A 56,145-nucleotide genomic window follows, 5' to 3' on the forward strand; every position below is an offset into this window, starting at 1 on the left:
GCATACTGCCGAATGCGTAATATTGCGTCAATGCATGGTTCCGTACATCTACGTGGCCGACGCGCCCAAACCATGCTGAATCCACCGATAAAGTGACGTCACTCGCCGCCCGACAGCAGCGAACCCTGCTTTCGGGCGCTGCGCAAAAGGGCAAGGAATGCCCCAAAAGATGCAACCAGCAGCACTACGTTGATGGCTAACGCACTCAACATCAGATCGGTCCTGAAGGTGTTTTCGATCAGCAGCGCGCGCATTCCTTCGAACACGTAGGTCGGCGGCAACGCCCAGGCGACATATTGCAGCCAGACCGGCAGCACGCTGACGGGATAGTAGACGCAGGCGAGCGGCATGATCGCGAACATCAAGGTCCAGACGATGCTCTCGGCGCCAAGGCCGTTTCGCAGCACCAGGCCGGAGACGAAGATGCCAACCGACCAGCTCGTGAAGATCAGGTTGCAGAAGAACGCGATCAGCGGCACGCCGAGCGCATAAACGTTGAAGTGAAACAGGAACAGCGCGAGCAGCGTCATCGGGATGACGCCGATCGCGAGCCGGATCAGGCTCATGATCATCAGCGACAGCAGAAACTCGATCGGCTTCAGCGGGCTCATCATGAGATTGCCGAGGTTGCGGGCCCACATCTCTTCCAGGAACGAGATGGAAAAGCCGAGCTGCCCGCGAAACAGGATGTCCCAGAGGATGACGGCGCCGATCAGCGTGCCGCCGGCACGCGCGAAGAAATTGGCATTCTGGGCGATGTAGAGCTGAAGAAAGCCCCAGGTGATCACTTGTAGCGCCGGCCAGTAGAGCAGCTCGAGCAGCCGCGGCCAGGACGACATCAAGAGATACCAATAGCGCAGGATCATCGCGCCGATGCGGTGCATGGAGATGCCGCGATGGAGGGAAATCTCGCTCATCGCGCCGCCTCCTTCGCGCCGTTCACCCGGCCACGCGCGACGTCCAGAAACACCTCTTCCAGCGTGGTGCGGTTGTAGCGGGCCATGATGGCTTCGGGCGTATCATCGTCCTCGATACGGCCGCGCTTCATGATGATGACACGGTCGCAGAGCCGCTCGACCTCGAGCATGTTGTGTGAGGCCAGGAGGATGGTGGCGTTGTTCGCCTTGCGATAGCGCTCCAGATGACCCCGGACCCAATCGGCCGTGTCAGGATCGAGCGAGGCGGTTGGCTCGTCCAGCAACAGCAGCTCGGGATGGTTGATCAGCGCCTTGGCGAGCGCGACGCGGGTCTTTTGCCCGGCGGAGAGCTTGCCGTTGGCGCGGTCGATGAAATCGGTGAGATCGAGATCGTCGGCGAGCTCAGTGATGCGACCGGCCAGGTTCTCCACCGCATAGAGCCTGCCGAACACGGTGAGGTTCTGACGCACCGTGAGCCGCATCGGCATGTCGACATAGGGGCTCTCGAAATTCATCCGCCCCAGCACGGAAGCGCTCTCCTCCGGCATCCGATGCCCGAGCACCTGCACACGGCCGGAGGTCGGCAGCACGAGACCCATGATCGTCGCAATGGTCGTGGTCTTGCCAGCACCGTTGCCGCCCAAAAGGCCGGTGATGCTGCCGCGCGGAAGCGAAAACGAGATATCGTCGACGGCACGGGTCTGCTTGTAGACCTTGACGAGGTGATCGACCGCGATGGCCGCGGATGAGCTGCGATCCGCGACAGTCGGCCGACTTGAAGCCTTGTCATTCTCGGTCATGCTGGGCGTTCTTCTGCTATTGCTGCGGAGAGCGCAAGGCTTGTAATCCCGGGTGGTTCCGCGAGCTCTGCGTTTGTGATCGAGAAGGCACCGCAAAATTGGCCGACATGACTGAAATTGCCGCTTCCGACTTCCGCCCCTCGCAGCGGCATATCCGCCTGGACACGATCCTGCGGCTGCGCTGGCTCGCGGTGCTCGGCCAGCTCGCTGCGATTTTCATCGTGGCGCAAGGGCTGGAATTCGACGTCGAGATCGTCCCCTGCGTCAGTATCATCGCCCTGTCGGCGGCGCTCAATCTGGCGCTCCAGACCGTGTCCAATCCGCTGCAGCGGCTGGAGCCGATGCAGGCGGCCGGACTGCTCGCGCTCAACATCGTGGAGCTGGCGGGTCTGTTATTCTTCACCGGCGGACTCCAGAACCCGTTCTCGTTCCTGTTCCTCGCGCCCGTGCTGATCTCGGCCACCGCGCTGCCGGCCCGCTTCACCTTCGGCCTCGGCGTACTGGCTGTCGCCTGCGCCTCGGTCCTGGTCTTCTTCCATCTGCCGCTGCCCTGGGATTCCGATGATCCGCTGGTGCTGCCGCCGATCTATCTCGTCGGCGTCTGGCTCTCGATCGTGCTCGCGATCGGCGTCACCAGCCTCTACTCGTTCCAGGTCACCGAAGAGGCTCGGAAACTTGCGGATGCGCTGGCGGCGACCGAGCTGGTGTTGACGCGCGAGCAGCATCTGACCCAGCTCGACGGCCTGGCGGCGGCCGCAGCGCACGAACTCGGCACGCCGCTCGCGACGATCTTCCTGATCTCGCGCGAGCTGGAAAAGACGGTGAAGGATGCGAGTTTTGCCGCCGACCTGAAGACACTGCGCGAGCAGACGCAGCGTTGCCGCGACATATTGAGCAAGATCACCCAGCTCTCCGCCGAAGGCGCGCCGTTCGACCGCATGAAGCTGTCGGAGCTGATCGAGGAGGTGGTGGCGCCGCACCGCGATTTCGGCGTCGATATCAAGGTGCGTATCGCGGTCGCCATCGTGGCCGAGCCGGTCGGTTCGCGCAATCCGGCGATCCTCTACGGCGTCGGCAACATCGTCGAGAACGCGGTCGATTTCGCCCGCACCACGGTCGAGGTCAACGCGTGGTGGAACAACGACATGATCGAGATCGTGATCTCCGACGACGGCCCCGGTATTCCGCCCGACATCCTGAAACGGATCGGCGAGCCTTATTTGTCGCGGCGACGCACCCGGGATGAAGGCGGCGGGCTGGGATTGGGCGTGTTCATCGCACGCACCTTGCTCGAACGCACCGGCGCCAAGGTCTCGTTTACCAACCGAACCTTTCCGGACCATGGCGCAGTGGTCCAGATCACGTGGCCGCGAGAGCGTTTTGAGGCTATCGAGACCTTCGAAGAAACAATAGGATAGCCCGCGACCTTGCGTCGCACAGCACGGCCGATCGACTATTGGCGGCCTTGGCACCGCCCGATTGCGACGCCATATGTAGACGCGCTGGAGAGAGGACAAAACCTTGAACGCCATCGCCGAATTGAACGAACAGACCGACCGCTCGCTTCTCATCGTGGAGGACGACAAGCCGTTTTTGGAGCGGCTGTCGCGCGCGATGGAAACGCGTGGGTTTGCGGTGACGTCATGCGACACCGTCTCGGACGGTCTGGCGCAGATCGGCAAGGCGGCTCCCGCATTCGCCGTGGTGGATCTGCGGCTCGGCGACGGCAACGGTCTTGACGTGGTTTCGGCGCTCAAGAAGAAGCGCCCCGACGCCCGTGCAATCGTGCTGACCGGCTATGGCAACATCGCCACCGCCGTGACCGCGGTGAAGATGGGCGCGATCGATTATCTCTCCAAGCCCGCGGATGCCGACGACGTCGTCGCCGCGCTGCTGTCGACCGGCTCGGACAAATCCGAATTGCCGGCGAACCCGATGTCCGCCGACCGCGTGCGCTGGGAACACATCCAGCGCATCTATGAGATGTGCAACCGCAACGTCTCGGAAACGGCACGGCGGCTGAACATGCACCGGCGCACGTTGCAGCGGATTCTAGCGAAGCGCGCGCCGCGATAATACTCACGGCTACCGTGCCCCGGACGCAGCGCAGCACGAAGTGATGCGCTGTTGAGCCGGGGCCTCATTCTTTTTAGAGAGCTAGAAGCCCCGCCTGTCTTCTGGGTCCCGGCGCTGCGCAGCAACGCCAACGCGTTGCAGCGCGTCCGGGACACGAGAGCCCGCTACTCCCAAAAATCCGCATGCCCCTGCGGATCGACCAGCCGGTTGATCCGCAAGGCCGCCGCCATGCCAAATCGCACCGTCATCTGCTTGCGCGTGGCCGCAGCGAGCTTGTGCTCGGGCGCCTCGCACTGCATGTGCGCGCCATAGGCATCCGCGACGATCAGGCCGGTGTCTTGCGGAAATATCCCGCAAGGCAAATCCTGCGTGAAGGCGAAGAACAGCCGGTCGCAATGGGCGCGGTATTCGTGCCATTTCTGATCGGCGCGCAGATCCTCCACTGACGATTTGATCTCGACGATCCAGATCTCGCCGCGCTCGTTCAGCGCGACGAGATCGGCGCGCCGCCCCGACGGTAGCGGCAATTCGCTGATGCAGGTGAAGCCGAGCGAGCGCAGCAACCGCGCCGTACCGCGCGCAATCGCCAGCGCCGTCTCGGACTGACGGCGGTCCGGCGGCGGCACGAGGGCAATGCGGGCGGTGTGGTCCATGGAGGAAGGATAGCCGATTCCACCTCCCATGTCGTTCCCGGCGAAAGGCGGAACCTGACCTCGTCTTAGCACTTATCACGCAGCCGCCGCACCTCGGCGGAACATCGAGGCTGCGGCGCATGATCGACGATCTCTGGTACAAGAACGGCGTGTTCTATTGCTTGTCCGTCGGCACCTATATGGATGCCAACGGCGACGGCATCGGCGATTTCAAGGGACTGCTGCGTCGGCTCGATTATCTGCACGGGCTCGGCATCACCACGATCTGGCTGATGCCGTTCCAGACCTCGCCTGGCCGCGACGACGGCTACGACATCGCCGACTATTACAGCGTCGATTCCCGTTACGGCACGCTGGGCGAGTTCGTCGAATTCGCCCATGGCTGCAAGCAGCGCGGCATCCGCATCATCATCGACCTCGTGGTCAACCACACATCGGACCAGCATCACTGGTTCAAGGAAGCCCGGCGCGACAAGAATTCGCCCTATCGCGACTGGTATGTGTGGTCCGACAAGAAGCCCGCAAATGCCAACACGGGCATGGTGTTTCCCGGCGTGCAGAAATCGACATGGACGCGCGACAAGGAAGCCGGCGCGTATTACTTTCATCGCTTCTACGATTTTCAGCCCGATCTCAACACCTCGAACCCGCACGTGCAGGCCGAGATCCTCAAGATCATGGGCTTCTGGATCCAGCTCGGCGTCTCAGGCTTCCGCATGGATGCGGTGCCCTTCGTGATCGCGACCAAGGGCGCAAAGGTGAGGAAGCCGATCGAGCAGTACGACATGCTGCGCGCATTCCGCGAATTCCTGCAATGGCGGCAAGGCGATGCCATCATCCTCGCCGAGGCCAACGTACTACCCGAAACCGACATGGAATATTTCGGCCGCGATGGCGACCGCATGCACATGATGTTCAACTTCCACGTCAACCAGCATCTGTTCTATGCGCTGGCGTCCGGTGACTCCCGTCCGCTGGCGAAATCGCTCAAGGCGACCAAGCCGCGGCCGGCCGCGGCGCAATGGGGCCTGTTCCTGCGCAATCACGACGAGCTCGATTTGGGGCGGCTGACCAAGGCGCAGCGCGACATCGTGTTCAGGAAATTTGGCCCCGACAAGGATATGCAGCTCTACGACCGCGGCATCCGCCGTCGCATGGCGCCGATGCTGGGCGGCGACCGCAGGCGGCTCGAGCTCGCCTACAGCCTGATGTGCACGCTGCCGGGGACGCCCGTGATCCGTTATGGCGACGAGATTGCAATGGGCGACGATCTTTCATTGCCGGAGCGCAATTGCGCGCGCACGCCGATGCAATGGTCGACCGAGCCCCAGGGCGGCTTCACCGAGAGCGAGAAGCCGGCATGCCCCGTCATCGACAAGGGCCCCTACGGCTACCCGCATGTCAACGTCGCGAAACAGCGACGAGATCCCAACTCGATGCTGAACTGGACCGAGCGCATCGTCCGCATGCGCAAGGAGGTGCCGGAGATCGGCTGGGGCGATTTCGCGATCATTGCGACGCGCGATCCCGCCGTGTTCATCATGCGCTATGACTGGCGCAACAATTCCGTGCTGTTCGTGCACAATCTCGACGAGAAGCCGCGCGAGATCGCATTTTCCGTGGCGCTTCCTGATGATGCCGGCGAGCACCTGATCAATCTGCTTGCGGAAGACCACAGCCACGCCGACAAACGCGGCCAGCACCGCATCGTGCTGGAGCCGTATGGATATCGCTGGTACCGCGTCGGCGGATTGGATTATCTGTTGAAGCGGAGCGATATCGACGAAACGGCGCGGGGGATTAAACATCCGGGGTAGATGGCGCCGCACAGTTAGGACGCTGCGATGATCACACCCTCATTGCCCCGCAGATCCAGCACGCCCTCCAGCTTCTCCCCCTCGCGATCCAGAAACGTCGACAGCAGAATCTCACTGTCAAACTTTAGCGCGCTGGTAGTCACGGCAATCGGCTCAGGGCCGAGATTGAGCACGACTATGACCGCCCTGCCCTCGGCTTCGCGGCGATAGACCAGCAGATCGCCTTGCGCCGCGATCGGATGATAGTCGCCAGCGATCAGCGGCGGAGATGCCTTCCGTAACGCGATCAGGCGCTTGTAGAGCGCGAGGATCGAACGCGAATCGGCTTCGAGATTGACGACGTTTTCGTGGATGTGATCCTCCGGCAACGGCAGCCACGGCCTGACGTCGGAGAAGCCGGCGAAACCGGATGAATCCCACTGCATCGGTGTGCGGCAGCCGTCGCGGCCGACACCGATACCGGGCACGTTCTTCTCGAAGGGGTCGCGCACATCCTCGGGGGCGATCGCGAGCTGATGCATGCCGATCTCGTCGCCGTAATAGAGCGTCGGTGTGCCGCGCAGCGTCAGCAGCAGCATGGCGGCGACGCGGGCCTGCACCTCGCCGATGCGGCTTGCGACGCGCGGGCGATCGTGATTGCCGAGCACCCAGTTCGGCCAGGCGCCCTTCGGCAGCGCCTTCTCGTAATCCCCGACGATCTTCTCGATCGAGCGCGCGCTCCAGAACGTCGAGAGCAGCGCGAAATTGAACGGCATCTGCGCGCCGGTGAGGTCGTTGCCGTAATAGGCCATCAGCCGGTGCAGCGGCAGATAGATCTCACCGATCAGCACGCGCGCATCATGCGCATCGGTGACACGCCGCATCTCTGCGATGACGTCGTGCACCTCCGGCTGGTCGGTGGAATATTGCGTGAGGATCCTTTCGTTCGGCGGCCGGCCCTCGACATAATGCGGGTTCTGCGGATTGTCGCGGAAATCGGCGTCCTTGATCAGGTGCCAGATCACGTCGACCCGAAAGCCGTCGACGCCCTTCTCGAGCCAGAACCGCATCACGTCGTAGATCGCCCCGCGGACGTCAGGATTGCGCCAGTTGAGGTCGGGCTGCTGTGCGAGGAAGGCGTGGTAATAGTATTGTCCCGTCGTCCCGTCGAACTGCCACGCACTGCCGCCGAACTCGGACAGCCAATTGTTCGGCATCCCGCCACCGCCTGCCGGATCACGCCAGATGTACCAGTCGCGTTTGGGATTATCGCGCGAGGACCGGCTCTCGACGAACCAGGGATGCTGGTCCGAGGTGTGGTTCGGCACGAGGTCGAGGATCAGCTTGAGGCCGTTGTCATGCGCGGCCGCGAGCACCGCATCAAAGTCCTCCATCGTGCCGAACAGCGGCTCGATGCCGGTATAGTCGCAGATGTCGTAGCCGAAATCAGCCATCGGCGAGGGGAAGATCGGCGACAGCCAGATCGCGTCGACGCCGAGCGATTTCACGTAAGGCAGCCGCCGGAGGATTCCAGCGAGATCGCCGACACCGTCGCCGTCGGAGTCCTGAAACGAGCGCGGGTAGATCTGATAGAAGATGCCGTCGCGCCACCAATTGCTGCCACCCTGAGCCATGCGGGAAACCACCTGAAATCTTGAGTCTCGCGCAGGAGAACGCGAGAGCAGCGCCCCGGTTCAAAACAGCAGGCGAATTGGGACCGCCGTGTGACGGCAGCTGCCCCTGTTCCCCGGCCAGGGCACGAATCTTTTGCTTGGCGGCATGGCAAAAATCGGCATTGTGAGCCCCATGAGCGAGCAACATGAGACACAAGCCAAGGCCGGCGCGATCATCGTTCCCGTGACGCTGTTCGAGCAGAATTGCACCATCATCTGGGACGAGCCTTCCAAGAAGGCCGTGGTGATCGATCCCGGCGGCGACGTGCCGAAGATCCTGGACGCCATCAAGCAGACCGGCGTCACCGTGGAGAAGATCTGGCTAACCCACGGCCATATCGACCATGTCGGCGGCGCGGCCGAATTGCGCGATGCGCTGAAGGTACCGATCGAGGGCCCGCATGTCGCGGACAAATTCCTGCTCGACAACGTGGTCGAAAGCGGCGCCCGCTTCGGCATGACAGGGGGACGCAATTTCGAGCCGGACCGCTGGCTCGACGAGGGCGACACCGTCGCGATCGGCGGTCTCACGTTCGACATCTATCATTGCCCCGGTCACTCGCCCGGCAGCGTGGTGTTCTTCAACAAGGACATGCGCTTCGCCCACGTCGGCGACGTCCTGTTCGCGGGCTCGGTCGGACGCACCGATTTGCCCGGCGGCAGTCACGCGACGTTGATCGACTCGATCAGGACCAAGCTGCTGCCGCTGGGCGACGATGTCGGCTTCATCTGCGGCCACGGCGCCGGCTCGAGCATCGGCCAGGAGCGGATGACCAATCCGTTCATCACTGGCGAGATGTAAGGGCCTATTCTGCGGCGTCTGCTAGCGCTGCGAGCTCACTGAGGTTACGGTCGCCCCAATCGCGGATCGCGGCGACCACCGGCACAAAACTCTTTCCCTTGCGTGTCAGGCGATACTCGACCTTCGGCGGCACCTCGCCAAAATCCTTGCGGTCGATCAGGCCGCTTTCGGTCAGCGCCTTCAACTCGCGGCTGAGCACGCGCGGCGTGATCTCGGCGCTGCCTTCCGTGCCGCGCAGCAATCCGCTCCTGATCTCGCCATAGCGGCGCGGGCCGTCCTTGAGGTCCCAGACGATGCGCAGCTTGTACTTGCCGCTGATCATTTTCTGAAAGGCCGCGACCGGACAGGCCCGCGCCGGGTTCGGCTTTGCACTTTCCTTGGCCATGTCGTCTCCTCCATCTTCGAGAAGACGATAGGAGCAGCGCCGAAAAAGTCCATACTATCAATTTTGTCCATACTTGCAGGATCGGTACCAGCGCGCAGATGATGACGCACAAGACGAACAGGGAGCGTCACATGAAGCACTTCATGATCCGGTACGAATTCAAGAACGGCACGACGGAGGCCTGGCACCAGGAGGTCGGCCGCTTCATCAAGGCGATCGACGGCGATCCGGAGTTGAAAGGACGGATCGGCTATCGTGTCCTCAAAAATCGCGACGACGGCAGCTATTTTCATCTCGCCAGCGTCACGGATGATGCCGCGCAAAAAGCGCTGCAATCGCGCGACTTCTTCAAGGCCTATCAGGAGATGACGCGCAAGGTCGCCGGCGGCGAGGTGACGGTAACGCCGATCGAATGGATCGGCGCGACCGCCTGAGTTATTTCATCAATCCCGCAGCCGTGAGCGCACGCGTGATGATCTGGCCGAGATCCAAGCCGCGGACCTCCTCGCGCTTCGGCTCGGCCAGCTCTTCGGCGACCGCAGCGCGGATCGAGCGGGCCAGATGCGGCGCGGATGTCAGCGGCGGCTTCGACGGGGCGGCGGGCTTCGCCTCCGCCGTCTTCGCGGCATCCGCAATCCAGCCGGTCAGGCCGAAGAATTTTGCGATGTGGTAGGATGAGGAGATGCCGGCCTCGATCAGGAACGCGCCTTCCACACCGTAGCGGTGATCGTTGTCGGCGATGCCGAGCGGCGTGCCGTGCGCCATCTCGGTGATAGCGTAGGACTCGACGAGGGTCTCGCCGTCCTTATTCCACCAGGCCTGGCGCGGATAACCGTCGACATTGGTCTCCGCCATCGGCAATTCAGGCAGATCGTGCAGGTCGAGCCATTGCTTGACGATCTCGTTGGCATTGCCGGGATTGACGGTGCGGTCGGCGCTGCCGTGCCAAACCGACATCTTCGGCCACGGACCGCGATGATTGGAGGCCCGCCGGACCAGATCGCCGAGCTCGCGCGCGGGCCGCGCCGGGGAATGAAACATGCCGTCCAGCGCCTCGCGCAGGTTCGTCGCGATGCCGTAGGGAAGTCCCGCGATGACCGCACCAGCCGCGAAGACTTCCGGATAGGTCGCGAGCATCACCGACGTCATGCCGCCGCCGGCGGACAGGCCCGTGATGAAGATGCGCCGGGGATCGAGGCGATGCGTTTCGGTCATGTGCGCGATCATCTCGCGAACCGAACGCGGCTCGCCGCTATCGCGCGCGGTATCCTCCGGACTGAACCAGTTGAAGCAGGTGTTGCCGTTGTTGGCGCGCTGCTGCTCGGGCATCAGCAGTGCAAAGCCGTAGTGCTCGGCGAGCGTCGACCAGCCGGCACCGAGGTCGTAGCTTGCCGCCGTCTGGCCGCAGCCGTGCAGCACGACGACGAGCGCGCGCGGCTTCTGCAACTGCGCCGGCACGAACGAGAACATGCGCAGATTGCCGGGATTGTCGCCGAAGCTCGTCACCTCTTGCAGCGGACTGGACGTATCGGCACTCCGGCCGAATTCGGCGAAGCGCAATCCGTCCAGCTTTGGCAGACGTCTCAAGAGATCGACATTTCTGGTTAACGACACGGCAGCTCCTGACAGGCGACGTTCAACGTCCACCCAAACCAAATAGTTGCTGCAGTGCAAAATAAAAAGACCGTGTGCTGTCGATGACCTCCTAAATCGCGGGAGAACCTGCGGAAATCCGCTCGTATTAACGCAATGCCTCAACTTCGTGCAGAGACGCGGCGCATCCACGCCAGGAATGCGGCACAGATCATGATTAACGTCACAAACAGCGCGAGCGAGACGAGAAATCCTGCGCGCGCTGATTGCAGCGCTTCGACGGCGAAGAACACCGCACCGATTGCGGCCACTCCGGCCGCATTTCCGATCTGCGCCGTCGTGCCGTACACGCCAGACGCCGAGCCTGCCGCAACCGGTTTGACTGTCGAAAGCACCGCGCCCGAGAGCGGCGCCATCACCAATCCCTGGCCGTAGCCGAAGATGATCATGGTGAGCGCGAGCAGGAGCGCCGACGGCGTGTCGTCATAAAGCACGACAAGCGCAAGCGCGACGAGGCCCGCGATCTGAAGCGCGCATCCCTCGATCAAGGCTTTGGTGTAGCGATGCCGCGCGCGTGCGCTGCTGTGGCGCGAGGCCACGACGAAAGCGAGGGCGAGCGGAATGAAGGCCGTGCCGGCCGCGAGTGGGGGGATTTTCAGTCCCCGCTGCATGAACAGCGTCATGACCAGGTAGAACGAGAGATTTGCAAAGAAGAAAAAGAACGCCGCGCCGAGGCCGCGCAGGAAAGCGGCGTCCGCCAGCAAGGTCAGGTCAATCAGCGGCATGCCGCCGGCGCGTGCCACGGCATGCTCCAGTTTCGGGAACGCGAGGAGAATCACGGCACCGATCGCCATCACCGCCCACAACCACGGCGCCCAGCCGATGTCGTGGCCGAACAGCAGCGGTCCGATCAGGCACAGCAATCCAGCGAACAGAACGATACTGCCCATGATATCGAGCCGCGTGCCGGCGCGACGCGGCACCGAGGGCATGATGCGCCACGCCGCAGCCGCGATGACGAGACCGCAGGGTACATTGACGAAGAACACCGAGCGCCAGCCGGTGCCGGCGAGATCGATCGTGACCAGGAGCCCGCCGAGAAGGAAGCCGGCGGCGCCCGCGAGCCCGAGCACGATGCCGTAGATGGCGAAGGCGCGGTTGCGCTGTTCATCCGCGAACAGGAGATGCAGCGTCGCCAGCACCTGCGGCACCATCAGCGCGGCGGTCGCACCCTGCGCCAGCCGGGCGATGATCAGCTCAGCGCCTGACAGCGCGAGGCCGCACCACAGCGACGTCAGGGTGAAGCCGAGCAGGCCGGCCAGAAAGACGTTATTGGTGCCGTGGATGTCGCCGAGCCGGCCGCCGGTGACGACCAGCGTGGCATAAGCGATCAAGTAGATAGCGACGACGGATTCGATCTGCGCCGGCGTTGCGTGCAGATCGACAGCTATCGTGGGGATGGCAACGTTCACGATGAAGGCATCGACGCCGAACATGAACTGAGCGGCCACGACGATCGCCAGCACCCACCAGCGGCACGACGAATCGATCTGCTTTGTGACGGTTTGATGCATCGACGCGCGAACCCTTCGGATTTCACCGCGTCGATGCTCCCAGATCGGCGTCATCCGCGCGATTACCTCCGAGGTAGGAATCGCGAGGTCTCACTTCTTCCCCGGAGAGAGGAGAAGGGGCAGCTCCATCGCATGCCTGCATTCCGTCGCGCGGGACATCGCACGATTGCCTTCGCTGTCTCCAGCACGTAGCTTCGCGCCACAAACAAACAAAAAATCAAAGCCGGAGAGAACGCCATGGCGCGCCTGAAGTTCGGAGCCTTCCTTGCCCCGCATCACCCGATCGGTGAGCATCCGATGCTCCAGTTCCGGCGCGATCTCGACCTGGTCGAGCAGTTGGACAGCCTCGGCTATGACGAGTTCTGGTGCGGCGAGCATCACTCTTCCGGCTGGGAAATGATCGCCTCGCCCGAGATGTTTTTGGCCGCGGCCGGCGAGCGCACCAAGCGGATCAAGCTCGGCACCGGCGTGGTGTCGCTGCCCTATCACCATCCCTACAACGTCGCGCAGCGCATGGTGCAGCTCGACCACATGACCGGCGGCCGCGCCATTTTCGGCTCCGGGCCCGGCGCGCTCGCCTCCGACGCACATACGCTCGGCATCGATCCGATGACGCAGCGCGACCGTCAGGACGAGGCGATAGGGGTGATCCGCCGCCTCTTCAACGGCGAGCGTGTCACCGCCAAGAGCGATTGGTTCACCATGAACGACGCCGCGCTGCAGCTCCTGCCGCTGCAGGAGGAGATGCCGTTCGTGGTGGCCTCGCAGATCTCGCCTTCCGGCATGACGCTCGCCGGCAAATACGGCATCGGCATCATCTCGCTGGGTTCGATGACGACGCAGGGTTTGATGTCGCTGCAGCAGCAATGGCAGTTCGCCGAGGATGCCGCCCAGAAGCACGGCACCACAGTCGATCGCGCGAACTGGCGCGTGCTGCTGACCTGGCACGTCGCCGAGACACGCGACCAGGCTCGCCGCGAGGCCGGCCCCGGCCTGCTGCGCTGGCACAATGAATATAACGTCGGCACGCTGCAGCGGCCGGGCCTGACCGCGTTCGCCTCACCCGACGAGGCCGTGGACAAGACCGCCTTCGTCGAGGGCGCTGCCTCCGTCATCGGCACGCCCGACGATCTCGTCAAGATGATCAAGAATGTGATGCAGGTGTCCGGCGGTGTCGGCGCCGTCATCGGCTTCGTGCACGACTGGGCCAATCCGGAGAACACGCGCCGGAGCTGGGACCTTGTCGCGCGCTACGTGGTGCCGGAGATCAACGGCTATATCGACGGCTTGCGCAAGTCGCAAAAATTCGTGATCGAGAACCGCGCGATCTTCGAACGAGCGGGACAGGCCGTGATGGCCAAGATCATGCAGAATGAGAAGGCCGCCGAAGCGTTGAAGGTGACCGGCGCCGGCCGCGTTGCGATTCCGGCCGTCAACGCGCCGGATTTGCAGAAGGAAGCGGCGAAGCGGTAAGCGCAGAGTCATCGTAGCCGGATTGTGCTATGCTGGCCGGGTCTAGCCAACCGGAGCAATCGTCATGTCGATGCAGAATGTGGCCGCCCCTGCGCTCGGCTTCACTCCGCCCAAGCGCAACGAGCTGACACACATCCCCGGCGACGAAGGCTGGCCGATCATCGGCAAGACCTTTCAGGTGCTCGCCGACCCCAAGGGGCATATCGAGGCGAACGGCGCCAAATACGGCCCGGTCTATCGCACACATTTTTTCGGCGAGACCAATGTCGTGCTGCTTGGCCCCGAGGCCAACGAACTCGTGCTGTTCGACCAGCAAAAGCTGTTCTCGTCCACCCACGGCTGGAACAAGGTGCTTGGCCTGCTATTTCCGCGCGGCCTGATGCTGCTGGATTTCGACGAGCACCGGCTGCACCGCAAGGCGCTGTCGGTCGCGTTCAAGTCCGGGCCGATGAAGTCGTATCTGGGCGATCTCGACCGCGGCATCGCCGCGCGCGTCGCGCAGTGGAAGGCGAAGCCCGGCGAGATGCAGCTTTATCCGGCGATGAAGCAGCTCACGCTCGATCTCGCCGCGGCGTCCTTTCTCGGCGCCGATATCGGGCCGGAGGTCGACGAGGTCAACCGCGCCTTCGTTGACATGGTCGCCGCCGCCGTCGCCCCGATCCGCCGGCCGCTGCCCGGCACGCAGATGGCGGCCGGCGTCAGGGGCCGCAAGCGCATCGTCGGCTATTTCCGGGAGCAGATTCCGCTGCGACGCGGCAACCACGGCGGCGATGATCTGTTCTCGCAGCTCTGCCGCGCAACCCACGAGGACGGCGCGCTGCTCTCGGAACAGGACATCATCGACCACATGAGCTTCCTGATGATGGCGGCGCACGACACGCTGACATCGTCGCTGACGTCGTTCGTCGGCGAGCTCGCGGCAAACCCCGACTGGCAGGACAAACTGCGCGCGGAAATTTTGGCGCTGGAGCTCGCCCCCGATGCGCCAAGCAGCTTCGACGATCTCGAAAAGATGCCTCTGTCGGAGATGGCGTTCAAGGAAGCGCTGCGGATCAAGCCGCCGGTGCCCTCGATGCCGCGCCGCGCGATGCGCGATTTCACCTTCAAGGGCTTTACGATTCCGGCCGGTACCGCGATCGGCGTCAACCCGCTTTACACCCATCACATGAAGGACATCTGGCCGGAGCCGGATCGCTTCGATCCTTCTCGCTTTTCCGAAGAAGCCCAGCGCAACCGTCACCGCTTCGCCTGGGTGCCGTTCGGGGGCGGCGCGCATATGTGTCTCGGCCTGCACTTCGCCTACATGCAGGCGAAATGCTTCGCGCGGCACTTCTTGCAGAACATCGAGGTGTCGCTGGAGCCAGGCTACAAGCCGGACTGGCAGATGTGGCCGATCCCGAAGCCGCGGGATGGGTTGCGGGTAAGGGTGAAGGCGGTCTAGTGCTCGCCTCTCGTGTCCCGGACGCGCGAAGCGCGAGCCGGGACCCAGAATCTTGAGTCACATTCAGCTCTGAGAGATGGGCCCCGGCTCTGCGGTGCGGCACTTCGCGCCGCACCGCGTCCGGGGCACGAGAGCGCCTACGCCCCCTGATCGAACGCCTTGCGCAGGGCCACGTAGCCCTGCTGCTGCTGAGTCCAGTTGCGGCCGCCGGTCATCGCGCCGTCAATGACGAGGTCATGTCCGTTGATGAAGCTGGATTCGTCGCTGGCCAGGAACACCGCGGCATGAGCGATGTCATCAGGAAGGCCGGCGCGCGGGATCGGCTGCGCGGTCTTGTAGACTTCGCGCATTACCGCCGGCGTCTTCTCCGCCGCATCGGTCGAAAGCCCGAGCGCCTTGCCGAAAATGCCGGTCGCGATGGCGCCGGGCGAGATTGAGTTGACGCGCACGTTGGACTCTCCGAGTTCCATCGCCACGCATTTGGTGAGATGGATCACCGCCGCCTTGGCCGCACCATAGACCATCGAGGACGAGAAACCGGCGAGACGGCCAGCGATGCTGCCGTTGTTGATGATGCTGCCAAAACCCTGCTTCTTCATGTGGGGCGCGGCGTGCTTCATGCCGAGCATGACGCTGCGCACCAAGGTCGCCATCGCCGCGTCGAAGCGCTCGACCTCGAGGGCTTCGACGCCACCGGTCTGCGCCGGGCCGCCGGCATTGTTGAACAGGCAGTCGATGCGGCCGAATTTGTCCACCGCGAGCCCGATCAGCGCCTGCATCTGCGCTTCGACCGTCACATCCGTCTGGCGGAAGACGCAAGCCGCCCCGAGCTGCTTCGCCAGCGCCTCGCCTTCCGGTATACGCCGGCCCGCGATCACAATTTTGGCACCTTCGGCAACGAAGACTTCCGCAGTCCGCAACCCGATCCCGCTCGTCGCGCCCGTGATCACCGCGACCTTGCCATCCAGCCTGCCCATGGAATGTCCCTGTTTTCGAACCTCTTGAACCCAAATGGCGGACACCGATCGATCCCGGCGCCGCGACACTCGGCGCCGCAGCAGGCACTATTCCTGCCGGCTTCCGACAAGGCAAGCTTTGCTTGCGCCGGCGGCATGCGTAACATTCCCGGCGACCGCTCGATTGTCGCACGCATATCGCAACCGGACTGCGCATGGGGAAGCTGATCGACGAATTCCGCAAGGGCTGGCGGGGCGCGGCACCGCCATCGCTCGGCTTGAGCCTTGCGTTTGCGGTCACCTGCCTGCTGGTTGCGACGCTGGCGCGGTGGGCTCTCGCCCATATGCGGCCCGACGTCTATTTCACGCCGTATTTCCCGGCCGTGTTCTTTGCGGCCGCGTTCGGCGGCTTCCGCATCGGCGTCATCACGGCGCTGGTCGGCGGCGTGCTCGGCGTGGTCGTGAATTTCGGCGATGCCTTGGCCGATCCCTCGCGATTTGCCCTGCTGGCGCTCTATTGGGCGGTCTGCGCGCTGACCATCTGGGGCGTCGAGCACTATCGCTCGCTCCTCGTCGAGCAGCGCCGGATTTCCAGACGCCTGATCGAGGAAGAAGACTACCGCAAGCTGCTGGTCGACGAGCTCCAGCACCGGCTGAAGAACAAGCTGTCGACGGTGCATGCCGTGCTGCATCAGGTGTTGCATGATCAGCCGCAAATCTGGGCCCGGATTGATCCGCGGCTACGCTCGCTTGCCGCGACCGATGATTTGATCTCGCGGATCGACAAGGCCGGCTGCGACATTCGCGACCTCCTGATCTCCGAGCTCGGCCCTTACGGCCATGTCCGCTTCTCCCTCAACGGCGACCGGCTGTTCCTGCCGCCGAAGCTCGCGGTCACCCTGTCATTGATGTTTCACGAGCTCGCCACCAACGCAGGCAAATATGGCGCGTTCTCCGCGCCGCGCGGATTGCTGCAGGTGTCATGGACAGTCAGCGACGACCGTCTGACCGTCACCTGGGATGAAACCGAGGGCCCGAGCGTGGACAAGGTCTCCGAGCCCGGTTTCGGCACCAAGCTGTTGAAGTCGGCACTGTCAGCCTTCGACGGCAAGTCCGAGGTCTTCTATCTCAGGACCGGACTTCATTGCACGATGCAATGCCGCATCCCCAAAAGCGGTTAGACACAGCGCAAACGAAAGCCGATCGCGCGCGGTTTCGCTGGGCGCGTTGACCCGCTGTTAATGACGATGGGCTGCGCGCGTCGCATCGCCGCAAAACACCCCCGTATTTCTCCGGACCCCTTAACCAAACTTAAGAGGGAACTGCGCAAGATCGCGCCATTGCAAATGCGCGCTGAAACAACAAGATTCATGACTTCTATGAACGACAACAAATATTCCGGCGCGAGTGAAGCCGAACTCGGATTCCTCAAGGAAATCGTTAGAATGCTGCCTGCCGGCCTGACCGTGCAGGACGCGCAAGGCGAATTTCTCCTGGTCAACGATGTCGCGGCCGCCCAGCTCGGCATGGACGGCAGCCGTCCCTCACCCAACCTCACGCCGCGCCGGGAAGCTTGCCAGCGGGCCCTGAGCTCCGGCCAGCCGGTCGTCGCCGAGGAAGCGCTCCACGACGGAGCCGCACGCCAGGTGCTGCTCACCACCCATCGTCCGATCCGCCTCGACGGACGCGAACTGCTGATCTCGGCCTCCTCCGACATCACCGAGCAGAAGAATTTCGAGGACCAGCTGTTCCGCTCGGCGTATTTCGACGAGCTGACCGGCCTGCCTTCGCGGCGCGTGATCGAACATCGCGCCACCAGCCTGCTCGCGCAGGGTCGCGCCGGCGAGCGCTTTGCGCTCGCCTTTCTCGACGTCGACAATTTCAAGCACATCAACGATTATTACGGCCACGCCGTCGGCGATGCCCTGCTGGCCGAGCTGTCGAAGCGGCTCGGGCGCGACTTGCGCGATTCGGACATGCTGTCGCGCATCTCCGGCGACGAATTCCTGCTGCTGCTGTCGCCGATCCAGAGCCAGGAGGAAGTCGCCGAATTCATGCAGTCAACGCTGGAGCGGCTGACGGCGCCGTTCTTCATCGACAATTCGGAAGTCTTCGCCTCCACCTCCGTCGGCATCAGCCTCTATCCCGATCACGGAAGCAGCTTCGAGACGCTGCGTCAGAACGCCGACATCGCGATGTACCGCATCAAGAATGACGGCAAGGGATCGGCGGCCTTCTTCGACTCCAGCATGGAGCGCGAGGCGCTGGCGCGGATGAAGATCGAGCAGTCGCTGCGGCAGGCCATTCTGGAGAAGCGCTTCTGCTGCGCCTTCCAGTCCAAGGTCGACATCCGCACGCAGGACGTGAAGGGCATCGAGGCCCTGGTGCGGCTCCGCGACGACGAAGGTGTGATCCAGGCACCCGGCTCGTTCATCAATCTTGCCGGCGAACTCGGGCTGATCGACGAGCTGACCCATCTCGTGCTCGCCGAAATCGTCAAATCGATCGACCTGATCAACGAGACGTTTGGCGCGGAAGCGACCATCAGCATCAACGTCGCGGCCAAGCAGGCCGGCAACCCCGAATTCATGCGCAGCTTTGCGCAGGCGCTCAACGACACCGGCTTTCCGCAGCGCTTCATGATCGAGGTGACGGAAGACGCCTTCGTCGCCAAGAATCATTTCCAGGCCGAAATCCTGCCGATGTTCCGCAAGCTCGGTGTCGGCATCTCGATCGACGATTTCGGCACCGGCTATTCCTCGCTCTCTGCGCTCGCCGACATCACCGCCGACGAGATCAAGATCGACCGCTCTTTCATCACCGACATTCACAAGCGCCCGCGCAACCAGGGCATCCTGCGTGCGATCGAATCCTTGAGCGAAGCGCTCGGGATGACCGTGATCGCCGAAGGCATCGAATCCTACGAGGAGCTCGCCTATCTCCAGGCTGCAACCAAGATCCGCTACGCGCAGGGCTATTATTTCGCCCGGCCGATCTTCCTGGAGGAGCTGAAGCTCGCAACGCCCGTCTCCAGCGAGGCCCGGGCGAACGTCGCAAGCCGGCCGACGCAGCAGAACCGCCAAGGCTATTCGCGCGCGAGCGGCTATCGGCGGTAACCGCTCCGCCTTCCACACCCTTGCTTTGCAAAGCATGCTCAGCCCGATCCGAGGTAACATCAGCGCACTGGCAGGTCCGGCGCTGCCGATTTCTTCGGCAGAGGCAAGCCGCCAGGCACGCGTCAACACGGTGTCACACGCGCTCCCCGCGCAAGGCGGCCGTAAGGTGTAATTGCAATGTTCGTACCGTTGTGCAAATCGCTATGGCCGAGAAACGTTAAATCAGGAGGGACCATCGTGCGTCGTTCACTCATCATAACAACAGCCATTCTCGCCTTCGCCGCGAGCACCTGCGCACAGGCCGACGATCTCAAGATCGCGCTGATCTACGGCAAGACCGGCCCGCTCGAAGCCTACGCCAAGCAGACCGAGACCGGCCTGCAGATGGGCTTTGAATACGCCACCAAGGGCACCATGACGCTCGACGGCCGCAAGATCGTCGTCATCACCAAGGACGACCAGGGCAAGCCCGATCTCTCCAAGGCCGCGCTCGCGGAAGCCTATCAGGACGACAAGGTGGACATCGCGATCGGCACGACCTCGTCGGCCGCGGCACTCGCGATCCTGCCTGTCGCCGAGGAGAACAAGAAGATCCTGATCGTCGAGCCCGCGGTCGCGGATCAGATTACCGGCGAGAAGTGGAATCGCTACATCTTCCGCACCGCGCGTAACTCGTCGCAGGACGCGATCTCCAACGCGGTCGCGATCGGCAAGCAGGGCGTCACCGTGGCGACGCTGGCGCAGGACTACGCGTTCGGCCGCGACGGCGTCGCCGCCTTCAAGGAGGCGCTCGCCAAGACCGGCGCGACGCTGGCCGCCGAAGAATATGCCCCGACCTCGACCACCGACTTCACCGCGGTCGGCCAGCGCCTGTTCGACGCGCTGAAGGACAAGCCGGGCCGCAAGGTGATCTGGGTGATCTGGGCCGGCGCCGGCAATCCTCTGGCAAAGCTCCAGGACATGGACCCGAAGCGCTACGGCATCGAACTGTCCACCGGCGGCAACATCCTGCCGGCGCTCGCGGCCTACAAGGGCCTGCCCGGCATGGAAGGCGCCACGTATTATTTCTATGAGATTCCGAAGAACCCGGTGAACGACTGGTTCGTCGCCGAGCACCAGAAGCGTTTCCACTCGCCGCCGGACTTCTTCACCGCGGGTGGCTTCGCCGCCGCGATGTCCGTCGTCGCCGCCGTGACCAAGGCGAAGTCGACCGACACCGAGAAGCTGATTACCGCGATGGAAGGGCTGGAGTTCGACACGCCGAAGGGCAAGATGATGTTCCGCAAGGAAGACCATCAAGCGCTCCAGAGCATGTATCACTTCAAGGTCAAGGTCGATCCGAACGTCGCCTGGGCCGTGCTCGAGCCAGTGCGCGAGCTGAAGATCGAGGACATGGACGTTCCGATCCGCAACAAGCGCTGAGTTGTCTTGCTTCACCTCTCCCGCTTGCGGGAGAGGCCGGGAGAGGGCTCTGTCCTCTTGTGGGTTCTCGCCTGAGGAGGCACCCTCTCCCCAGCCCTCCTCCGCAAGCGGGGGAGGGAGCGCACCGCGACCGCGGATCGTTTCCTCCTCTCATCATTTGCCAGACCAATGACGCCGACCCTCGAAACCCGCGACCTGACCATCCGCTTCGGCGGTCATGTCGCAGTCAACAGCGTCACCTGCAGCTTCCGCCCCGGCGAACTCACCGCGATCGTCGGCCCGAACGGCGCCGGCAAGACCACCTATTTCAACCTGATCTCCGGACAGCTTCGCGCATCAACCGGCAGCATCCTGTTCGACGGTACCGACATCACCCGGCACTCGGCGCCGATGCGGACGCGCGCAGGCCTGGGGCGCGCCTTCCAGCTCACCAATCTGTTTCCGAACCTCTCGGTGGAGGAAAACGTCCGCCTCGCCGTGCAGGCCGCCGACGGCACGCATTACGACATGCTGCGGCCCTGGACGGTCCGCCGTGAGCTGATCGCCCGCGCTGATGCGATTCTGGATCAGGTCGCGCTCGGCGGCCGCCGCGGCGTGGCCGCGACCGCACTGTCGCATGGCGATCAGCGCAAGCTCGAGGTTGCGCTGATGATTGCGCTGGAGCCGAAGGTGTTCATGTTCGACGAGCCAACCGCAGGCATGAGCATCGACGAGGTGCCGGTGGTGTTGAACCTGATCGCGCAGCTCAAGCAGGATAAAAGCAAGATCATTCTCCTCGTCGAGCACAAGATGGACGTCGTCCGCTCGCTCGCCGACCGCATCATCGTGTTGCATAACGGGCAACTTGTTGCCGACGGGCCACCGGCCGAGGTGATCGCCTCACCGATCGTGCAGGAGGCTTATCTGGGCGTCGCACCCAGGAAAGCTGCAGGGGAGAAAGCTGCGGGGAGCGCGGCATGACCGACCTGCTCCAGCTCTCCGGCGTACACACCCATATCGGCCGCTATCATATTCTCCAGGGCATCGATCTCGCCGTCGCGCAGGGGCAGACCACGATGCTGCTCGGCCGCAACGGCGCCGGCAAGACCACGACGCTGCGCACCATCATGGGCCTCTGGCAGGCTTCTTCCGGCGAGATCAGCCTCGCCGGCGAACGCATCGAGAGCCGTGCGACGCCCGACATCGCGCGGCTCGGCATCGGCTACGTGCCGGAGAGCATGGCGGTGTTTTCTGACCTCACGGTGAAGGAAAATATGGTGCTGGCGGCGCGCGACGGACCGCTGGACGACGCCCAGCTCGACTGGATTTTTGGTTTCTTCCCGGCGCTGCGCCGGTTCTGGCTGTCGCGCGCGGGGAGTCTCTCGGGCGGACAGAAGCAGATGTTGTCGATTGCCCGCGCCATCATCGAACCGCGCAAGCTCTTGCTGATCGACGAGCCGACCAAGGGGCTCGCACCCGCGATCGTGATGGCGCTGATCGAGTGCCTGAAGGAGATCAAGCGGAAGGGCGCCACCATCCTGATGGTCGAGCAGAATTTCTTTGCCGCGCGCGAGCTCGGCGACAACGTGCTGGTGATGGACAACGGCACCATCGTTCATCGCGGCGAGATGGCGGCCTTGGCCTCCGACGTACCGCTGCAGGAACGACTGCTCGGCCTGAGCCTGGAGGCGCATCAGTGACTGAACTCGCCGCAACCGATCCGCTGCCGAAGCCGAAGCGCGACATCGCGCCGATCCTGCTGCCGATCGCGGTCGCCCTCGTGATGATCCCGCTGATCGGCTCCCCCAGCACCTGGCTGACGCTGACGGCCGCGAGCCTCGCCATGGGCATGATGATCTTCATCATGGCCTCCGGCCTCACGCTCGTGTTCGGCCTGATGGACGTGCTCAATTTCGGCCATGGCGCCTTCATCGCGGTCGGCGCCTATGTCGCGACCCTGGTGCTGGCGCCGTTCGCGGCCTCCCTTCAGGCGGATTCGCTGTGGATGAACCTCGCGGTGCTGGCGCCGGCGGCATTGCTGTCGATGGCGGTCTCCGGCGCGCTCGGCCTGATCGTCGAGCGGGTGCTGATCCTGCCGGTCTACGGCCAGCATCTAAAGCAGATCCTGATGACGACGGGCGGCCTGATCGTCGCCGAGCAGACGCTCTATGCGGTGTGGGGGCCGCAGATCATCCCGACGCCGCTGCCGACCTCGCTGCGCGGCTCCTTCATTTTCGGCGACGTCGCGATCGCCAAATACCGCGTGCTGGCGATGCTGATCGGCCTCGCCGTCTTCATCGCGATCCAGCTCGTGCTCAACCGGACCAAGCTCGGACTTCTGATCCGCGCCGGCGTCGAGAACCGCGAGATGGTCGAGGCGCTCGGCTATCGCATCCGCCGCCTGTTCCTCGGCGTGTTCATGACGGGATCGGCGCTGGCCGGCCTCGGCGGCGTGATGTGGGCGCTGTATCGCGAGCAGGTGCACGCCTCCATGAGCGACGACCTCACCGTCTTGATCTTCATCGTCGTCATCATCGGCGGCCTCGGCTCGATCGGCGGCTGCTTCATCGGCGCGATCCTGGTGGCGATGGTCGCCAATTACGGCGGCTTCCTGCTGCCAAAACTCGCTCTCGTCTCCAACATCCTGCTGATGGTCGCCATTCTGATGTGGCGGCCGCGCGGCCTCTATGCGGTGACCAGCCGATGATGATCCTCTCGGGCGATCCGCCGCGTAGCCGCGTCCTCACGCTCGTTCTCGTCCTCATCATCCTGGCGCTGGTGGCGACGCCGTTCCTGTTCCCCGGGGCGAAGGCGTTGAACGTTGCGGCCAAGATCTGCGTCTTCGCCGCGCTGGTCGCCTCCTACGATTTGCTGCTCGGCTATACCGGCTCGGTGTCGTTCGCACACACCATGTTCTACGGGATCGGCAGCTACGCGATCGCGATCGCACTGTACGGGATGGGCCCGAATTGGGCCGCGGTTGCAACCGGCATCGTCGTCGGCCTGCCGCTTGCCGCGCTGCTTGCGCTTGCGATCGGACTGTTCTCGCTGCGGGTCGCCGCGATCTTCTTTGCCATGATCACGCTCGCGGTCGCATCCGCCTTCCAGGTGCTGGCCTCGCAGCTGTCCTGGCTGACCGGCGGCGAGGACGGCCGCAGCTTTCAGTTGCCGGAGCTGCTGCGCCCCGGCACGGTGCTGATCTCCAGGAACGTGCTCGGCTTCGAGATCAACGGCCGCATCCTGACCTATTATCTGCTGTTCGCCGTCTCGGCGGTGATGATCCTCGCTTTGCTGCGGGTGGTGAACTCGCCGTTCGGGCGCGTGTTGCAGGCGATCCGCGAAAACCGTTTCCGCGCCGAGGCGCTCGGCTTCCGCACCGTCTTCCACCTGACCTACGCCAACTGCCTCGCCGCACTGGTGGCCGCCGGCGCCGGCATCCTCAATGCACTGTGGCTGCGCTATGCCGGCCCCGATACCTCGCTCAGCTTCTCGATCATGCTGGACATCCTCCTGATGGTCGTGATCGGCGGCATGGGCACGATCTACGGCGCGATCATCGGCGCCACCATTTTCATCCTTGCCCAGAACTATCTGCAGTCGCTGATGGGCGTCGCTTCCAAGGCGGCGTCGGAAGCCGGCCTGCCGCTGCTGCCGGGGCTGTTGCATCCCGACCGCTGGCTGCTGTGGCTCGGGCTGCTCTTCATCGCCAGCGTCTACTTTTTTCCGACCGGCGTGGTCGGGCGGCTGCGCAATGGCGGTGGCGACAAGAGCGCTGATACCTCGCATTAACGCGCGGTTAGTGATGCAGCGCAGCGGCTTGCTGAACACGACTGGGATCGCGCCACGAGATTAATGCTTAGGTAACTGGTTTTCCTAAGCTTTGCGCCATTTGTGCGGCGTATTCCTGTCCCTCCAGGGAGGGGGAATGCGCCAGGTCTTATCAGGGGTCGCAGCAGGAATGTCCCTAGCCGTGAAGAACGGCTGGGAGGCAGCGATTCGCCGCGGACCCGTGCTGTGGCTGACCCTGTGCGGCGTGTTGCTGGTCGCTGGGATCTTCGCCGTGACCGCCATGGCGGTCGGCGAATTTCGCGAACGAACCCTGGCCAATCGCGAGCGCGAGCTGGAAAACACGGTGCAGCTGATCGCGCGGCACTTTGATCAGCAATTCGAAGATTCCGACGTCGTCGCCGCCGATGTGATCGGGCAGATGAACCTGCCGGAGATCACCTCACCCGCGATGTTCCGCGAGCGGATGTCGGGGCCTGCCGCCAACCAGATGCTGCGCAGCAAGATCAGCGCGGTGTCCTACCTCGGCGACATCGTCATCTACGATGCGGAGGGTGAGATCGTCAATTGGTCGCGCGCCCAGCCGCTGCCCACGATCAACATCGCTGCCCGCGCCTATTTCCAGACTTTCAAGTCGGACCCGCGATCCGAGCCGGTGCTGCTGGAATCCGTGCGCAGCTACGTCATCGGCAAATGGACCACGGTCGTCGCGCGACGTCTGAACATGCCGGACGGCACTTTCCTCGGCGTCCTGGTGCGCCGGATCGATCCCGACAATTATCATCGCTATTTTGCTTCCGTGGCGCTCGGCGAAGGCGCGGCCATTTCGCTGTTCGACCGCGAAGGCAAGATGCTGGCGCGCTACCCGCATGTCGAAGACCTGGTCGGCAAGGACTTCAAGGATGCGCCATTGATGCGCAAAATGCTGACCGAAGGCGGCCGGCACACCCTGCGCGTCAAAGGCCCGATCAACGGCGAGGACCGCCTCGGCTCGGGGGCGTCGCTGTCGCATTTCCCGCTGGTGATCGTCGCGACCAATACCACGAGCGCCGCGCTGGCCGATTGGCGGCAGCAGACCGGCTTCATGGTCACCACGGCCGGGCTTTCGGCCACGGTGATCGCGCTGATCCTGTTCCTGATCGTTCGACAGATCAACCAACAAAACCGCGAGGCGCAGCAACGGCTGGAAGCGGAGCGCGGGCGGCTCGACACGGCCCTGAACAACATGTCGCAAGGGCTGATCCTGTACGACGCCGCCGGATACATCGTCACCTGCAACCGCCGCTACGCCGACATGTTCGGCCTGTCTTCGGACGTCATCAAACCCGGCTGCCACATCCATCAGGCGATGCACCATCGCAAGGAGCGCGATGCATTCGACGGCGACGTCGAGGCGTTTTGCGCCGACGTCATGAGGGTCGTCGCCGAAGGCACGGTTTCCACCAGGATCCATGAGCTGCCCAACGGCCGCGCTTTCCAGGTCATCAACACGCCGCTTGCGCAGGGCGGATGGGTGGCCACGATCGAGGAGATCACCGAGCGGCGCAATCTGGAGCAGGAACGCGACCGCAACTACATGTTCCTGCGCGAGATCATCGACCATATTCCCTCGCAGATCACGGTGAAGGATGCCCAAACTCGGCAATATCTGCTGATCAACCGGACCGCCGAGGAGCAATTCAACCAATCGGGTGAAGAGATCGTCGGCAAAACTCCCTTCGACTTGTACCCGGATGCCACCGCCATGGTCGTTACCGACGACGACAGCAAGGCGTTGCAGGAGACCAAGGGATTGCTCAAGGGCGAGCACCCCTGGCAAAGCCAGACCAAGGGACTCCGCTACATCACCTCAACCCGGATCGGCATTCGCGATAAATCCGGCGAGCCGCGTTACCTCATCAATGTCGTCGAGGATGTCACCGAACGGCGGCGCGCCGACGAGAAGATCGCGCATATGGCGCATTACGACGCGCTCACCGACCTGCCGAACCGGGTGCTGTTCCGCGACCAGATCGAACACGAGCTGGAGAAGGTCGCCGGCGGCGGTCAGTTCGCGTTGCTCTATATCGACATCGACGAATTCAAGGGCATCAACGATTCGCTCGGCCATCACGTCGGCGACGAGTTGTTGAAGGCGATCGCGGGCCGGATCCGCGGCTGCCTCGGACAAGGCGACCTGATCGCGCGGCTTGGCGGTGACGAATTCGCTGTGATCCAGACCGGGATCGAGTCGTCTGCCGACGTGGTGTCATTCGTGACGCGGATCTTCGAGGCGATCCGACGGCCCTATCATTGCTTCGGTCATCAGCTCTCCACCGACGCCAGCATCGGCATCGCGCTGGCGCCGCAGGACGGCACCGATCTCGACCAGCTCATCAAGAATGCCGATCTCGCGATGTACGGCGCCAAGGCCGAAGGACGCCGCACCCACCGCTTCTTCGAGCCGGAGATGGATGCGAGCGCCAAGGCGCGCCTGAGCCTGGAGCAGGATCTGCGCCAGGCCCTGGTGAGCGGCGGTTTCGATATTCATTATCAGCCGCTGGTCGATCTGCGCAGCAACGAGGTCGCCGGCTGCGAGGCGCTGCTGCGCTGGCGGCATCCCGAGCGCGGCATGGTGTCGCCGGCGGAGTTCATTCCGATCGCCGAAGACACCGGCCTGATCAACGAGCTCGGCGACTGGGTGCTGCGCATGGCCTGCAACGAGGCCGCGACCTGGCCGGCGCATGTGCGTGTCGCGGTCAACGTCTCGCCGGTGCAGCTCAAATGCGACACGCTGGCGCTGCGGATCGCCGGCGCGCTTGCCGCTTCAGGGCTCGCCCCGTCCCGGCTCGAGCTCGAAATCACCGAGGCCGTGCTGATCCGCGATGACGAGGCGGCGCTCTCGATCCTGCATCAGCTCCGTGCGATCGGCGTGCGCATCGCGCTCGACGATTTCGGCACCGGCTACTCATCGCTCAGCTATCTCAAGCGCTTCCCGTTCGACAAGATCAAGATCGACCGCTGCTTCGTCGCTGATATCGCGGAGACGAGCGGCGCGCCCGTGATCGTGCAGGCGGTGGTGAACATCGCCGCCGCCAGCAACATGACCACGGTCGCCGAGGGCGTCGAGACCGAGGCGCAGCGCGAGATGCTGCGCGCGCTCGGCTGCACGCAGATGCAGGGCTATCTTTTCAGCAAACCGAAGCCGGCCAGCGAGGTGCGAAAGCTGTTCGGCCAGGGCGATGGCTTGCCCCAAGCCTTACCGGTCCAAGCCTTGCCGGTCCAAGCCTTGCCGGTCCAAGCCTTGCCGGTGGCGGCGGTGGCCTGATGGCGAAGCCAGCCAAAATTCCACCCAAGACCGTCGACGTTGCGGATTCCTATGCCGTGCGGCTGATGCAGCATCTGGTGGTGCCGACTTTCGTGATCGACCCGAAGCGCCGCGTCGTGATCTGGAATCGTGCCTGCGAGCGACTGACCGGAGTGGCCGCCTCGGAGGTGATCGGCACCAATAAGCACTGGCAAGCGTTCTACGAGACCAAGCGCCCTTGCCTCGCGGACCTCGTCGCGCTCGACCGCCCGGAACAGCTGCCGGAGTTCTATTCGGAATATGCCGCACGCGGCCATAACGGGCTCGGCTTCAGCGCCGAGAACTGGTGCGTGATGCCGAAGCTCGGCAGCCAGCTCTATCTCGCCATCGACGCCGGCCCGATTCACGACGAGGCCGGCCATCTGATCGCGGTGGTGGAGACGCTGCGCGATCTCACCGACCAGAAGCGCGCCGAGATGGCGCTGAAGGAGCTTGCCACCAAGGACGGGCTGACCGGCCTGTCGAACCGCCGCTCGTTCGATCAGATGCTGTTGAGCGAATGGGCCCGCGCCCAGCGGACGCAGAAGCCGATGGCGCTGCTGTTCGTCGACGTCGATCATTTCAAGCTGTTCAACGACCGCCACGGCCACCAGAGCGGCGACGAATGCCTGCGCGCGGTCGCTGCCGTCGTCAGCCGCCATGCCGTGCGCCCGCTCGATCTTGCCAGCCGCTATGGCGGCGAGGAATTCGCGCTGATCCTGCCGGACCTGGATTGCGACGCCGCCTGCGTCATCGCCGACGAGATCCGCCGCGGCGTCATGGCCTTGCGGATCACCCATGGCGCCGACGGGGCCGGCGACCACGTCACCCTCAGCGTCGGCGTCGCCAGCCACATTCCGAGCGAAACCGACGGCAGCCCCGACCGGCTGCTGGGCGCGGCCGACGAGGCGCTCTATGCGGCCAAACGGCTCGGCCGCAACCGCGTCATCTGCGCCGAACGGCTGCTCGCCGAATTCGCCGGCCTCGGCCGGGACATCCTGCCGGTTCCTGGCCGCATCGCCCGCAAATCAGCCTAGCTGGAGACGGCGGAAGCGGTTGCCCGCTCCCGGCCAATCGGCTAAATGAACCCCACTGCACCCGTAGCTCAGCTGGATAGAGCGTTGCCCTCCGAAGGCAAAGGTCACACGTTCGAATCGTGTCGGGTGCGCCAGCTTTTCTTTGTTTTATAACGCGAACTGAAGACTCGGCCTCAGTTCTGTTTCATTCGCGTGAGTAAGCAATTGGAAGAAAATTTCTGCGCGCTCTTGAATTGGCGCTCGCAATGTAGGTCGGTCCAGTCCATCGAGAGGAAGTTGTTCGGAGACTAGGCCGAGTTTGCAGGAGCTAGCGAAATCCAACATCCACGACGACCGCTTCGGGCCAGAAGCGGCCCGTCGGCTTCTCAAGATGCAACTTGCGCTTCTACCCGAAAGCAGACTCAGCTCGGACGTTGGGGCATGTCGAGAAGTGCCACAAGGCAACTTCAACTCGCCCGCATTACCCTCCCGATGCTCGCGAGGCCGCTTTGCAGCGCCAAGACCCGCGCCGGCGGATCATGCCGCTCGCCCGTGCAAAGCAAACGGCGCTGCCGCATGCACGGCGGTGCACGCGAATCCGGCGCGCGCCCAAGGGAAACCGGAATGCGCTCAGGCACGTCCCCCGGTTCACCGCGGAAGTCATCGCAGAGCGCGAGCGGATTCGGGACTTGTTGGGTGACGCGCGGGAGTTGCTGCGAGATGAAATGATTTTGCATGGCCGAATGTTGCCGGTCACTCACAACGTTGCGACGATGCCGCCGCCGGGCGGCTCCTGCATTTTGCGCCACTGCGCCGGCGTGACGCCCATGTGAGTTTTGAAGGCGCGCTGGAATGCCGCTTCGGATTGGTAGCCGACCTGCTCCGCCACGGCGCCGGTGGAAAGCTGCGATTGCCTCAGTTCGTTGGCAGCGTGCATCATCCGGATCTCGGTCAGAAGCTCGCTGGCTGATCTGCCGAGCTTGTCCTGAAAGTGGCGGGCGAGCGTGGCGCGCGACATGTTGCACAATCGCGCCAACTCGGGCAGCGACCAAGCCCGCGCCGGCTCGTTGAAGAGGGCTGCCACCGCCGGTGCAAGGCGGGGATCACCGGCGAGCGCCAGCAGACCGCTCGGCGCGTCTTCGGTCTCGCTGGCCAGTCTCAGCACCAGCGCGAACATCGCCGTCGACAGCGCGTTCAGCATGGCGCGGCCGCCGAGGTGATCGTCGTCGGACTCGCGCCGCATCAGCGCGACGAGGCCGGCGAGTTGCGCCGCGGTCTCCTGCTGTTCGGCGTGAGCGCCGGCGTGCACGACAAAGCGCGGCGGCAGATAGCTGCGCAACAGCCGGTCGTGCGGGGCCGAGATCGCAAAGTGTCCGCACAGCAGATCGAGCCGTTCGCCCGAACCCGGGTTTTCGCTAATCGTGAAGTTGAGCGCCGCGCGGTTGCGGGCCGGCAGCGCTGCGGCGCCGCTGCCGTCGTGCATGACGTGGCTGACATTGCCGGGAAGCAGAAGGATGTCGCCGGCTTTCAACTGAAGCGGCCTGCCCTTCGCGGAGTCCTCCAGGGTCGCAGAGCCGGCGAGCACCGCATGATACGGGATTGCATTCGCCGCGCCGGGCCCTTGGTCGATGCGCCACGGCGCGCCGTAGGAACAGCGCAGGTCGAGCCGCCCGCGCACCGGCATCAACTCGAACAGCCGGCTGAGCCAATCCATGCTGATCTTCCGAAGCAGACAAATTGAGACGATGGAGCATATTATCGAGATTTTGTGACATTCAAAGTATCAAATCATAACCGTACTGTCACTACGCAATCGTTCACGAACCCCAACCACGGAGTGCCACCATGTCCCGTCTTTCAGTCCCAAATGTCGAATCCGATAACGGTCCCTCGGGCCAGGTCTATGCCCAGATCAAGAAGGCGATCGGCAGCGTGCCGAACACCTTTGCGGCGATCGCCGCCCACGGCCCCGCCGCGCTCAAGTCGATCCTGTTCGCCGACGCCACGCTGGCTTCGGGCAGCCTGAGCAAGCGCGATCAGGAAGTCATCAAGCTCGTCATCAGCGGCGTCGCCGGCTGTGATTACTGCGTCGCCGCGCACAATCATCTCGCACGACTCGCCGGGCTCAAGCCCGATGTGCTGAAGCAGATCCGCAACGGTCAGCCCAGTGGCGACGACAAGCGCGACGCGCTTGTTGGATTCGTCCGCAAGCTCGCGCAGTCCAGCGGCACCGTCAGCGACGCGGATTTCGCCGCGATCAAGGCGGCCGGCTACAGCGACGCGCAACTGGTCGAGATCAGCCTCGCCTTCGCGACCACCGTCTTCACCAACGTCTTCAACCGCATCAACGACACCGAGATCGATTTTCCCGCCGTCGCGTAAAGCGACCGCGCCGGATCCTGCATGAAGGATAACGACCATGACGACCCTTGCCAACACCACGCAAAATCCGCTCGTCCGCGCGCTGCGCGCATCAGGCTTGCTTGCGGAGGATCTCGACTATCACCTCATTCGCGCCGCGATGGTGATCATGTTTATGTTCTTCGGTTACCAGAAGTGGTTTCCCTACGAGTTCGAACGGCTGGTGCCCTTCATCCGCAACGGGCCGCTGATCTGGTGGCTGTATCCGGTGTTCGGCCATGCCGGCGCCAGCTATTTCCTCGGCGCCTCCGAATGGACTTTCGGCACCCTGTTGCTCGCCGGCTTCTGGGACAAGCGGCTCGGCGTTCTCGGCGCCCTCGGCTCGACCGGCACCTTCATCGCGACGGTCACGATCATTCCGTTCCTGCCTGACGCATGGGACGCCTCGGCCGGAGGGTTCCCGGCGATGACCGGCAACATGCCGTTCCTGATGAAGGATGCGGTTCTGTTCGCCGTCTCGTTTTATCTGCTGAAGCAGGATCTGGTTCGCCTGATCCGGTAATCGAGAGACGGATCCGCATAGGGCCGCGCAAATCACCGGCAAGCGCAAAGCTTGCCGGTGATTTGTCAATTTTATTGCTGCAGCTTGAGCCGGTTTCGATGCGCCGCCTGTTTGGCGCGGTTGCCGCAGATCGCCATGCTGCACCAGCGGCGCGCGCGGCCCCGGGTGTGGTCGGCGAACAGCAGCGTGCAGGCCGGTCCCTCGCACGCCTTCACGTTCGAAAAATCTTCCTCGCAGACGAATGTCGCCAGCGCCTCTCCGATCGGCAGCAGCAGCGCTTCCGGCGACCGCCAGCGGCGGATCTTTCGAAACGCCAGTCCGGAGGCCGCGCTGTGGTCATCGACCCCAATGCGTCCAAACCCTTCATCCCGTTCGAGCAGCCGGTTCAACGGCGCCAACTCGTCCAGCGCTTTCGAGGTGAGCGGCCGCCCTTTGTGTTGCCGGACGAAGCCTCTGAACCATTCGCGCAGGCTTCGCGCTTGGGCTGCGACGCTGTCGAGTTCGCGAGGCATCGCCTGCGACCGCAGCGTTTCGAGCGCCTCGCGGGGCGCGAGCTGCGCCTGCTCGAGCCAGGCCAGCAGGCCATCGCCGTCGTCGAGCCAGTCAACCGGAGTGTCGACCGGGGTCGCAACCGAATTGAGGAAATCGAGGCCGAGCGCGTCGGCAAGGAACATCGCAGGCGGGCGTGAAGCGGTTTGAGCGATCTTTTGGCGCGGAACCTTGGTCACCTATAGCCCCCGTCGATTTCGATCGCAAAATAACCTGTCTAATGGCTATTGACAAGTTACTTCGCTAGAGAGTAACCTGTTTAAATTTATTTATCGGGTTACTATTTATGCAAAACCGGCAGGGAGCGAAAATGTCCCTCAATGATGTGAGCGTGGTGCTGGTCCACGGCGCTTGGGCCGATGGATCGAGCTGGACCAAGGTGATTGGGCCGCTGCGGGCGGAAGGCATCCGGGTGGTTGCGGCGCCGCTGCCGCTGACCTCGCTGGCCGATGACGTGGCGGCGCTCGATCGAACCCTCGGGCGGATCGATGGCCCGGTGGTGCTGGTGGGCCACGCCTACGCCGGCGCGGTAATCGCCGCGACCCAAAGTGAGAAAGTCAGGTCGCTGGTCTATGTCGCGGCACTCGCTCCCGACGAAGGCGAGACGGTCGCCGACGTTTTCTATCGCGCGACGCCGCATCCGCAGGCGCCCTTGCTGGCACCGGACAAGGATGGCGTGGTCTGGCTTCCCGAACACGCCTTTGCCGAAGCGTTCGCGCAGCACGCTTCCAACGAAGAGCAGGCATTGCTGGCCGCGGTGCAGCGGCCGATCGCGGCCGCCTGCATCGGCGTCGCGGTGGGCCGGCCGCTCTGGAAGGACCGCCCGAGCTGGTTTCTCGTGGCCGAGCAGGATCGCATGATCAACCCCGCCACGCAGCGGTTCATGGCGGAACGGATGAAGGCAAAGCTGCATTCACACGCCGTCGATCATACGCCCGGCGTCACCGCACCCGGGATCGTCATCGACATCATCCGCGAGGCCATCCGCGCCGCAGCGGCGGCCCGCACGCCGCAACCGGCTGACCAGAGCCAATAATCTCCCCCACTCGTCAAAATGATTACAAAAATTCAGGAGAATTCCGATGACCGGGATCAAATACCGCTCCGCCGATATCGATGGCTTCAAGATTTTCTACCGCGAGGCCGGGGCGGCCGACGCTCCGACACTGCTGTTGCTTCACGGGTTTCCGAGCGCGGGCCACATGTTCCGCGATCTGATCCCGCTGCTCGCCGATCGCTTCCATATCGTCGCGCCCGACCTGCCCGGCTTCGGCCAATCGGACATGCCGGCGCGGAGTAACTTCACCTACACGTTCGACCATATCGCTGATGTCATCGACCGCTTTACCGAAGTGATCGGCCTCAAGCGCTTCGCGATCTACGTCTTCGACTACGGTGCGCCGACCGGTTTCCGGATTGCCGCCAAACACCCCGATCGTATCACCGCGATCATCTCGCAGAATGGCAACGCCTACGAAGAAGGGCTGAGCGAGGGCTGGACTCCGATCAAGGCTTATTGGCAAGAGCCGTCGCAGGCCAACCGCGACGCGCTTCGCGCCTTCCTCGCACCGGAAACGACGCGCTGGCAATACACCCACGGCGTGACTGACGAGGCGAGCGTCTCGCCCGACGGCCTGTCGCTGGACAATTTCTATCTGGCGCGCCCCGGCGCCGACGAGATCCAGCTCGACCTGTTCGGCGACTACAAGAGCAACATCGCGCTCTACCCGGCATTCCAGAATTACTTCCGCACCCACAAGCCGCCGTTCCTGGCGGTGTGGGGCAAGAACGATCCGTTCTTCCTGCCGCCCGGCGCCGAGGCTTTCAAACGCGACATTCCCGATGCGGTGGTCCGTTTCTTCGACACCGGCCATTTCGCGCTGGAAACGCATGCCGCCGAGATCGCGGCGGCGATGCGCGAATTCCTCATCCGCCACGTCTAACAGCACGAGAAATCACATGCCGAAATCAGTCGCCATCGTCACTGGCGCCAGCCAGGGCATCGGCCGCGCCACCGCGATCCGTCTCGCGCGGGACTTTTCGTCGGTCGTGCTCGCCGCGCGCGACCGTCCCAATCTCGAGAAGACGGCGGACGCCGTGAAGGCGGCCGGTGCCGAACCGCTCGTCCTCGACATCGACCTTGCCGAGGTGACGGCGGCAAACAGCGTGGTCGACCGGACGCTCAAAGCCTTCGGCCGGATCGATGCCCTCCTCAATATTGCAGGCGCGGTGCCGCAGATCGACCTGTTCGAGATGACCGACGCGCAATGGGACGGCGGCCTTGCCTTGAAATTCCACGGCGCCCGCCGGCTGACGATGGCGGCATGGCCGGCGTTGAAAGAAAGCAAAGGCGCTGTCGTGCTGATGTCGGGGAATTCGGCGCAATTTCCCAAGGCGCCCTACGCCGCTGTCGGGACCATCAACGCGGCGATCGTGGCGCTGGCGAAAGCGTTTTCGGATCGCGGCATCGCCGACGGCGTCCAGGTCAACAGCGTTCTGCCCGGCCCGGTCATGACCGGCCGGCGCCGCTCCTACCTCGCGCATTGGGCGCCGCTGCACAACATGGCCGTGGAGGAGGCCACCGCCAAATTCCCGCAGGATGCCGGCATCGCACGCTATGGCGAGCCGGAAGAGATTGCAGAACTGATGGCTTTTTTGGTATCGCCGGGTGCCCGCTGGATGACGGGATCGACGCTGAGGATGGATGGCGGCGAGGTCAAGTCGATCTGACCGGCGCTCTGAGTTCGACACGACACGAAACCGGCGGGGTGACAGCCATGGCACATGCGAGACGGCCCCCGGAGCGACTGAGCGCGTTCTCCGACGGCGTGTTCGCTGTTCTGATCACGGTGCTGGTTCTGGAACTGCGCCCGCCGGAGCTTCCGACGTTCGATGCCCTGCTGTCGCTGTGGCCGACAGGGCTCAGCTATGCCGTGAGCTACCTCTTCATTGCGATCGTGTGGGCCAATCACCACCATCTCATGCACTACGCCACCGACGCGACGCCGCGCCTGATCTGGTTTAATTTCGCGCATCTGTTTTCAGTGTCGCTGCTGCCGCTCTCCACCGCCTGGATGGCCGTGAGCAAGCTCGCACCGCAACCGGTCGCGTTCTATGCGGCGGTTTTCTTCCTGGTGAACGCGACCTACGTCGCCTTGATCTGGGAGCTGATGGCGCGAATTTCGCTTAACGAGGTTTCGGCCGGCGAGCGCCGGACCATGCGCATCCGCTCCATCGTGACGTTAGGTGTTTTCGCGGTGGCCGCGGCCGTGGCGTTGAAATTCCCGCTGGTCGGGCTGGGCTTGTGTTGTTGCTGTCTGATCGTCTATTTGAGGCCCGAAGCACCGGGAGCCGCGCAACCGTAATTTATGCAATAGCAGTGCGCACGATCCGCACCCGTTCGCACGACACATTGACAACTTCATCAGCTCGACCGACGCCGAACCGACCAGGTAATCCAAATCGCCTTCGGCGCGCGGACGGAACGGGCAGATGGACGGGAACCGTGCGCGTCAGCGATCCCGTCGACCTGAGAAACTCACTGTCTTTGGCGATCGGGAAGAGCGCCCCGACACCCGTCGAAGTAAAGATCGACGGGACTGTCCGACGTTCGCGAGAACACGGAGGGCTGTGCCGTCTTTCCGCTCTACTTTCGGATCCTGCCGTGCGCAACGCGAGATGTTCCTGAACGCTCGCCAATTTGCTCGCCGTAGCGTTTTGCACGGTCGTGTTTCAATCTGTCCACAAACGCATTATCGCAGGCCAGATGAGGAGGCCGACAGCTGTTAGGACCGCTGCCTAACCGACTGATCCCAAAGCTCTCGCTCAATTCCGTGTTCACCGGCGAAGCAAGAAGCATGGATCGATTGCCGGGACCAAGTCGAAGCCCATTCCGGGACCGCACCATGTCTACGGTTTCCTTACGACGGCGCCAAACACACCCGTCGAGCCGATCCGTCCTCAAGGGCATGCCGGTCATCCGCACCACAGATGAGGAGCGCGAGGTCTGGATGTGCGCGCTTGGGACGAAGACGGCGCTGCACCGGTCGCTACCCGATGCCTACCCTGCGCATTGTCGCCTTCAACGCGATTGAAGGTTGGCCCAAGGACGCAACCTCCGAAGTTGGCACGGCACCGCCTGGAACTTGCCGATCACGATCATGTCCATGAGTTGCCACTTCGTGTCGGATTGTGTCTCGATAAGAATTTCGCTATTGCGAAGTCGATGAAGCCGTCGGAAAACTATCGGCCAGACATTGACGGGCTGCGTGCCGTCTCAATCCTGCTGGTCGTCGGCTATCACGCGCACCCTTGGATGCTGCCCGGCGGCTTCGTCGGCGTTGACGTCTTCTTCGTCATCTCTGGCTTTCTGATCACGCGGATACTACTGACGCCTGGTGGCATCTCGCTCGCGGCATTCTACGGCCGCCGCATCAAGCGCATCTTTCCGGCCCTGATCGCCGTGCTGCTGGCCACCTATGCGCTCGGATACGCCATCCTGCTGCCTCCACAGTTCCGGCTGCTCGGAGAGAACATCGTCGCCAGCGTTCTCTTCGCCTCAAACCTGTTCCAGCTCGGGCAGGCCAGCTACTTTGCGCCACTCGCCGGAGAGAACGCGCTTCTCCACCTTTGGTCGCTCGGTGTCGAGGAACAGTTCTACATCTTTTGGCCGCTGGCGCTCGGCCTGCTGGCGCGCTCGCCGCACCGGCGTCAATACATCCTCGGCGCCATCGCGCTGTCGCTGGTGGCGGGCGTGGCTCTGGCCAGGACGAACTTGGAGTGGGGCTTCTACGCCCCCTTGCCGCGGGCATGGGAACTGCTGATCGGCGGGCTCGTGGCCGAGGCCAACCTCGTTCGAAAAAGCAGGAGCAACCTTCTCGGCGCGATTGGCCTTGGTGCCATCGCATCTTCCGCTCTGCTGTTCGATCGCGCGATGGCCTTTCCGGGGGCGCTGGCATTGCTCCCCGTTATCGGCGCTGCACTGGTGATCGCGTCGCCAAATGCCGCGGTCAACCGCGTGCTATTGTCGAGCCGGCCCGCCGTGCTGCTCGGTCTCATCAGCTACCCACTCTATCTCTGGCACTGGCCGCTGCTGGCCTATCTCGGAATTGTACGGCACGGGGTTCCGAATTTCATCGAGATATGGGCCGCAGTTCTCGCCGCGACCGTGCTGTCAATCCTGACCTATCGCTACATCGAATCGCCGGTTCGTCATCGGCGCAATGCCGCGCCGGCTTTGTCGATCGCGCTCGCCTTGGTCGGCGTGATCGGAATCGCCACGATCCTCTCCGCCGGCTTTGTCTCGCGATTTCCGCTGGCGCTACAGGCAATCGCGACCGTCAGCACCGATGACAATCCCGCATTCAGGGACCACTGTTTCCTGGAGGCGCCGGGGAGCAGCTTTGATGCGAACTGCATCGAGCAGGGCGACAAGCCGCTGCTCCTGCTGTGGGGCGATTCATCCGCCGCGGCCCTCTATCCGGCCGCGGCGGATGCGGCAAGGGAAGCCTCGTTCCGCGTGGGGCGTTTGAATGCGCCGGGCTGTGCGCCGATCCTCGATGCGGGACCGAATGCATCCTGCGTCGAGAGCAACGGCAGGGCCATTGCCGTCATCAAGGAATCTCACCCCGATATCGTCGTGCTGCATGCGATGTGGGGTTTCGATACCGACATGAACAAGCTCGGCAGCACCATCGCCGCGCTTCGGAGCACCGGGGTAGCGCGCGTGGTCATCGTCGGGCCGCCGCCGGTGTGGAAGCGCACGCTGCCGCACGCGATCATCAACCACTATCGCTTCGCGCACGAGATTCCTGACCGGCTCGGCGCCGGGGTATCCGGGCCTGCAGAGGATGATCTGATGGCCGCTTTCAGTAAATCCGCCGGCGTTGATTATGTGTCGTTGCGGAAGGTGCTGTGCGATGAGCGGCAACAATGCCTCGTGCGCACGCCGGCCGGCGAGGTGATCGTGACCGATACGATACATCTGTCACCGGGCGGGGCTAGGCTGGTACTCGATGCCGTGGGGCGGGATTTGTTTCGGCAGGCTGCCTCTCCTAGCGCCGTCTTGCACTGATCCAATGGCTGGAAATTTCAATGACTTACTGATCAAGGCCACACTCGCCTGCTACGCGACTGCCAATGGTCGATACTTTACGCTCGAACGCACGGCACATGCCCAGCCGGGCCCCACGCTCACGTCAGCATCGAGATGATCGCCTGGATCTGGTCGGAAGCCGACGTCACCAGTCCGTCGTACGACGTCTGACCGTGTGCGGCCGCCTTCAGGATGCATTCGGCTACGGCCGCTTTCAGGCCGAACACCGACTGGTCGGCCGGCACGCTCGCCATCACGGCCTCCAGCGCCTGACGCATCGTCACAATGAGCTCGGAACTGTATTGCATTGGCTGTCCCTCCGCGAGCTCATATTAGATCGCGGGGTCATGCTTGCCACTCACAAGCGTGAGATTGCGCTGTGAATCACACGTCACCTCGCGCTTCTCGTCGCGCAATTGTATCATCTGTCCATGAGCGAATCCGACACCATGACCGGCGATGCCTCGCCCGTCCGCAAGATCATCCATATCGACATGGATGCTTTCTATGCGTCCGTGGAACAACGCGATAATCCGGACCTGCGCGGAAAGCCGGTTGCAGTGGGAGGCTCCGCGGAACGCGGCGTCGTCGCGGCCGCCAGCTATGAGGCCCGCACGTTCGGCGTTCGCTCTGCCATGCCGTCCGTGACTGCGAAGCGACAATGTCCCGATCTGATCTTCGTCAAGCCGCGCTTCGAGGTCTACAAGGCAATCAGCAGGCAGATCCGCGACATCTTCGCCGAGCACACTCCCATTATCGAGCCGTTGTCGCTCGACGAGGCCTATCTCGACGTGACGGAAAACCTGCAAGACATTCCGCTGGCGCGGGACATCGCACTGCGGATCCGCGAGAGGATCAAGGCCGAGACGGGCCTCAACGCATCGGCGGGCATCTCCTACAACAAATTTCTGGCCAAGCTCGCCTCCGATCATCGCAAGCCCAATGGTCAGTTCGTGATCTCGCCGGAGATGGGACCCGCCTTCGTCGAGGCGTTGCCCGTCGGAAAATTCCATGGCATAGGCCCGGCGACCGGCGCGAAGATGAATGCGCTCGGCATGTTCACCGGCCTCGATATTCGTCGTCAGACGCTGGAGTTCATGAATGCGAATTTCGGCAAGTCGGGCGCCTATTACTATTGGATCTCGCGCGGTGTCGACGAACGGCCGGTCCGGGCCGACCGGATCCGCAAGTCAATCGGCGCGGAGACCACGTTCTCAAGCGACCTCACCGAATTGGACGCCTTGGTCGCCGAGCTCAAGCCGCTCGTCGACAAGGTATGGCGCCATTGCGAGGCCACCGGCAACCGGGGCCGCACCGTCACCTTGAAGATCAAATTTGCCGACTTCGAGATCATCACGCGCAGCAAATCCGTCGTGGCGCCGGTTGCGGGCCGGGACGATCTGGAGCGGTTGGCTTGCGGCCTGCTCGAATTCGAAATGCCGCTACCCAAGCGTGTCAGGCTGCTGGGGGTATCGCTGTCTGCCCTCCAGATGGGGGACGATGCAGAGCCGCAGCTGACTTTCGGCATTTGAACCTAGCGGTTCTAAACCCGTCCTGATCGGTGGCGGGATTCAGAACCGCCACCGATCAAATTCGATCGGCTCAGACCTATCAATGCCTCACGTGCTCGAACACCACGATCACGCCGGTCGGCTCGGGCTCATGCGCCATCAGGCGGGTCAGCTCGGGATCGCCCCAGTTGGCGAGGCTGACGACTTCGCCGCTCTGGCGCTCGGTGCCGGGCGGCGCCGTGGGCTCGACGACCTTCAGCCCCATATCGTCGACGAAGAAAGTGTGCTCGCCGAACATGCTGTTGAGCTGCGGCATGGCGGGATGCTCGTCGGGCAGCACCTGAGCGCCGAGCTGGTTGACGGTCTGCTTCACCTGTTCGGATGTGAGCTTCATGAGCTGCTCCGTTTCTGTCACGTCGGTTTCATTGAGCCGAGCCAGAGCAGGTTCCCTGCGTCGATATTCGCCTGGCTCAATCTTCCGAACGGGTGCTGCGCACAAATGTTCCGACAGAATTCATTTCGTGATCGCGAGTTTCATTCGCCGCGCTCGCGGCACGAGATCGCCACAGGATGTCCACGATCCGGCGGTCGAACAATGCTACCCGGCGGCTTCGACGATCCGGATGTCCCGGTCCGCGCCGTCGCTGAGCTTGGCGTGAGCCGCCCATGCGTTGAACGGCGCCTGCACTTTTGCGAGATCACCCTTGGACTTGACCTCGTCGGCGATGTCGAGGCCGGCATCGCGCAGGCAAGCCACGACGTCTTTGAGGTGACAAAGCCGTCCCAGCCGACGAAGCGCTCCTGAAGCGGCCCGCAGCTTCCATCGAGGCGGCGCCCGACTGGCTCACATCCTTGGATCGGATTGCCGATCCTAGCCTGGCGAGACCTTGAGTGGCGGCAGGTTGATCATGCTCTGGAGCACTTCGCCGACCATGATCAGATGGGTGCCATGGCCGGCATATTGCTGCTTGAGGTCGGCGAGATAGGTGTTGGCGACGTTGAGCCACTGCGCCAGCGTGCGCGCGAGCAGCAGCGCTCAAGTTCACGGCAAGCCCGGCTATCGCGACAGGCGCTTGGTGAGGTGGATCGACTACCAGTCTCCCAGGCCGTACGTCACACATGACCGCGTTCAGGCGGTCTCGCGCTTTCCGACGCGCCGTTCAGGCCGCGCCGCCGTCATCGACTGTTCCTCGCTGTCCTACGGTTGGTTGGCGTGATCGTCCGTCCCACTCCCTGAAAGAAGCCCAATCCCCCGACTGAACCCGAAGACATCGCACATGACAGCCGCAGGGACCGTTGCCCCGCCTTTCTGCGTCACACGCGAGAGAGTGAAGGCACCTCCTCCGGCACGATCGCCTGGAGGCCGCCGAAGCGACGCTCGCGACCGTGGAAGGAGACCAGGGCCGCGGCGAGATCGCCCGCGTCGAATTCAGGCCACATCCGCTCGGTGAAGTGCAACTCGGCGTAGGCGCCTTCCCAGAGCAGGAAGTCCGACAGCCGCTTCTCACCCGAGGTGCGGATGATGAGATCGACGTCGCGCAAACCGGCCTCGCCGGTGACGAGCTGCGAGAACGCCTCGCGGGTCAGACTCGTCAGCGCCGCCGCCTTCGCCGCTGCGTTGAGGATGGCATCGCGGGCGGAATAGTCGACAGCGATGCGCAGATGAAGCGTGCTGCCGTGTGCGGTGGCCGCCTCGGCGCGCGCGATCGCGTTGGCGATGCCGTCGGGCAGGCGGTCGCGGCGGCCGATCACGGTGAGGCGGACGCCGTTTTTGACCAGGCTCTGCACCTCATTGGCGAGATAGAAGCGCAGAAGCGTCATCAGCGCGGCGACTTCGGCCTTCGGCCTTCGCCAATTGTCGGTGGAGAAGGCGTAGAGCGTCAGCGTGCCGATGCCCTGCTTGGGTGCGACCTCGACGATGCGGCGGATCGCCTCGACGCCGGCCTCGTGGCCGCGCATGCGCGACAGGCCGCGCCGCGTCGCCCATCTGCCGTTGCCGTCCATGATGACGCCGACGTGAAGCTTCTCGTTGCGGGATATAAGGTCGCTTTGCATTGCAAAGTCTCCGGTCAAAAAAGGGAAGATCAAGTCGAGACGATACCGAGACGGCCGAGCGGCGTCGCCTCGCGGCCGGCGGCCTTGGCCGCGTCGCGCACCAGGCGTTCGAGCACGGTGAGATAGTCGAGGAAGCGGCGGCGGCCGGCCTTGGTCAGGCGGCAGGTCGTGTGCGGGCGATTGCCCTCATAGCCCTTGGTCACCTCGACGAGGCCGGCTTCCTGGAGCACGGCGAGATGCCGGCTGAGATTGCCGTCGGTGAGGCCGCAGAGTTGCTTGAGATCGGCGAACGCCAGACCCTTCGGATGCGCCATCAGCGAGGTCAGAAGCCCGAGCCTCGCCTTCTCGTGGATCACGCGGTCCAGTCCTTCATAAGAGAAGGGCGCGCTGTCAGTCTTCGACATCATGGTCTCCGGACGCGAAATACAGAATGCCCGCCATCACCGACTGCCCGATCACGAAGGGCAGGCCCATGGTCCATGGCGACAGCGTGTGGGTTTGGCTCGCCAGCACCACCACCGCAAAGCCGGACATGAAATACCAGGCGCCGGCGAGTGCGACGGTGCGCGGCAGCGAGCGGACGGAGGCGAAAATGCCGAGCGACACCAGGATCTGCCACAGGCCCGGCAGCAACCACAGCGTTTCGCCCGCGAACTTCCACATCACCACCGCAAGCAGAACACCGGCCACACCTGCGGGCAGGAACTGCTCGACTGCCTGGTGAATCATGGCGTCGGCGAGACCCGAGTGATGGCGGCGCGAACGTGCGCGCATCTCGACGCCGATGATCAGGCCGGAGAGCGCGGCGGCAATGAACCAGCCGAAGAAGAAGCCGAGCGGCTCGCTGGTGGGATCCCCGAGCAGCCAGAATTGCAGGATTGCGGTGAGAAGCGCGACCGCGCCGGTCGCGGCCATCGTCGCCGAGCCGTAACCGCGGAATGCCGTGCCGGCCGCGATCTGGCTGCGGATCGCCACGATGTCGGCCAGTGCCTTGTCGAGATCGCGCATTGGCAACGCCAAAACCTCGTTCCGCCCACGCTTGCCGGGAATGCTGGTCCCGTTACTTTGTATTGCAAAGTATATAGGATTGCAAAGTAAAGGCAAGCCGGAAGGTCGCTCCGAGACCGCCTGCACGGCCCGACAACTGCCGGTTGCGCAGCACCTCCTCTCGCAGCTAAGATGCGCGCAAAAGCGTTCCCGGGGGAAGGTATGTGGCTTAAGTCATTAATCGTTGCGTGTTTATTGCAGGTGAGCATCTTCAGCGCAGCGCATGCGGCCGGGCCGTTCGGCAGCGTCAAGGTCGGTAACTGGATCGGCGGCGCGTTCAGCAATGATGAAACGGGAGCTTTCTCGCATTGCGCCGCGACGACACCTTACGCGAACGGCGTCATCCTTGTCGTGGGTTACAATGCTGCCGGCATATGGTCGCTGGCCTTTGCGAGTCCCAGCTACCGCTTCAACAAGGGCGAGAACGCCGCGATTGACGTCATCTTCGATGGACAGGAGCAGGCTAGGCTGTTTGCTACGGCCAATCAGCCGAACATGCTCACGGCCGTCATGCCTGCCAACGTCGTGCGAACGTTCCAGAAAGCGAGCCTGATGGTCGCGACGGCCGGCCGCGCGGTCCTGAATTTCGACCTGACCTCGACCGGGCCCGTGATCGCGGCCCTGGCCAACTGCGCGACCAAGGTGAAGGCCGATGGGCTCAGCAAGGCCGGCGATTTCACCAAGATCGCCGCCAAGCCGCAGCCCGCGCCGGACAAGCAGGCGCCACCGGTCGGCAGCAAAGCTGCCAGGGCCAGGAGCGGCACCGGCTTTGTGGTCAGCGCGAACGGCCACGTCGTCACCAACAACCATGTGATCGACGGCTGTGTCGGCGACATCAAAGGCAATCTCACCGGCGAGGCCTCGATGGCGCTGCGCGTCGTGTCGAGCGACGCGAACAACGATCTCGCGCTCTTGCAGGCGCCATCGACCATGACATTCAAGGACTTTGCGCGGATTCGCGACCGCTCGATCCGCTCCGGCGATTCGGTCATCGTAATCGGCTTTCCCTTCCATGGCCTGCTCACGTCGGACTTCACCGTGACGACCGGTATCGTCAGCTCGCTCAGCGGCATGCGCAACGACACGCGTTTCCTGCAAATCAGCGCGCCGGTGCAGCCCGGCAATAGCGGCGGCCCGCTGTTCGACACCACCGGTCAGATCGTGGGCGTTGTCACCGCAAAGATCCCCGTATTGCGCATCGCCGCCGCGACCGGCAACATTCCCGAGAACATCAACTTCGCCATCAAGACCGGCGCGCTGCGCGACTTCCTCGACAACAGCGTGGTGCCCTACCAGACCTCCGAGCCCAAGGGAGAGCTCAAGGGAGAGCTCAAGACCACCGACATCGCCGGCAACGCGCGGCCCTACACGATGCTGATCTCGTGCAACGGGACCGAGCAGGCCGACGCCAAGCGGTAGCGACAACGCGGGCTACGTCTGCGTAGCCCGGATTCCGCTTCCGCGCCATCCGGGCGCCCAGGTCAAACCGCGAGCTCCTCAATACGGCGCGACGGGCCGCACGCGCCGGGACGACCGCGATTGCGGCAGGGGCGCCTGACCGTAGGCGACACGCGGATTGGGCCCGCAATACAGCAGCCGTCCAGACACGCTGGCCTGGCACTGCTCATAGGTGCTGTAAGCACACTCACCGGGATAATCATATTCCCCGCCCTGGGCGCACCATGGGTAGTCGCGTGCCGCCGCGGGCGTGACAGTGGCGAAGCCGGCAAGGACCGTCGCGCCAAGGCCCAGCAGCGCCAATTGTGTCTTGCGCATGATCCCAACTCCTCTCCTCACGGCGCGAGATACGCGCCATATAGCATCAGGTTTCGCCACGCCGTTTTATTCCAGATCGACGGGTCTTGGCACCCAAGAAAAAAGCCCTGCCGAACGGCAGGGCTCCAATCACGGACATCACAAGATCGCTACTCGATCTTCAGGCCGGCGAAATCGACGACCTTCTTCCACTTCTCGGTCTCGGCCTTGATCTCCTCGCCGAACGCCTCGGGCGTCTGCACCCGCGGCTCGCCGCCGAGCTCGACCAGGCGCTTGGTCATGTCCGGCTCCTTCATCAGCGTGTTGATCTCTCCGTTGAGCTTGGCGATGATTTCCTTGGGCGTGTTCTTCGGCGCACCCATGCCGAACAGCGCGCTCGCCTCGTAGCCCTTCACGGTCTCACCGATCGCCGGCACGTCGGGCAATTGCGGCGAGCGCTCCGCCGTGGTGACGCCGATAGCGCGGAGCGAACCGGAACGGATGTGCTGGATGATCGAGGGCATGTTGTCGAAGATCACCTGCACCTGGCCGCCGAGCATGTCGGTGATCGCGGGCGCGGCGCCGCGATAGGGCACGTGCTGCATCTTGCAGCCCGTCAGCGCCATGAACATCTCGCCGGACAGATGCACCGAGGTGCCGTTGCCCGAGGAGGCCATGTTGACCTTGCCGGGATTGGCCTTCACGTATTCGATGAACTCGGCGACGGTCTTGGCCGGCACGTCCTTGTTGACGGTCATCACGTTCGGCACGCGCTGGAACGAGGCGATCGGCGCGATGTCCCGCACGAAGTTGAACTTCAGATTGGTGTAGAGCGAGGCGTTGATGAAGTTGGCCGGATTGACCAGTTGCAGCGTGTAGCCGTCGGGCTCGGCGTTGACGACCGATTCGGTGGCGATATTGTTGCCGGCACCCGGCTTGTTCTCGATCACGAATTGCTGGCCGATCTTCTCCGACAGCCGCTGGCCGATCAGCCGCGCCAGAATGTCGGTGGCCCCGCCCGGCGGATAGCCGACCACCCATTTCACCGGGTGGGCCGGATAATCGGCGGCAAGTGCCTTCGACAGCGGGCTGGCTGCAAGCGGACTGGCGGCGAGCAGGCTCAGCGCGGTACGGCGAGTGATCATCTCAAGGGTTCTCCCAACGTGTTGTTCTTGAAGCCAGACAGCTTGAAAGTGGCGTCGATGCGGTTGTAACAAAGCTTGCCGCAGGCGGAAAGTCCACGGGGCGCATCACGACGAAAGGATAACGCATGCCGGTCAAGGTCGAAGCCCTCGATCATCTCGTGATCAACGTCGCGGACGTCGCAGTGACCGCCGATTGGTACGGCAGGATTCTCGGCATGGAAGTCAAGGTGTTCGACCCCGGCGGCGGCAAAGCGCCGCGGACTTCGCTACAATTCGGTAACCAGAAGATCAACGTCCGGCCGCGCGATGCCGACAAGGCGGAGTGGTTCACCGCGGACCACCAGACCGCCGGCGGCGAGGATCTGTGCTTTCTCACTTCCGCCGCGCCCGACGAGGTGGTGGCGCATTTGAAGGCATATGGCGTCGCGATCGAGGAAGGCCCGGTTCCCAAGCAGGGTGCCCGCGGCACGCTGCGCTCGGTCTATTGCCGGGATCCGGATGGGAGTTTGATCGAGATTTCGTCGTACGCGGATTGACCAGCGCATTTGCTCCCTGCGCCATCCAATGGCAAAAGAGCTCCCGACAATAATCTGAAGACAGCCGCCAACCAGAAGCAGGCTGCACGGGAGCAAACATGCCGAACGACACGGCCGCCGGAATCGTGAGCCCATTCGACGGGCTCGACGTGCCCTCGCTGCTGAAGATGCGCGCCGAAATGCGCAGCTCACATCCGTTCCTGATCTGGGCGCCGTTCGACGCGCCCGCACGGCACTGGAGCTATCGCGAGTTTCACGAGCGGGTCGGCGCGCTCGCGGCGGGACTGGCGAAGCGCGGCGTGAAGCCAGGCGAATATGTGCTCATTCATCTCGACAATTGCATCGAGGCGCTGCTGGCCTGGTTTGCCTGTGTCGAACTCGGCGCCATCGCGGTGACCACCAACACGCGCTCGGCACCAGCCGAGCTCGACTATTTCGCCGATCATTGCGGCGCGGTCGCCGCGATCACACAGCCGGCCTATGCCGAGATCGTCGCGCAGAACTGCCGCAACATCCGCTGGATGGCAGTGATCTCGCATGATTCGGGCGCGGCGCCTGCGCAAGCGGTCTCACGCGGTGACAGTTTCGAAGCGCTGTTCGCCGACAGCGCCGATCGTCCCAGGCGTGCGGCAGATCCGCTCGCGCCATGCAGCGTGCAATATACCTCGGGCACGACATCGCGTCCAAAGGCGGTGCTGTGGACCCACGCCAATGCGCTGTGGGGCGCCAAGATCAACGCCGCGCACGAGGATCTGCACGCAAGCGACGTGCATCAGACCTATCTGCCGCTGTTCCACACTAATGCGCTGGCCTATTCGATGCTGGCGGCGCTATGGGTTGGCGCCACCTGCGTGATCCAGCCGCGCTTTTCCGCCAGCCGGTTCTGGGGCGTCGCGCGCGAGCACGGTTCGACCTGGACCTCGACGATACCGTTCTGCATGAAGGCGCTGCTCGAGCAGGAGGTCCCGCGCGATCACAAATTTCGCTTATGGGGCACCGCGATCAACGAGCCGCCGGCCTTCGCCGCTTTCGGCGTCAAGATCATCGGCTGGTGGGGCATGACCGAGACCATCACCCACGGCATCGTCGGCGAGGTCGACCAGCCCAACGTCCCGATGTCGATCGGCCGCGCCGCGAGCGAATACCAGATCCGCATCACCGACGATGACGGAAGGCCGACGCAGGTCGGCGACACCGGCAATCTCTCGATCAAGGGCATCGTCGGCCTGTCGCTGTTCGCCGAATATCTGCACAACGAGAAGGCGACACGCGAGAGCTTCGACGAGCACGGCTTCTTTCTCACCGGTGATCGCGTGGTGCGGCTGGAGAACGGCACTATCCGCTTCGGGGACCGCAGCAAGGACATGCTCAAGGTCGGCGGCGAGAACGTCGCCGCGTCCGAGATCGAGCAGGTGGTCGCACTCGTCCCCGGCGTGCGCGAGGCCGCCGTGGTGGCGAAGACGCATCCGATGCTGGACGAGGTGCCGGTCGTCTTCATCATCCCGCAGGGTGGCGTCGCCGGTGCGCGGCCCGATCTGCACGAAGCCGTCATGACCGCCTGCCGCGCCGGCCTCGCCGACTTCAAGGTGCCGCGCGAAATTCGTTTCGTCGACGACATGCCCCGCTCCACGCTGGAGAAGGTGGCGAAGGCGGAGCTGAGGAGGATGGTGCGGTAGCTCGTAGGATGATGCTTCAGAACGATCCCAGCGCCACCGGGCGGAACGCCTGCAACAGCTGCTGGTCCAGCTTGCCGCCCATGCCTTCCATCATCGCAAACGCGCGTGAATGGGTGAAGGGCATGCGGTAGGCGCGCTTCTCCACGAGTGCGGCGTAGATGTCGACGATCGTCGTGACCCGCACGATGTCGCTGATCTGGTTGCTCGAAAGCCCGTTGGGATAGCCAGAGCCGTCGAGAAATTCGTGGTGGTGCAGCACGACGTCGAGCATCTCCGGCGGGAAGCCGCCCTGGGCTGCGAGCGCGTCATAGCCGCGGCGCGGATGCTGGCGGACTTCGGCCATCTCCTCGTCGGTGAGCTTGCCGGGCTTGTCGAGCAGCGCGGAGGGAACGAAGGCCTTGCCGACGTCGTGCAGCAGCGCGGCCCGGGTCAGCCGGCGCTGATCGTCCTCGCGCATGCCGAGGTGCTGAGCGAAGGAGACTGCAAATCCGGTGACGAACAGGCAGTGGCGGTAGCTGCCGACATGGTGGCAGCCCACCGTGGTGAGCCATTCGCGCAGCGAGGAGTGCTTGATCGCCTTCAGGATCTTGCTCTCGGCGGCGATGACGTCGTCGAAGGTCAGCGGCACGCCGAGCGGCAGCTTCTCGAACATCTTCTTCAGAATCGCATGCGCCGCCTCGACGCCGCGATTGAGCGTCTTGCCGCGATCGGACGCGTCATAGACGGCGGTGTCAGGGAAGGCCGCACGGATGCGCTGCAGGATAGCCTCGGGCTGAAGCGGCCGCGAGATGGTGTCGGTGGCGCCCAGCGCCCAAGCCTGCATGGTGCCGTGATGCAGGGCGTCCGCAAGCACGAACAGCCGCGGCATCGCGCGATAGGCGTCGCCGCGCAGCTTGTTGCGCACCCGCTGCACGCTTTCGGGCGAGCGCAAATTGATGTCGACCACGAGGCCGGAGAGCTCGCGCGAAGGCTGCTCGGGGAGCTCCTGGGTCGTCACCGTCGCGACGTCGCCGACCGCCTTGAGGATGCTGGCGAGCTCGGTGCTCTCGTCGCTCCGGTCGGAGGCGAGCAGAAGCCGGCGTTTGGCGGCGGTTTTGGCTGAGGCGTTCATGGCTTCCCCAAGAGCACACGGGACTGGATTTGGCGTCAGCCTAAGCCGGATCAGGTTCTCCGGCCCTTAAGAGGCGTGCTCAATGGACCCCTGCGGAATCAGGGACAATCTTACGGATTTCGCCTCCCCGAGCGGTTCCACTCAAAAGGGCGAAAACAACCCCATGCACAGTAGGGATGTGCTTGTAACTAAAGGGTTTTTCCAAAGACAAATCCGCCGGAGGCTGCCCTCCGGCGGATCATGTCAGGTCAATCGCGGCCGGCTTACGCCTTCATCGCGCCCTTTACGGCTTCGGCCGTGATCGGCAGGGCTCGGACGCGGGCGCCCGAGGCGTTGAAGATGGCGTTGCCGATCGCGGGTGCAATCACCGTCACGGCAGGCTCGCCGACGCCGGTGGCCTTTTCGCCATTGGCGATCACGGCGATCGCGACCTCCGGCATCTGGCTCATGCGCAAGGGCGTGTAGCTATCGAAATTGGTCTGTTCGATGCCACCATCCTTCAGCGTCGCCTTCTCGTACATCGCCAGCGACAGGCCCCACAGCGCCGCGCCCTCGACCTGGGCGCGGATGTTGTCGGGATGCACTTGCGTGCCGACGTCGGTTGCGACCGTGAGCTTCTTCACGGTTACTTCGCCCGACGGCGCGACGGCGACATGGGCAACGCAGGCCGTCCAGCTTGCGGTCGCGCGTTCCTGCGACGACACGCAGGCGACGCCCATGCCCTCACCCTTCGGCAGCTTCCTGCTGCCGTAACCGGCGAGACCCATCGCGGCGAGCAGCGTGTTGCGGAGTCGCTGCGCGCCGCCGTCGTTCTTGCCGGCGCCGTCGAGCAGCGAGATGCGGAACTGCGCCGGGTCCTTGCCGGTCGCGGCCGCGATCTCGTCGATCATGCTTTCGACCGCCCAGAACGTCCAACCGGGCGCCACCGAACGGAGCTGACCGGACGGGGTGGCGTTGTGCGCCATCTCGTTCTTGATCGCGCGCACATAATGGTTGGGCACGGTGTAGAAGAAGTCGGCCCCGTTCACCGTAAAGGAGTCGAGTGGACCCTTCTTGTCGACCGACGGCGTCAGGAAATCGGGGATTCCCCAGCGCTGGGTCGGCCAGGCCGAGACCACGTCGTGGCTGAGCGCGATGAGCTTGCCGTCGCCGTCCACGCCGGCCTTCACTTTCTGCAGGGTGAGCGGACGCGAGAAGTCCATCGTCATGTCGTTTTCGCGCGTGTAGATCACCTTGACCGGCTTGCCGATGGCCTTCGCCGCCTGCACCGCCGGAATCATCATGTCGGCATCGAGCCTGCGGCCAAAGCCGCCGCCGAGCCACATCTGGTGCATGACCACGAACTTCGGATCGATCCCGGCTGCGCCCGCGGCGATCCCGCCGGAGCGCGTCGCGAATTGGTTGCCGGAATAGATGTGCAGGATGTCGCCCTTGAACTCCGCGGTGGCGTTCATCGGCTCCATCGGTGCGTGGATGTTGATGCTGGTGGTGTATTCCGCCTCCAGCACCTTGGCCGCCGTGCCGAACGCGGCCACGGGATCGCCGTCCTTGACAAAGAACTGTCCGGAATCGTCGAGAGCCTGCAGCCGCTTGGCCTCGGCATACAGCGACTCGCTCGACACCTTCGCGTTGGGACCGCCGTCATAGCTGATCTTCAGCGCGGCAGCGGCCTTCTTGGCGTTGGCGTAGGTGCTGGCCACCGCCACCACCCAGCCCGACGTCGTCTGCGTCTTGTCGTCGAGGGTGACGGCCTTGATGAAGCCCGGCACCTTCTTGGCGGCGCTGTCGTCGACCGATTTCACCGTGGCGCCGAAGCGCACCGGCGGCGTGACCACCGCGCCATAAGCCATGCCCGGAATCATCACGTCGATGCCGTATTTGGCCGTGCCGTTGGTCTTGGAGGGGATGTCGAGCTGCGGCACCGACACGCCGATCATGGTGTACTGATCCGGCGTCTTCAGCTTGATCGCCTTCAGCTCGTCCGGCGTGAAGGTCTTGGTCGCCTTACCGCTCTTGACGACATCCGCGAACGACATCTGCTTCTTCGACTTCGGATGCGCGATCATGGAATCGCGCACCACGAGCTCGGAGGCCGGCACGCCCATCGCGGCGGCCGCGCCTTCCGTCAAGGCCATGCGGCCCGCGGCACCCGCGCGGCTCATGGCGTCGAAGTTCATCATGGTCGACCAGCTGCCGCCGGTGATCTGCGCACCGAGCACGGGGTCGTTGAACTTCGGATCGTTGGAGGCAAGCTGAACGCGCATGTCGCTCCATTTGGCCCCTAACTCTTCGGCCACGATCTGCGCCATGGTGGAGGCGATGTGCTGGCCCATGTCGGCCTTGCCGCAGGTGACGGTGACAAGACCATCGGGCGCGATCGCGTACCAGACGCTGGGCTCGAAGTTGGAGGGCGCCGCAAGCGCCTCACCGATGCCGGGTACGCCGGCATAACCGAGCACGAGGCCGGTTGCGGCGGTGCCGACCAGGAAGGAGCGGCGGCTAAGATCTGATGTCTCTGATGTGACGTTCTTCACGTGCCGGTTCATGTGGGCCTCCGTTCGTTGCCGGAGGCGGATGCGGTGCGCATCTCGGTTGCGGCGCGCATGATTGCCTTCTGGATCCGCGAATAGGTCATGCAACGGCAGAGATTGCCGTCCATATGCGCCACGACCTCTTCCTTGGTCGGATTGGGATTCTTCGCGAGCAGCGAAGCCGCCTGCATGATCTGCCCGGATTGGCAGTAGCCGCATTGCGGAACCTGCTCGGCGATCCATGCCTTCTGCAAGGGATGATCGCCCTTGGCGGCGAGGCCTTCGATGGTGGTGATCTTCTTGCCGGCGACATCGCCGACCATGGTCTGGCACGAACGCACGGCTTCGCCGTTGACGTGCACGGTGCAGGCACCGCACAGGCCGGCACCGCAGCCGAACTTGGTGCCGGTCATCTGCAATTGCTCGCGGATCGCCCAGAGGAGCGGCGTGTCGTTCGCCGCATCCACGGACATACTCCGCCCGTTGATGGTGAGAGTTGGCATAGGCGTCTTCCCCTGCCGGTGCATGAAGCCGCTTACGGCGGCAACTTGTGTCGCGGACGCCCACCGGGCCGGCGCCAGCCTTGCCCGCAAGAATGATCGGGTTCAGCGGCGGAGGCAAATGCAATTTGGAATCGATCGAAACAAACGCGCCGCCTGCTCGTTGTGCGTCGCGACAAGGGCGATGTTGCAGCCACTGAACGCAACCGAGTGCGGCGCCAGGCATGCGAGCCATCGCAATCAGGCGGTTTCCTCCGAGTAACCCGGCGCGTTAGGATGGGCCAAGAAACACGATAACAGGTGGAAGCAATGCCAAGGATCGATCGGGACGGCGTCGGAATCTATTACGAGGTTCATGGCGAGGGGCCGCCACTGCTGCTGACCCATGGCTACTCCTCGACCTCGGCAATGTGGCATGGGCAGGTCGATGCGCTTGCCGGGGATCACAAGCTGATCTTGTGGGACATGCGCGGTCACGGCCAGTCCGACTATCCCGACGATCCCGCCGCCTACAGCGAGGCGCTGACCGTCGGCGACATGGCCGCGATCCTCGATGCAGCCGGCGCTGAGCGCGCCATCATCGGCGGGCTGTCGCTCGGCGGCTACATGACACTCGCTTTCACTCGCGCGCTTCCGATGCGCGCCCGCGCGCTGCTGATCATCGACACCGGCCCGGGCTTCAAGAAGGACGACGCGCGCGAGGCCTGGAACGCGCGAGCGCTCGCCACTGCCGACAGGCTCGATCGCGAAGGCCTCGACATGCTGAAGGCAGCGACGCGCGAGCGCGCCACGGCCAGCCATCGCAACGCCAGGGGATTGGCGCTTGCCGCACGCGGCATGCTGACCCAGCGCGATGCGAAGGTGATCGAGCTGCTGCCGGATATCAAGGTGCCGGCGCTGATCGTTGTCGGCGCCGACGACACGCCGTTCCTCGCAGCGTCCGATTACATGGCGGTGAAAATTCCCGGCGCGCAAAAGGTCGTGATCCCCGCCGCCGGGCATGCCGTCAACATCGATCAGCCGCAGGCTTTTGTTGACGCGGTGGTGCCTTTCCTGAAGAACTTGCCGGGATAGGACGGTCGGACAGGAACACTGGCAATGAAGCGAGCGATGTTGGCGGCGGGCGCGGTGTTGCTATCGGTATCTGCGCAGGCCGAGCCGTTCGGCACCATGCCGCCGCGCCTCCCTTTTGTCGCGACGTTGTCGAACAATACGCCGCTCGCTTTCGGCATGGACGCCGAGCAGACCGCGCGCGCCCTGGGGCAGCCGCTGCGATACGTTCGCGGACGTCCCGGCAGCGAGATCTACCTCGCTTTGCGCAACATCGGTGGCAGCGGATTGATACCCTCTCGCCATCGCCTGTTCCTGCAATTCCGTCACGGACGATTGGCAGGATGGAAGGAAGACTACGGCGAAAACTGGATGTGGGAGTGATCCTCATGGTGAGGAGGCGCGAAGCGCCGTCTCGAACCATGCAGGCCCTCGCTGCCACCTCTCGGCCTGCATCCTTCGAGACGCTTGCTTCGCAAGCTCCTCAGGATGAGGGATGCGAGCGGAGTTCGTGATCGACGGTCAACAAAAAAGGACAACCCGCGTGGGACAAGACATCAATCTGACGGCTTCCGACAATTTCCAGTTCGGTGCCTATCGCGCTGAGCCCTCGGGCACGGCGAAGGGCGCGGTGGTGGTGATCCAGGAGATCTTTGGGGTCAATCATCACATCCGCTCGGTCTGCGATCGCCTCGCCGGGGAGGGCTATGTCGCGATCGCGCCGTCGATCTTCGACCGGACGTCGCCGGGCTTCCAGTCGGGCTACACGCCTGACGAGATCGCGGAAGCGCGCAAGTTCGTCGCCAGCCCGGATTGGGAGGCGATGCTGCGCGACACGCAGGCGGCGATCGATGCGGTGAAGAGCGTCGGCCCGGTCGGCATTATCGGTTTCTGTCTCGGCGGCAGCATCGCCTTCGTCGCGGCGACGCGGCTGTCGGGCCTGAAGGCCGCGATCGGTTATTACGGCGGCGCGGTCGTGCGCTTTGCCGACGAGACACCGAAAGTGCCGACGCAGCTGCATTTCGGCGAGAAGGATACCGGCATCCCCCTGACCGACGTCGAGACCGTCAAGACCAAGCGGCCGGATGTCGAGGTCTTCGTCTATCCGGGCGCCCAGCACGGCTTCCATTGCGACGAGCGGCCGAGCTACGACAAAGCCAGCGCTGACATCGCCTGGCCGCGCAGCATGGATTTTTTTGCGAAGCATTTGAAATAGGGCCGCACTTGCTGCCGTCATTCCGGGATGCGTCGAGCGGCGCAGGCCCGGAATGAGGAGAGCAGGAATCGGGTGGCTGCCTTACGGCGCGTGGCGATAGAGCAGGCGGATCAAGCCAGCTCACGCCAGGAGACCGCCATGCAGCAAGCCATCACGCACCTCGTCATCGGCAATCCATTCGGAACCATGGACGTCCCCTCGCCCGATGATTCCGAAGTGACGGACTATGCCGCGACCGCCACGTTATCCGGCGATGCAACCGACGGCAACGCGACGGCATGGGCCTCCATCGCGACAATGTCCGATCCGATCGAGGGCCTCTGGGCGAGCCGCTGGAATGGCGGCGCCGATCCGACCATCGCCGGCGATACGGCTGAGAAATGGAAGCAGGGACGCGCCGAGGTTCAGGTCAAAGGCGAGCGGATCTATCTGCGTTTCGCCTGGGACGACGGTCGTCGGCACGGGCTGATCGATGCCGCGCGCGACGGCGCGGGTCGCCTGGTCGGAAAATATATCAACCTGACCACGCCGGCGATCACGCGGCCATGGATCGGGCTCGTGGTCGACGCCAACAGGATCGACGGATGTTTTCCGAACGGACGGCTGGATTTCAGGCGGTGAGCTAGAACCAGCGCTCGCCGATAAACACGGTGTCCCCGGGGGCCAGGGGCGTGCCGAGCGGGACGACAGCGCGCATGGAGCCACCGGCTTCGGTGTGCGTGACGGTGACCACGTCGCGCTTGGCGCGCGGCGAGAAGCCGCCCGCGATCGCGACGGCGCTTTCGACCGTCATGTTCGGTACGTAAGGATATTGTCCGGGCGCGGAGACTTCGCCGAGGATGAAGAACGGGCGATAGGCCTCGATCTCCACGGCCACGGAAGGCTCGCGGATGAAGCCGTTGCGCAAGCGTGCGGCGATGTCGCCGGCGAGGCCGGCCGGGGTACGACCGCGTGCCGGCACGCCGCCGATCAGCGGCATGGTGATGGAGCCGCCAGCGTCGATGGCGTAGCTGTTGGTGAGACCTTCCTGGCCATAGACCACGACGCGCAGCCTGTCGCCGGCATCGAGATGGTAGGAGGAATCGTAGCGGACCGGCGCGGCCATCGGTGCGGCATAACCGACCGGCATGGGCGCAGGCGAAGAGGCAAAGGAATTGCGCAGAGCCCCGATGGCGCCGCCCCCGTCGCCGACGACGACCGGCTGTGGCGCGTAATAGGGCTGGCCATAGGCCATGGAGTCGAGATCGGCGCGCGGCTGCATCACCGCGACGGGGCCGGCGGTCTGCATGCAGCCGCCAAGCGCAAGCGCGGCGGACGCTGCCAAGGACGTTGCTAAGATCGACCATCGAAACGCGCGTGCAACCGGCACCGGACCTATCCCTCGAAACGAGACAGATCCAGTGTTGCACCGGTTATGGTTAATAAAGCGTTGAGGGGCCCGACGATGCGCGCTGCGCTCCCTCTCCCGCTTGCGGGCAATGCTATCGCATATGGCCTTTTGGGCCAGCCTGAACGCGCGCCTCGTCCTTCGAGACGACCGCTCTGCGGTCTCCTCAGGATGAGGCTAATCGGCATCGGTGCCTGTTGAAACTGTTGCCGCACACTCCATCCTCATCCTGAGGAGCCCGCCTAAAGCGGGCGTCTCGAAGGATGGGCCGCAGGA

Annotated in this window: 53 protein-coding genes, 1 tRNA gene and 2 pseudogenes; 33 read left to right on the forward strand and 23 right to left on the reverse strand. The window is 63.8% G+C overall.

Features of this window, described 5'->3' with window-relative positions; genetic code table 11:
* Positions 1–98: 98 nt before the first annotated feature.
* Both ABIB00_RS03150 and ABIB00_RS03155 read right to left on the reverse strand, forming a co-directional pair.
* Positions 99–917, reverse strand: a complete 819-nt coding sequence (locus ABIB00_RS03150) for an ABC transporter permease (protein ID WP_247351643.1) — start codon at positions 915–917, stop codon at positions 99–101.
* Positions 914–1,717, reverse strand: a complete 804-nt coding sequence (locus ABIB00_RS03155; protein WP_247442071.1) for an ABC transporter ATP-binding protein — start codon at positions 1,715–1,717, stop codon at positions 914–916. Before ABIB00_RS03155 ends, ABIB00_RS03150 begins: the two co-directional genes overlap by 4 nt.
* A gap of 107 nt (positions 1,718–1,824) precedes the next feature.
* On the opposite strand from ABIB00_RS03155, the gene ABIB00_RS03160 reads away from it, so the two are divergent.
* Positions 1,825–3,135: an ActS/PrrB/RegB family redox-sensitive histidine kinase gene (locus ABIB00_RS03160; protein WP_354103342.1), complete on the forward strand. Its 1,311-nt coding sequence runs from the start codon at positions 1,825–1,827 to the stop codon at positions 3,133–3,135.
* Positions 3,136–3,238: 103 nt separating this feature from the next.
* On the forward strand, positions 3,239–3,793 hold the full coding sequence (locus tag ABIB00_RS03165; RefSeq protein ID WP_211395226.1) for an ActR/PrrA/RegA family redox response regulator transcription factor: 555 nt from the start codon (positions 3,239–3,241) through the stop codon (positions 3,791–3,793).
* Between the two features lie 164 nt (positions 3,794–3,957).
* On the opposite strand, the gene ABIB00_RS03170 is transcribed toward ABIB00_RS03165, so the two are convergent.
* Entirely contained in the window at positions 3,958–4,446 is a 489-nt protein-coding gene (locus tag ABIB00_RS03170; RefSeq protein WP_354103413.1) for an MmcB family DNA repair protein, read from the reverse strand.
* A 119-nt stretch (positions 4,447–4,565) separates the two neighbouring features.
* Between ABIB00_RS03170 and ABIB00_RS03175 the strand changes: the two genes are divergently transcribed.
* Complete coding sequence (locus tag ABIB00_RS03175) at positions 4,566–6,263, forward strand: alpha-amylase family protein (RefSeq protein ID WP_354103343.1); 1,698 nt, start codon at positions 4,566–4,568, stop codon at positions 6,261–6,263.
* 14 nt (positions 6,264–6,277) lie between these two features.
* On the opposite strand, the gene ABIB00_RS03180 is transcribed toward ABIB00_RS03175, so the two are convergent.
* Positions 6,278–7,876: an alpha-amylase family glycosyl hydrolase gene (locus ABIB00_RS03180; protein ID WP_354103344.1), complete on the reverse strand. Its 1,599-nt coding sequence runs from the start codon at positions 7,874–7,876 to the stop codon at positions 6,278–6,280.
* A 172-nt stretch (positions 7,877–8,048) separates the two neighbouring features.
* Here ABIB00_RS03180 and ABIB00_RS03185 point away from each other — a divergent pair, with 172 nt between their 5' ends.
* Complete coding sequence (locus ABIB00_RS03185) at positions 8,049–8,717, forward strand: MBL fold metallo-hydrolase (protein WP_354103345.1); 669 nt, start codon at positions 8,049–8,051, stop codon at positions 8,715–8,717.
* 4 nt (positions 8,718–8,721) lie between these two features.
* On the opposite strand, the gene ABIB00_RS03190 is transcribed toward ABIB00_RS03185, so the two are convergent.
* Entirely contained in the window at positions 8,722–9,102 is a 381-nt protein-coding gene (locus tag ABIB00_RS03190) for a winged helix-turn-helix transcriptional regulator (protein ID WP_247442059.1), read from the reverse strand.
* A 131-nt stretch (positions 9,103–9,233) separates the two neighbouring features.
* On the opposite strand from ABIB00_RS03190, the gene ABIB00_RS03195 reads away from it, so the two are divergent.
* Positions 9,234–9,536, forward strand: coding sequence for a hypothetical protein (locus ABIB00_RS03195; RefSeq protein WP_247351628.1), 303 nt, complete (start codon positions 9,234–9,236; stop codon positions 9,534–9,536).
* Between the two features lies 1 nt (position 9,537).
* Here ABIB00_RS03195 and ABIB00_RS03200 read toward each other — a convergent pair whose 3' ends face one another.
* Complete coding sequence (locus ABIB00_RS03200; protein WP_354103346.1) at positions 9,538–10,716, reverse strand: extracellular catalytic domain type 1 short-chain-length polyhydroxyalkanoate depolymerase; 1,179 nt, start codon at positions 10,714–10,716, stop codon at positions 9,538–9,540.
* A 140-nt stretch (positions 10,717–10,856) separates the two neighbouring features.
* Positions 10,857–12,269: an MFS transporter gene (locus ABIB00_RS03205; RefSeq protein WP_354103347.1), complete on the reverse strand. Its 1,413-nt coding sequence runs from the start codon at positions 12,267–12,269 to the stop codon at positions 10,857–10,859.
* A gap of 237 nt (positions 12,270–12,506) precedes the next feature.
* Here ABIB00_RS03205 and ABIB00_RS03210 point away from each other — a divergent pair, with 237 nt between their 5' ends.
* Entirely contained in the window at positions 12,507–13,742 is a 1,236-nt protein-coding gene (locus tag ABIB00_RS03210; RefSeq protein ID WP_354103348.1) for an LLM class flavin-dependent oxidoreductase, read from the forward strand.
* Positions 13,743–13,806: 64 nt separating this feature from the next.
* Entirely contained in the window at positions 13,807–15,183 is a 1,377-nt protein-coding gene (locus ABIB00_RS03215; protein WP_354103349.1) for a cytochrome P450, read from the forward strand.
* 137 nt (positions 15,184–15,320) lie between these two features.
* Here the strand turns inward: ABIB00_RS03215 and ABIB00_RS03220 are convergent, their stop codons facing one another.
* Positions 15,321–16,160 (reverse strand): SDR family NAD(P)-dependent oxidoreductase, encoded by an 840-nt coding sequence (locus tag ABIB00_RS03220; protein WP_354049066.1) that lies wholly within the window; start codon positions 16,158–16,160, stop codon positions 15,321–15,323.
* Positions 16,161–16,354: 194 nt separating this feature from the next.
* Between ABIB00_RS03220 and ABIB00_RS03225 the strand changes: the two genes are divergently transcribed.
* From ABIB00_RS03225 to ABIB00_RS03275, 11 genes are all read left to right on the forward strand, one after another.
* Complete coding sequence (locus ABIB00_RS03225) at positions 16,355–17,320, forward strand: sensor histidine kinase (RefSeq protein ID WP_247442051.1); 966 nt, start codon at positions 16,355–16,357, stop codon at positions 17,318–17,320.
* Between the two features lie 198 nt (positions 17,321–17,518).
* Positions 17,519–19,255, forward strand: coding sequence for a putative bifunctional diguanylate cyclase/phosphodiesterase (locus tag ABIB00_RS03230; RefSeq protein WP_354103350.1), 1,737 nt, complete (start codon positions 17,519–17,521; stop codon positions 19,253–19,255).
* 237 nt (positions 19,256–19,492) lie between these two features.
* Positions 19,493–20,677, forward strand: coding sequence for a substrate-binding domain-containing protein (locus ABIB00_RS03235; protein ID WP_354103351.1), 1,185 nt, complete (start codon positions 19,493–19,495; stop codon positions 20,675–20,677).
* Positions 20,678–20,845: 168 nt separating this feature from the next.
* A complete protein-coding gene (locus tag ABIB00_RS03240) occupies positions 20,846–21,637 on the forward strand; it encodes an ABC transporter ATP-binding protein (protein ID WP_354103352.1) in 792 nt (263 codons plus the stop codon).
* Positions 21,634–22,356: a branched-chain amino acid ABC transporter ATP-binding protein gene (locus tag ABIB00_RS03245; RefSeq protein WP_354103353.1), complete on the forward strand. Its 723-nt coding sequence runs from the start codon at positions 21,634–21,636 to the stop codon at positions 22,354–22,356. The genes ABIB00_RS03240 and ABIB00_RS03245 overlap by 4 nt, the downstream gene beginning before the upstream one ends.
* Complete coding sequence (locus ABIB00_RS03250) at positions 22,353–23,363, forward strand: branched-chain amino acid ABC transporter permease (RefSeq protein ID WP_247351609.1); 1,011 nt, start codon at positions 22,353–22,355, stop codon at positions 23,361–23,363. Before ABIB00_RS03245 ends, ABIB00_RS03250 begins: the two co-directional genes overlap by 4 nt.
* A complete protein-coding gene (locus ABIB00_RS03255) occupies positions 23,360–24,445 on the forward strand; it encodes a branched-chain amino acid ABC transporter permease (RefSeq protein ID WP_354103354.1) in 1,086 nt (361 codons plus the stop codon). The genes ABIB00_RS03250 and ABIB00_RS03255 overlap by 4 nt, the downstream gene beginning before the upstream one ends.
* 136 nt (positions 24,446–24,581) lie before the next feature.
* Entirely contained in the window at positions 24,582–27,749 is a 3,168-nt protein-coding gene (locus tag ABIB00_RS03260; protein ID WP_354103355.1) for a bifunctional diguanylate cyclase/phosphodiesterase, read from the forward strand.
* Positions 27,749–28,804 carry a sensor domain-containing diguanylate cyclase gene (locus tag ABIB00_RS03265; RefSeq protein ID WP_354103356.1) on the forward strand — a complete coding sequence of 352 codons (1,056 nt, stop codon included), beginning with the start codon at positions 27,749–27,751 and terminating at the stop codon, positions 28,802–28,804. The genes ABIB00_RS03260 and ABIB00_RS03265 overlap by 1 nt, the downstream gene beginning before the upstream one ends.
* A 57-nt stretch (positions 28,805–28,861) precedes the next feature.
* Positions 28,862–28,938: transfer RNA gene (locus ABIB00_RS03270), tRNA-Arg, on the forward strand.
* Positions 28,939–29,275: 337 nt separating this feature from the next.
* Complete coding sequence (locus tag ABIB00_RS03275; RefSeq protein WP_354103414.1) at positions 29,276–29,512, forward strand: HGGxSTG domain-containing protein; 237 nt, start codon at positions 29,276–29,278, stop codon at positions 29,510–29,512.
* A 28-nt stretch (positions 29,513–29,540) separates the two neighbouring features.
* On the opposite strand, the gene ABIB00_RS03280 is transcribed toward ABIB00_RS03275, so the two are convergent.
* A complete protein-coding gene (locus ABIB00_RS03280) occupies positions 29,541–30,497 on the reverse strand; it encodes an AraC family transcriptional regulator (RefSeq protein WP_354103357.1) in 957 nt (318 codons plus the stop codon).
* 131 nt (positions 30,498–30,628) lie between these two features.
* On the opposite strand from ABIB00_RS03280, the gene ABIB00_RS03285 reads away from it, so the two are divergent.
* The gene (locus ABIB00_RS03285) at positions 30,629–31,165 is read left to right on the forward strand and encodes a carboxymuconolactone decarboxylase family protein (protein ID WP_247442042.1); all 537 of its coding nucleotides are present in this window, start codon (positions 30,629–30,631) and stop codon (positions 31,163–31,165) included.
* Between the two features lie 37 nt (positions 31,166–31,202).
* Positions 31,203–31,706: a YkgB family protein gene (locus ABIB00_RS03290; protein ID WP_354103358.1), complete on the forward strand. Its 504-nt coding sequence runs from the start codon at positions 31,203–31,205 to the stop codon at positions 31,704–31,706.
* A gap of 71 nt (positions 31,707–31,777) precedes the next feature.
* Here ABIB00_RS03290 and ABIB00_RS03295 read toward each other — a convergent pair whose 3' ends face one another.
* A complete protein-coding gene (locus ABIB00_RS03295) occupies positions 31,778–32,380 on the reverse strand; it encodes a CGNR zinc finger domain-containing protein (RefSeq protein ID WP_247351597.1) in 603 nt (200 codons plus the stop codon).
* A gap of 185 nt (positions 32,381–32,565) precedes the next feature.
* Here ABIB00_RS03295 and ABIB00_RS03300 point away from each other — a divergent pair, with 185 nt between their 5' ends.
* The 5 genes from ABIB00_RS03300 to ABIB00_RS03325 all read left to right on the forward strand — a co-directional run bounded on the left by ABIB00_RS03300 (position 32,566) and on the right by ABIB00_RS03325 (position 38,328).
* Complete coding sequence (locus ABIB00_RS03300) at positions 32,566–33,291, forward strand: alpha/beta fold hydrolase (RefSeq protein WP_247442040.1); 726 nt, start codon at positions 32,566–32,568, stop codon at positions 33,289–33,291.
* Positions 33,292–33,337: 46 nt separating this feature from the next.
* Positions 33,338–34,198 carry an alpha/beta fold hydrolase gene (locus ABIB00_RS03305; protein WP_354103359.1) on the forward strand — a complete coding sequence of 287 codons (861 nt, stop codon included), beginning with the start codon at positions 33,338–33,340 and terminating at the stop codon, positions 34,196–34,198.
* 16 nt (positions 34,199–34,214) lie between these two features.
* The gene (locus ABIB00_RS03310) at positions 34,215–34,985 is read left to right on the forward strand and encodes an SDR family oxidoreductase (RefSeq protein WP_354103360.1); all 771 of its coding nucleotides are present in this window, start codon (positions 34,215–34,217) and stop codon (positions 34,983–34,985) included.
* 47 nt (positions 34,986–35,032) lie between these two features.
* On the forward strand, positions 35,033–35,620 hold the full coding sequence (locus ABIB00_RS03315) for a TMEM175 family protein (protein ID WP_354103361.1): 588 nt from the start codon (positions 35,033–35,035) through the stop codon (positions 35,618–35,620).
* Between the two features lie 860 nt (positions 35,621–36,480).
* The gene (locus ABIB00_RS03325; RefSeq protein ID WP_354103415.1) at positions 36,481–38,328 is read left to right on the forward strand and encodes an acyltransferase family protein; all 1,848 of its coding nucleotides are present in this window, start codon (positions 36,481–36,483) and stop codon (positions 38,326–38,328) included.
* Between the two features lie 119 nt (positions 38,329–38,447).
* Here the strand turns inward: ABIB00_RS03325 and ABIB00_RS03330 are convergent, their stop codons facing one another.
* On the reverse strand, positions 38,448–38,657 hold the full coding sequence (locus ABIB00_RS03330) for a hypothetical protein (RefSeq protein ID WP_247351587.1): 210 nt from the start codon (positions 38,655–38,657) through the stop codon (positions 38,448–38,450).
* A 123-nt stretch (positions 38,658–38,780) separates the two neighbouring features.
* Here ABIB00_RS03330 and dinB point away from each other — a divergent pair, with 123 nt between their 5' ends.
* Positions 38,781–39,881, forward strand: coding sequence for a DNA polymerase IV (gene dinB, locus ABIB00_RS03335; protein ID WP_354103362.1), 1,101 nt, complete (start codon positions 38,781–38,783; stop codon positions 39,879–39,881).
* Between the two features lie 79 nt (positions 39,882–39,960).
* Here the strand turns inward: dinB and ABIB00_RS03340 are convergent, their stop codons facing one another.
* The 6 genes and pseudogenes from ABIB00_RS03340 to ABIB00_RS03365 form a co-directional block, all read right to left on the reverse strand.
* Positions 39,961–40,254, reverse strand: coding sequence for a hypothetical protein (locus tag ABIB00_RS03340; RefSeq protein WP_247351582.1), 294 nt, complete (start codon positions 40,252–40,254; stop codon positions 39,961–39,963).
* A 204-nt stretch (positions 40,255–40,458) separates the two neighbouring features.
* Positions 40,459–40,697: pseudogene (locus ABIB00_RS03345) on the reverse strand (hypothetical protein); the annotation flags it as partial.
* A 34-nt stretch (positions 40,698–40,731) separates the two neighbouring features.
* Positions 40,732–40,896 (reverse strand): annotated as a pseudogene (locus ABIB00_RS03350) (cyclic nucleotide-binding domain-containing protein); the annotation flags it as partial.
* Between the two features lie 278 nt (positions 40,897–41,174).
* Entirely contained in the window at positions 41,175–41,915 is a 741-nt protein-coding gene (locus tag ABIB00_RS03355; RefSeq protein WP_247442028.1) for a di-trans,poly-cis-decaprenylcistransferase, read from the reverse strand.
* 29 nt (positions 41,916–41,944) lie between these two features.
* On the reverse strand, positions 41,945–42,319 hold the full coding sequence (locus ABIB00_RS03360; protein ID WP_247351578.1) for a transcriptional regulator: 375 nt from the start codon (positions 42,317–42,319) through the stop codon (positions 41,945–41,947).
* On the reverse strand, positions 42,306–42,923 hold the full coding sequence (locus ABIB00_RS03365; protein ID WP_247351576.1) for a hypothetical protein: 618 nt from the start codon (positions 42,921–42,923) through the stop codon (positions 42,306–42,308). The genes ABIB00_RS03360 and ABIB00_RS03365 overlap by 14 nt, the downstream gene beginning before the upstream one ends.
* A gap of 201 nt (positions 42,924–43,124) precedes the next feature.
* Between ABIB00_RS03365 and ABIB00_RS03370 the strand changes: the two genes are divergently transcribed.
* Entirely contained in the window at positions 43,125–44,381 is a 1,257-nt protein-coding gene (locus ABIB00_RS03370) for a S1C family serine protease (protein WP_354103363.1), read from the forward strand.
* A 78-nt stretch (positions 44,382–44,459) separates the two neighbouring features.
* Here the strand turns inward: ABIB00_RS03370 and ABIB00_RS03375 are convergent, their stop codons facing one another.
* Together ABIB00_RS03375 and ABIB00_RS03380 are read right to left on the reverse strand one after the other, a co-directional pair.
* A complete protein-coding gene (locus ABIB00_RS03375) occupies positions 44,460–44,738 on the reverse strand; it encodes a DUF3551 domain-containing protein (protein WP_247351570.1) in 279 nt (92 codons plus the stop codon).
* A gap of 149 nt (positions 44,739–44,887) precedes the next feature.
* On the reverse strand, positions 44,888–45,862 hold the full coding sequence (locus ABIB00_RS03380) for a Bug family tripartite tricarboxylate transporter substrate binding protein (protein WP_354103364.1): 975 nt from the start codon (positions 45,860–45,862) through the stop codon (positions 44,888–44,890).
* A 125-nt stretch (positions 45,863–45,987) separates the two neighbouring features.
* Here ABIB00_RS03380 and ABIB00_RS03385 point away from each other — a divergent pair, with 125 nt between their 5' ends.
* Together ABIB00_RS03385 and ABIB00_RS03390 are read left to right on the forward strand one after the other, a co-directional pair.
* Positions 45,988–46,398 (forward strand): VOC family protein, encoded by a 411-nt coding sequence (locus ABIB00_RS03385; protein ID WP_354103365.1) that lies wholly within the window; start codon positions 45,988–45,990, stop codon positions 46,396–46,398.
* A 98-nt stretch (positions 46,399–46,496) separates the two neighbouring features.
* Complete coding sequence (locus tag ABIB00_RS03390; protein WP_354103366.1) at positions 46,497–48,074, forward strand: AMP-binding protein; 1,578 nt, start codon at positions 46,497–46,499, stop codon at positions 48,072–48,074.
* Positions 48,075–48,090: 16 nt separating this feature from the next.
* Here the strand turns inward: ABIB00_RS03390 and ABIB00_RS03395 are convergent, their stop codons facing one another.
* The 3 genes from ABIB00_RS03395 to ABIB00_RS03405 form a co-directional block, all read right to left on the reverse strand.
* Complete coding sequence (locus tag ABIB00_RS03395) at positions 48,091–49,185, reverse strand: HD-GYP domain-containing protein (protein ID WP_354103367.1); 1,095 nt, start codon at positions 49,183–49,185, stop codon at positions 48,091–48,093.
* 263 nt (positions 49,186–49,448) lie between these two features.
* Positions 49,449–51,731 (reverse strand): xanthine dehydrogenase family protein molybdopterin-binding subunit, encoded by a 2,283-nt coding sequence (locus ABIB00_RS03400; protein ID WP_354103368.1) that lies wholly within the window; start codon positions 51,729–51,731, stop codon positions 49,449–49,451.
* Positions 51,728–52,219 (reverse strand): (2Fe-2S)-binding protein, encoded by a 492-nt coding sequence (locus ABIB00_RS03405; protein WP_027514647.1) that lies wholly within the window; start codon positions 52,217–52,219, stop codon positions 51,728–51,730. Before ABIB00_RS03405 ends, ABIB00_RS03400 begins: the two co-directional genes overlap by 4 nt.
* Before the next feature lie 306 nt (positions 52,220–52,525).
* On the opposite strand from ABIB00_RS03405, the gene ABIB00_RS03410 reads away from it, so the two are divergent.
* The 4 genes from ABIB00_RS03410 to ABIB00_RS03425 all read left to right on the forward strand — a co-directional run bounded on the left by ABIB00_RS03410 (position 52,526) and on the right by ABIB00_RS03425 (position 55,103).
* Positions 52,526–53,290, forward strand: coding sequence for an alpha/beta fold hydrolase (locus ABIB00_RS03410; protein WP_354103369.1), 765 nt, complete (start codon positions 52,526–52,528; stop codon positions 53,288–53,290).
* 24 nt (positions 53,291–53,314) lie between these two features.
* Positions 53,315–53,650 carry a hypothetical protein gene (locus ABIB00_RS03415; RefSeq protein WP_247351555.1) on the forward strand — a complete coding sequence of 112 codons (336 nt, stop codon included), beginning with the start codon at positions 53,315–53,317 and terminating at the stop codon, positions 53,648–53,650.
* Positions 53,651–53,810: 160 nt separating this feature from the next.
* Positions 53,811–54,482, forward strand: a complete 672-nt coding sequence (locus tag ABIB00_RS03420) for a dienelactone hydrolase family protein (RefSeq protein WP_354103370.1) — start codon at positions 53,811–53,813, stop codon at positions 54,480–54,482.
* A 138-nt stretch (positions 54,483–54,620) separates the two neighbouring features.
* The gene (locus tag ABIB00_RS03425) at positions 54,621–55,103 is read left to right on the forward strand and encodes a hypothetical protein (protein ID WP_354103371.1); all 483 of its coding nucleotides are present in this window, start codon (positions 54,621–54,623) and stop codon (positions 55,101–55,103) included.
* 1 nt (position 55,104) lies between these two features.
* Here ABIB00_RS03425 and ABIB00_RS03430 read toward each other — a convergent pair whose 3' ends face one another.
* Positions 55,105–55,851 carry a polysaccharide biosynthesis/export family protein gene (locus ABIB00_RS03430; protein WP_354103372.1) on the reverse strand — a complete coding sequence of 249 codons (747 nt, stop codon included), beginning with the start codon at positions 55,849–55,851 and terminating at the stop codon, positions 55,105–55,107.
* Positions 55,852–56,145 lie beyond the last annotated feature (294 nt).

The sequence above is a fragment of the Bradyrhizobium sp. LB14.3 genome (assembly GCF_040547985.1).
Taxonomy (GTDB): Bacteria; Pseudomonadota; Alphaproteobacteria; order Rhizobiales; family Xanthobacteraceae; genus Bradyrhizobium.

Excerpts from the sequence above, each read along its gene's own strand:
- ABIB00_RS03150 (WP_247351643.1), bottom strand. The coding sequence starts at position 917 with ATGAGCGAGATTTCCCTCCATCGCGGCATCTCCATGCACCGCATCGGC.
- ABIB00_RS03155 (WP_247442071.1), bottom strand. The coding sequence starts at position 1,717 with ATGACCGAGAATGACAAGGCTTCAAGTCGGCCGACTGTCGCGGATCGC.
- ABIB00_RS03160 (WP_354103342.1), top strand. The coding sequence starts at position 1,825 with ATGACTGAAATTGCCGCTTCCGACTTCCGCCCCTCGCAGCGGCATATC.
- ABIB00_RS03170 (WP_354103413.1), bottom strand. The coding sequence starts at position 4,446 with ATGGACCACACCGCCCGCATTGCCCTCGTGCCGCCGCCGGACCGCCGT.
- ABIB00_RS03175 (WP_354103343.1), top strand. The coding sequence starts at position 4,566 with ATGATCGACGATCTCTGGTACAAGAACGGCGTGTTCTATTGCTTGTCC.
- ABIB00_RS03180 (WP_354103344.1), bottom strand. The coding sequence starts at position 7,876 with ATGGCTCAGGGTGGCAGCAATTGGTGGCGCGACGGCATCTTCTATCAG.
- ABIB00_RS03185 (WP_354103345.1), top strand. The coding sequence starts at position 8,049 with ATGAGCGAGCAACATGAGACACAAGCCAAGGCCGGCGCGATCATCGTT.
- ABIB00_RS03190 (WP_247442059.1), bottom strand. The coding sequence starts at position 9,102 with ATGGCCAAGGAAAGTGCAAAGCCGAACCCGGCGCGGGCCTGTCCGGTC.
- ABIB00_RS03195 (WP_247351628.1), top strand. The coding sequence starts at position 9,234 with ATGAAGCACTTCATGATCCGGTACGAATTCAAGAACGGCACGACGGAG.
- ABIB00_RS03205 (WP_354103347.1), bottom strand. The coding sequence starts at position 12,269 with ATGCATCAAACCGTCACAAAGCAGATCGATTCGTCGTGCCGCTGGTGG.
- ABIB00_RS03210 (WP_354103348.1), top strand. The coding sequence starts at position 12,507 with ATGGCGCGCCTGAAGTTCGGAGCCTTCCTTGCCCCGCATCACCCGATC.
- ABIB00_RS03215 (WP_354103349.1), top strand. The coding sequence starts at position 13,807 with ATGTCGATGCAGAATGTGGCCGCCCCTGCGCTCGGCTTCACTCCGCCC.
- ABIB00_RS03220 (WP_354049066.1), bottom strand. The coding sequence starts at position 16,160 with ATGGGCAGGCTGGATGGCAAGGTCGCGGTGATCACGGGCGCGACGAGC.
- ABIB00_RS03225 (WP_247442051.1), top strand. The coding sequence starts at position 16,355 with ATGGGGAAGCTGATCGACGAATTCCGCAAGGGCTGGCGGGGCGCGGCA.
- ABIB00_RS03230 (WP_354103350.1), top strand. The coding sequence starts at position 17,519 with ATGAACGACAACAAATATTCCGGCGCGAGTGAAGCCGAACTCGGATTC.
- ABIB00_RS03240 (WP_354103352.1), top strand. The coding sequence starts at position 20,846 with ATGACGCCGACCCTCGAAACCCGCGACCTGACCATCCGCTTCGGCGGT.
- ABIB00_RS03245 (WP_354103353.1), top strand. The coding sequence starts at position 21,634 with ATGACCGACCTGCTCCAGCTCTCCGGCGTACACACCCATATCGGCCGC.
- ABIB00_RS03255 (WP_354103354.1), top strand. The coding sequence starts at position 23,360 with ATGATGATCCTCTCGGGCGATCCGCCGCGTAGCCGCGTCCTCACGCTC.
- ABIB00_RS03260 (WP_354103355.1), top strand. The coding sequence starts at position 24,582 with ATGCGCCAGGTCTTATCAGGGGTCGCAGCAGGAATGTCCCTAGCCGTG.
- ABIB00_RS03265 (WP_354103356.1), top strand. The coding sequence starts at position 27,749 with ATGGCGAAGCCAGCCAAAATTCCACCCAAGACCGTCGACGTTGCGGAT.
- ABIB00_RS03275 (WP_354103414.1), top strand. The coding sequence starts at position 29,276 with ATGCTCGCGAGGCCGCTTTGCAGCGCCAAGACCCGCGCCGGCGGATCA.
- ABIB00_RS03280 (WP_354103357.1), bottom strand. The coding sequence starts at position 30,497 with ATGGATTGGCTCAGCCGGCTGTTCGAGTTGATGCCGGTGCGCGGGCGG.
- ABIB00_RS03285 (WP_247442042.1), top strand. The coding sequence starts at position 30,629 with ATGTCCCGTCTTTCAGTCCCAAATGTCGAATCCGATAACGGTCCCTCG.
- ABIB00_RS03290 (WP_354103358.1), top strand. The coding sequence starts at position 31,203 with ATGACGACCCTTGCCAACACCACGCAAAATCCGCTCGTCCGCGCGCTG.
- ABIB00_RS03295 (WP_247351597.1), bottom strand. The coding sequence starts at position 32,380 with ATGTTCCTTGCCGACGCGCTCGGCCTCGATTTCCTCAATTCGGTTGCG.
- ABIB00_RS03300 (WP_247442040.1), top strand. The coding sequence starts at position 32,566 with ATGTCCCTCAATGATGTGAGCGTGGTGCTGGTCCACGGCGCTTGGGCC.
- ABIB00_RS03305 (WP_354103359.1), top strand. The coding sequence starts at position 33,338 with ATGACCGGGATCAAATACCGCTCCGCCGATATCGATGGCTTCAAGATT.
- ABIB00_RS03310 (WP_354103360.1), top strand. The coding sequence starts at position 34,215 with ATGCCGAAATCAGTCGCCATCGTCACTGGCGCCAGCCAGGGCATCGGC.
- ABIB00_RS03315 (WP_354103361.1), top strand. The coding sequence starts at position 35,033 with ATGGCACATGCGAGACGGCCCCCGGAGCGACTGAGCGCGTTCTCCGAC.
- ABIB00_RS03325 (WP_354103415.1), top strand. The coding sequence starts at position 36,481 with ATGAAGCCGTCGGAAAACTATCGGCCAGACATTGACGGGCTGCGTGCC.
- ABIB00_RS03330 (WP_247351587.1), bottom strand. The coding sequence starts at position 38,657 with ATGCAATACAGTTCCGAGCTCATTGTGACGATGCGTCAGGCGCTGGAG.
- dinB (WP_354103362.1), top strand. The coding sequence starts at position 38,781 with ATGAGCGAATCCGACACCATGACCGGCGATGCCTCGCCCGTCCGCAAG.
- ABIB00_RS03340 (WP_247351582.1), bottom strand. The coding sequence starts at position 40,254 with ATGAAGCTCACATCCGAACAGGTGAAGCAGACCGTCAACCAGCTCGGC.
- ABIB00_RS03355 (WP_247442028.1), bottom strand. The coding sequence starts at position 41,915 with ATGCAAAGCGACCTTATATCCCGCAACGAGAAGCTTCACGTCGGCGTC.
- ABIB00_RS03360 (WP_247351578.1), bottom strand. The coding sequence starts at position 42,319 with ATGTCGAAGACTGACAGCGCGCCCTTCTCTTATGAAGGACTGGACCGC.
- ABIB00_RS03365 (WP_247351576.1), bottom strand. The coding sequence starts at position 42,923 with ATGCGCGATCTCGACAAGGCACTGGCCGACATCGTGGCGATCCGCAGC.
- ABIB00_RS03370 (WP_354103363.1), top strand. The coding sequence starts at position 43,125 with ATGTGGCTTAAGTCATTAATCGTTGCGTGTTTATTGCAGGTGAGCATC.
- ABIB00_RS03375 (WP_247351570.1), bottom strand. The coding sequence starts at position 44,738 with ATGCGCAAGACACAATTGGCGCTGCTGGGCCTTGGCGCGACGGTCCTT.
- ABIB00_RS03380 (WP_354103364.1), bottom strand. The coding sequence starts at position 45,862 with ATGATCACTCGCCGTACCGCGCTGAGCCTGCTCGCCGCCAGTCCGCTT.
- ABIB00_RS03385 (WP_354103365.1), top strand. The coding sequence starts at position 45,988 with ATGCCGGTCAAGGTCGAAGCCCTCGATCATCTCGTGATCAACGTCGCG.
- ABIB00_RS03390 (WP_354103366.1), top strand. The coding sequence starts at position 46,497 with ATGCCGAACGACACGGCCGCCGGAATCGTGAGCCCATTCGACGGGCTC.
- ABIB00_RS03395 (WP_354103367.1), bottom strand. The coding sequence starts at position 49,185 with ATGAACGCCTCAGCCAAAACCGCCGCCAAACGCCGGCTTCTGCTCGCC.
- ABIB00_RS03400 (WP_354103368.1), bottom strand. The coding sequence starts at position 51,731 with ATGAACCGGCACGTGAAGAACGTCACATCAGAGACATCAGATCTTAGC.
- ABIB00_RS03405 (WP_027514647.1), bottom strand. The coding sequence starts at position 52,219 with ATGCCAACTCTCACCATCAACGGGCGGAGTATGTCCGTGGATGCGGCG.
- ABIB00_RS03410 (WP_354103369.1), top strand. The coding sequence starts at position 52,526 with ATGCCAAGGATCGATCGGGACGGCGTCGGAATCTATTACGAGGTTCAT.
- ABIB00_RS03415 (WP_247351555.1), top strand. The coding sequence starts at position 53,315 with ATGAAGCGAGCGATGTTGGCGGCGGGCGCGGTGTTGCTATCGGTATCT.
- ABIB00_RS03425 (WP_354103371.1), top strand. The coding sequence starts at position 54,621 with ATGCAGCAAGCCATCACGCACCTCGTCATCGGCAATCCATTCGGAACC.